Annotated in this window: 50 protein-coding genes (2 of these 50 only partly in view); 27 read left to right on the top strand and 23 right to left on the bottom strand. The window is 74.4% G+C overall.

The annotated features are described in order from the left end of the window. The 3 genes from ACFOSY_RS05575 to ACFOSY_RS05565 form a co-directional block, all read right to left on the bottom strand. Window positions 1-116 carry the 5' portion of a ribonuclease BN gene (locus ACFOSY_RS05575; RefSeq protein WP_394305789.1) on the bottom strand. 655 nt of this gene lie to the left of the window's left edge, so the window shows 116 of its 771 coding nt (coding positions 1-116); it begins with the start codon at window positions 114-116; the stop codon falls past the left edge of the window. A gap of 286 nt (window positions 117-402) precedes the next feature. Next, window positions 403-1,239, bottom strand: coding sequence for an MBL fold metallo-hydrolase (locus ACFOSY_RS05570; protein ID WP_394305585.1), 837 nt, complete (start codon window positions 1,237-1,239; stop codon window positions 403-405). Between the two features lie 160 nt (window positions 1,240-1,399). Beyond that, window positions 1,400-2,305 (bottom strand): UbiA family prenyltransferase, encoded by a 906-nt coding sequence (locus ACFOSY_RS05565; RefSeq protein ID WP_394305788.1) that lies wholly within the window; start codon window positions 2,303-2,305, stop codon window positions 1,400-1,402. A 106-nt stretch (window positions 2,306-2,411) separates the two neighbouring features. On the opposite strand from ACFOSY_RS05565, the gene ACFOSY_RS05560 reads away from it, so the two are divergent. Genes ACFOSY_RS05560 through ACFOSY_RS05550 form a run of 3 tightly spaced genes read left to right on the top strand, consistent with a single transcriptional unit; the run spans window position 2,412 to window position 5,036 of the window. Next, window positions 2,412-3,485, top strand: a complete 1,074-nt coding sequence (locus ACFOSY_RS05560; protein ID WP_394305787.1) for a type III polyketide synthase — start codon at window positions 2,412-2,414, stop codon at window positions 3,483-3,485. A 10-nt stretch (window positions 3,486-3,495) separates the two neighbouring features. Further along, window positions 3,496-4,011, top strand: a complete 516-nt coding sequence (locus tag ACFOSY_RS05555; RefSeq protein WP_394305584.1) for an isoprenylcysteine carboxyl methyltransferase family protein — start codon at window positions 3,496-3,498, stop codon at window positions 4,009-4,011. Then, window positions 4,008-5,036 carry an NAD(P)/FAD-dependent oxidoreductase gene (locus ACFOSY_RS05550; protein ID WP_394305583.1) on the top strand — a complete coding sequence of 343 codons (1,029 nt, stop codon included), beginning with the start codon at window positions 4,008-4,010 and terminating at the stop codon, window positions 5,034-5,036. Before ACFOSY_RS05555 ends, ACFOSY_RS05550 begins: the two co-directional genes overlap by 4 nt. A gap of 65 nt (window positions 5,037-5,101) precedes the next feature. Here the strand turns inward: ACFOSY_RS05550 and ACFOSY_RS05545 are convergent, their stop codons facing one another. Next, window positions 5,102-7,171 (bottom strand): SpoIIE family protein phosphatase, encoded by a 2,070-nt coding sequence (locus ACFOSY_RS05545; protein ID WP_394305582.1) that lies wholly within the window; start codon window positions 7,169-7,171, stop codon window positions 5,102-5,104. Window positions 7,172-7,301: 130 nt separating this feature from the next. Further along, complete coding sequence (locus ACFOSY_RS05540; RefSeq protein WP_394305581.1) at window positions 7,302-8,114, bottom strand: alpha/beta fold hydrolase; 813 nt, start codon at window positions 8,112-8,114, stop codon at window positions 7,302-7,304. Window positions 8,115-8,442: 328 nt separating this feature from the next. Here ACFOSY_RS05540 and ACFOSY_RS05535 point away from each other — a divergent pair, with 328 nt between their 5' ends. Together ACFOSY_RS05535 and ACFOSY_RS05530 are read left to right on the top strand one after the other, a co-directional pair. Next, complete coding sequence (locus ACFOSY_RS05535) at window positions 8,443-11,304, top strand: PQQ-dependent sugar dehydrogenase (protein ID WP_394305580.1); 2,862 nt, start codon at window positions 8,443-8,445, stop codon at window positions 11,302-11,304. 17 nt (window positions 11,305-11,321) lie between these two features. Then, window positions 11,322-13,079 carry a lectin gene (locus tag ACFOSY_RS05530; protein ID WP_394305786.1) on the top strand — a complete coding sequence of 586 codons (1,758 nt, stop codon included), beginning with the start codon at window positions 11,322-11,324 and terminating at the stop codon, window positions 13,077-13,079. A gap of 95 nt (window positions 13,080-13,174) precedes the next feature. Here ACFOSY_RS05530 and ACFOSY_RS05525 read toward each other — a convergent pair whose 3' ends face one another. Further along, on the bottom strand, window positions 13,175-13,543 hold the full coding sequence (locus ACFOSY_RS05525; protein WP_394305579.1) for an STAS domain-containing protein: 369 nt from the start codon (window positions 13,541-13,543) through the stop codon (window positions 13,175-13,177). 319 nt (window positions 13,544-13,862) lie between these two features. Here ACFOSY_RS05525 and ACFOSY_RS05520 point away from each other — a divergent pair, with 319 nt between their 5' ends. The 3 genes from ACFOSY_RS05520 to ACFOSY_RS05510 all read left to right on the top strand — a co-directional run bounded on the left by ACFOSY_RS05520 (window position 13,863) and on the right by ACFOSY_RS05510 (window position 17,839). Beyond that, the gene (locus ACFOSY_RS05520; protein WP_394305578.1) at window positions 13,863-15,605 is read left to right on the top strand and encodes a SpoIIE family protein phosphatase; all 1,743 of its coding nucleotides are present in this window, start codon (window positions 13,863-13,865) and stop codon (window positions 15,603-15,605) included. A 144-nt stretch (window positions 15,606-15,749) separates the two neighbouring features. Beyond that, window positions 15,750-17,465 (top strand): aa3-type cytochrome oxidase subunit I, encoded by a 1,716-nt coding sequence (ctaD, locus tag ACFOSY_RS05515; protein WP_394305577.1) that lies wholly within the window; start codon window positions 15,750-15,752, stop codon window positions 17,463-17,465. Further along, the gene (locus ACFOSY_RS05510) at window positions 17,465-17,839 is read left to right on the top strand and encodes a hypothetical protein (protein WP_394305576.1); all 375 of its coding nucleotides are present in this window, start codon (window positions 17,465-17,467) and stop codon (window positions 17,837-17,839) included. The genes ctaD and ACFOSY_RS05510 overlap by 1 nt, the downstream gene beginning before the upstream one ends. Here the strand turns inward: ACFOSY_RS05510 and ACFOSY_RS05505 are convergent. After that, window positions 17,829-17,975 (bottom strand): hypothetical protein, encoded by a 147-nt coding sequence (locus ACFOSY_RS05505; RefSeq protein WP_394305575.1) that lies wholly within the window; start codon window positions 17,973-17,975, stop codon window positions 17,829-17,831. The two genes, ACFOSY_RS05510 and ACFOSY_RS05505, sit on opposite strands and share 11 nt — an antisense overlap. Before the next feature lie 229 nt (window positions 17,976-18,204). Between ACFOSY_RS05505 and ACFOSY_RS05500 the strand changes: the two genes are divergently transcribed. Beyond that, a complete protein-coding gene (locus tag ACFOSY_RS05500; RefSeq protein WP_394305574.1) occupies window positions 18,205-19,110 on the top strand; it encodes an AraC family transcriptional regulator in 906 nt (301 codons plus the stop codon). A 2-nt stretch (window positions 19,111-19,112) separates the two neighbouring features. On the opposite strand, the gene ACFOSY_RS05495 is transcribed toward ACFOSY_RS05500, so the two are convergent. Beyond that, window positions 19,113-19,613, bottom strand: coding sequence for an N-acetyltransferase (locus tag ACFOSY_RS05495; RefSeq protein ID WP_394305573.1), 501 nt, complete (start codon window positions 19,611-19,613; stop codon window positions 19,113-19,115). A gap of 183 nt (window positions 19,614-19,796) precedes the next feature. Here ACFOSY_RS05495 and ACFOSY_RS05490 point away from each other — a divergent pair, with 183 nt between their 5' ends. Beyond that, window positions 19,797-20,375, top strand: a complete 579-nt coding sequence (locus ACFOSY_RS05490; protein ID WP_031019049.1) for a Dps family protein — start codon at window positions 19,797-19,799, stop codon at window positions 20,373-20,375. Between the two features lie 57 nt (window positions 20,376-20,432). Here the strand turns inward: ACFOSY_RS05490 and ACFOSY_RS05485 are convergent, their stop codons facing one another. From ACFOSY_RS05485 to ACFOSY_RS05475, 3 genes are all read right to left on the bottom strand, one after another. After that, a complete protein-coding gene (locus ACFOSY_RS05485; protein WP_394305572.1) occupies window positions 20,433-21,575 on the bottom strand; it encodes a polyprenyl synthetase family protein in 1,143 nt (380 codons plus the stop codon). A 150-nt stretch (window positions 21,576-21,725) separates the two neighbouring features. Then, window positions 21,726-23,285, bottom strand: coding sequence for an SDR family oxidoreductase (locus ACFOSY_RS05480; protein ID WP_394305571.1), 1,560 nt, complete (start codon window positions 23,283-23,285; stop codon window positions 21,726-21,728). 171 nt (window positions 23,286-23,456) lie between these two features. Then, the gene (locus ACFOSY_RS05475; protein ID WP_394305570.1) at window positions 23,457-25,625 is read right to left on the bottom strand and encodes an FUSC family protein; all 2,169 of its coding nucleotides are present in this window, start codon (window positions 25,623-25,625) and stop codon (window positions 23,457-23,459) included. Window positions 25,626-25,864: 239 nt separating this feature from the next. Between ACFOSY_RS05475 and ACFOSY_RS05470 the strand changes: the two genes are divergently transcribed. Continuing rightward, entirely contained in the window at window positions 25,865-27,010 is a 1,146-nt protein-coding gene (locus tag ACFOSY_RS05470) for a DUF3103 family protein (RefSeq protein WP_394305569.1), read from the top strand. 162 nt (window positions 27,011-27,172) lie between these two features. Further along, the gene (locus ACFOSY_RS05465) at window positions 27,173-27,640 is read left to right on the top strand and encodes a universal stress protein (protein ID WP_394305568.1); all 468 of its coding nucleotides are present in this window, start codon (window positions 27,173-27,175) and stop codon (window positions 27,638-27,640) included. A gap of 10 nt (window positions 27,641-27,650) precedes the next feature. On the opposite strand, the gene ACFOSY_RS05460 is transcribed toward ACFOSY_RS05465, so the two are convergent. Continuing rightward, a complete protein-coding gene (locus ACFOSY_RS05460) occupies window positions 27,651-28,229 on the bottom strand; it encodes a TetR/AcrR family transcriptional regulator (protein WP_394305567.1) in 579 nt (192 codons plus the stop codon). A gap of 90 nt (window positions 28,230-28,319) precedes the next feature. On the opposite strand from ACFOSY_RS05460, the gene ACFOSY_RS05455 reads away from it, so the two are divergent. Next, window positions 28,320-29,369 (top strand): zinc-binding dehydrogenase, encoded by a 1,050-nt coding sequence (locus tag ACFOSY_RS05455; RefSeq protein ID WP_394305785.1) that lies wholly within the window; start codon window positions 28,320-28,322, stop codon window positions 29,367-29,369. A gap of 12 nt (window positions 29,370-29,381) precedes the next feature. Here the strand turns inward: ACFOSY_RS05455 and ACFOSY_RS05450 are convergent, their stop codons facing one another. Together ACFOSY_RS05450 and ACFOSY_RS05445 are read right to left on the bottom strand one after the other, a co-directional pair. Then, the gene (locus ACFOSY_RS05450) at window positions 29,382-30,899 is read right to left on the bottom strand and encodes an MFS transporter (protein ID WP_394305566.1); all 1,518 of its coding nucleotides are present in this window, start codon (window positions 30,897-30,899) and stop codon (window positions 29,382-29,384) included. Between the two features lie 211 nt (window positions 30,900-31,110). Continuing rightward, a complete protein-coding gene (locus ACFOSY_RS05445) occupies window positions 31,111-32,124 on the bottom strand; it encodes a LacI family DNA-binding transcriptional regulator (protein WP_394305565.1) in 1,014 nt (337 codons plus the stop codon). 164 nt (window positions 32,125-32,288) lie between these two features. Between ACFOSY_RS05445 and ACFOSY_RS05440 the strand changes: the two genes are divergently transcribed. From ACFOSY_RS05440 to ACFOSY_RS05425, 4 genes are all read left to right on the top strand, one after another. Further along, a complete protein-coding gene (locus ACFOSY_RS05440) occupies window positions 32,289-33,140 on the top strand; it encodes a phytanoyl-CoA dioxygenase family protein (RefSeq protein ID WP_394305564.1) in 852 nt (283 codons plus the stop codon). Between the two features lie 62 nt (window positions 33,141-33,202). Next, on the top strand, window positions 33,203-34,273 hold the full coding sequence (locus ACFOSY_RS05435) for a sulfite oxidase (protein ID WP_394305563.1): 1,071 nt from the start codon (window positions 33,203-33,205) through the stop codon (window positions 34,271-34,273). Between the two features lie 96 nt (window positions 34,274-34,369). Next, window positions 34,370-35,329, top strand: a complete 960-nt coding sequence (locus tag ACFOSY_RS05430) for a Rieske 2Fe-2S domain-containing protein (RefSeq protein ID WP_394305562.1) — start codon at window positions 34,370-34,372, stop codon at window positions 35,327-35,329. Window positions 35,330-35,349: 20 nt separating this feature from the next. Then, window positions 35,350-36,036 carry a phosphodiesterase gene (locus ACFOSY_RS05425; protein ID WP_394305784.1) on the top strand — a complete coding sequence of 229 codons (687 nt, stop codon included), beginning with the start codon at window positions 35,350-35,352 and terminating at the stop codon, window positions 36,034-36,036. 23 nt (window positions 36,037-36,059) lie between these two features. On the opposite strand, the gene ACFOSY_RS05420 is transcribed toward ACFOSY_RS05425, so the two are convergent. The 3 genes from ACFOSY_RS05420 to ACFOSY_RS05410 all read right to left on the bottom strand — a co-directional run bounded on the left by ACFOSY_RS05420 (window position 36,060) and on the right by ACFOSY_RS05410 (window position 38,438). Then, on the bottom strand, window positions 36,060-36,746 hold the full coding sequence (locus tag ACFOSY_RS05420) for a hemerythrin domain-containing protein (RefSeq protein WP_394305561.1): 687 nt from the start codon (window positions 36,744-36,746) through the stop codon (window positions 36,060-36,062). Window positions 36,747-36,901: 155 nt separating this feature from the next. Further along, window positions 36,902-37,435, bottom strand: coding sequence for an SRPBCC family protein (locus ACFOSY_RS05415; protein WP_394305560.1), 534 nt, complete (start codon window positions 37,433-37,435; stop codon window positions 36,902-36,904). Window positions 37,436-37,523: 88 nt separating this feature from the next. Next, window positions 37,524-38,438, bottom strand: a complete 915-nt coding sequence (locus ACFOSY_RS05410; RefSeq protein WP_394305559.1) for a PhzF family phenazine biosynthesis isomerase — start codon at window positions 38,436-38,438, stop codon at window positions 37,524-37,526. A gap of 182 nt (window positions 38,439-38,620) precedes the next feature. Here ACFOSY_RS05410 and ACFOSY_RS05405 point away from each other — a divergent pair, with 182 nt between their 5' ends. From ACFOSY_RS05405 to ACFOSY_RS05380, 6 genes are all read left to right on the top strand, one after another. After that, window positions 38,621-40,939 carry an FdhF/YdeP family oxidoreductase gene (locus ACFOSY_RS05405; protein ID WP_394305558.1) on the top strand — a complete coding sequence of 773 codons (2,319 nt, stop codon included), beginning with the start codon at window positions 38,621-38,623 and terminating at the stop codon, window positions 40,937-40,939. A gap of 67 nt (window positions 40,940-41,006) precedes the next feature. Continuing rightward, entirely contained in the window at window positions 41,007-42,098 is a 1,092-nt protein-coding gene (locus ACFOSY_RS05400; RefSeq protein ID WP_394305557.1) for a hypothetical protein, read from the top strand. A 398-nt stretch (window positions 42,099-42,496) separates the two neighbouring features. Then, entirely contained in the window at window positions 42,497-43,660 is a 1,164-nt protein-coding gene (locus ACFOSY_RS05395) for a serine hydrolase domain-containing protein (protein ID WP_394305556.1), read from the top strand. Between the two features lie 115 nt (window positions 43,661-43,775). Then, complete coding sequence (locus tag ACFOSY_RS05390; RefSeq protein WP_394305555.1) at window positions 43,776-44,615, top strand: patatin-like phospholipase family protein; 840 nt, start codon at window positions 43,776-43,778, stop codon at window positions 44,613-44,615. A gap of 91 nt (window positions 44,616-44,706) precedes the next feature. Beyond that, window positions 44,707-45,528 (top strand): nucleotidyltransferase domain-containing protein, encoded by an 822-nt coding sequence (locus tag ACFOSY_RS05385; protein ID WP_394305554.1) that lies wholly within the window; start codon window positions 44,707-44,709, stop codon window positions 45,526-45,528. A 121-nt stretch (window positions 45,529-45,649) separates the two neighbouring features. Continuing rightward, window positions 45,650-46,123: an SRPBCC family protein gene (locus tag ACFOSY_RS05380; RefSeq protein WP_394305553.1), complete on the top strand. Its 474-nt coding sequence runs from the start codon at window positions 45,650-45,652 to the stop codon at window positions 46,121-46,123. Between the two features lie 102 nt (window positions 46,124-46,225). On the opposite strand, the gene ACFOSY_RS05375 is transcribed toward ACFOSY_RS05380, so the two are convergent. Beyond that, window positions 46,226-46,717 carry a hemerythrin domain-containing protein gene (locus ACFOSY_RS05375; RefSeq protein ID WP_394305552.1) on the bottom strand — a complete coding sequence of 164 codons (492 nt, stop codon included), beginning with the start codon at window positions 46,715-46,717 and terminating at the stop codon, window positions 46,226-46,228. 106 nt (window positions 46,718-46,823) lie between these two features. Further along, window positions 46,824-47,339 carry a GNAT family N-acetyltransferase gene (locus ACFOSY_RS05370; protein ID WP_394305551.1) on the bottom strand — a complete coding sequence of 172 codons (516 nt, stop codon included), beginning with the start codon at window positions 47,337-47,339 and terminating at the stop codon, window positions 46,824-46,826. A gap of 139 nt (window positions 47,340-47,478) precedes the next feature. Here ACFOSY_RS05370 and ACFOSY_RS05365 point away from each other — a divergent pair, with 139 nt between their 5' ends. Then, window positions 47,479-49,899, top strand: coding sequence for a SpoIIE family protein phosphatase (locus tag ACFOSY_RS05365; RefSeq protein ID WP_394305550.1), 2,421 nt, complete (start codon window positions 47,479-47,481; stop codon window positions 49,897-49,899). Here ACFOSY_RS05365 and ACFOSY_RS05360 read toward each other — a convergent pair. Beyond that, on the bottom strand, window positions 49,882-51,132 hold the full coding sequence (locus ACFOSY_RS05360) for an MFS transporter (RefSeq protein ID WP_394305549.1): 1,251 nt from the start codon (window positions 51,130-51,132) through the stop codon (window positions 49,882-49,884). The genes ACFOSY_RS05365 and ACFOSY_RS05360 overlap by 18 nt on opposite strands. 366 nt (window positions 51,133-51,498) lie before the next feature. On the opposite strand from ACFOSY_RS05360, the gene ACFOSY_RS05355 reads away from it, so the two are divergent. Then, on the top strand, window positions 51,499-52,920 hold the full coding sequence (locus tag ACFOSY_RS05355; RefSeq protein ID WP_394305548.1) for an APC family permease: 1,422 nt from the start codon (window positions 51,499-51,501) through the stop codon (window positions 52,918-52,920). 64 nt (window positions 52,921-52,984) lie between these two features. On the opposite strand, the gene ACFOSY_RS05350 is transcribed toward ACFOSY_RS05355, so the two are convergent. Both ACFOSY_RS05350 and ACFOSY_RS05345 read right to left on the bottom strand, forming a co-directional pair. Then, complete coding sequence (locus tag ACFOSY_RS05350) at window positions 52,985-53,494, bottom strand: DinB family protein (protein WP_394305547.1); 510 nt, start codon at window positions 53,492-53,494, stop codon at window positions 52,985-52,987. Between the two features lie 97 nt (window positions 53,495-53,591). Then, a complete protein-coding gene (locus tag ACFOSY_RS05345) occupies window positions 53,592-54,350 on the bottom strand; it encodes an SDR family NAD(P)-dependent oxidoreductase (RefSeq protein WP_394305546.1) in 759 nt (252 codons plus the stop codon). A 279-nt stretch (window positions 54,351-54,629) separates the two neighbouring features. On the opposite strand from ACFOSY_RS05345, the gene ACFOSY_RS05340 reads away from it, so the two are divergent. Together ACFOSY_RS05340 and ACFOSY_RS05335 are read left to right on the top strand one after the other, a co-directional pair. Then, the gene (locus ACFOSY_RS05340; protein ID WP_394305545.1) at window positions 54,630-55,628 is read left to right on the top strand and encodes a sporulation protein; all 999 of its coding nucleotides are present in this window, start codon (window positions 54,630-54,632) and stop codon (window positions 55,626-55,628) included. Window positions 55,629-55,762: 134 nt separating this feature from the next. Beyond that, window positions 55,763-56,218, top strand: coding sequence for a tellurite resistance TerB family protein (locus ACFOSY_RS05335; RefSeq protein ID WP_394305544.1), 456 nt, complete (start codon window positions 55,763-55,765; stop codon window positions 56,216-56,218). Window positions 56,219-56,289: 71 nt separating this feature from the next. On the opposite strand, the gene ACFOSY_RS05330 is transcribed toward ACFOSY_RS05335, so the two are convergent. Next, a protein-coding gene (locus tag ACFOSY_RS05330) for a M56 family metallopeptidase (protein ID WP_394305543.1) crosses the window boundary here: on the bottom strand, window positions 56,290-56,394 show its end. 840 nt of this gene lie beyond the right edge of the window; only the last 105 of its 945 coding nucleotides appear in the window; the start codon falls outside the window, past its right edge; it ends in the stop codon at window positions 56,290-56,292.

The raw sequence follows: 56,394 nt of genomic DNA, 5'->3' as shown, positions 1-56,394 counted from the left end.
CGGCCGAGGGGGTCCGCGGCGGCGACCACGATCAGCAGCGGCGCCAGGGTCACCAGCGCGAGCGTGGCGAAGCCCGTGGCCCGGTGCATCAGCTCCAGCTCACGGCCCCGCGTCATCAGGGCGTGGGCGCCCACCCACCTCCAGCTGTTCTGGAGCACACCGAGGTACCGCCTCACGGTGCCCCTCCTTCGCCTGCTCGGGCACGCGCCGCGACGTGACCCGCGGCGGGACCGGACGGACTCGTGCCACGCCGGGGGCGGACCGGGGTGCCGTACGGCGCCCGCTCCGCTCTCCCCGCCCATCATCCGGTGACGGCGACGGGGCCTGCCACTTAGCCCGGCCCGGCCGGGACCGCCGGACACCCTCCCGCACCGTCCGTGCGCCGCGGCGCCTGGGCACGGCTCAGCGGCGCGTGTCCCCGCCGACCGTCACCCGTTCGCCCGGGCGGCAGCGCAGGATGCGGCCGCCGTGCCCGCGCCGCGCGACCTCGGCGAGGAAGTCGGAGAGCGGGGAGCGGAAGACGCCGTAGTCGTCGTGGTGGACGGGCAGCGCCCGGTGCGGGCGGATCACGTCCAGCAGATCGGCGCCCTGCCCGGCGTCCATGGTGACGAGCAGGCCGCCGGGCAGCGTGGTCCCGCCCAGGTGCAGCACCGCCAGATGGATGTCGGGGTACCGTCGGGCGATCTCGCGCAGCCCGTCGAACATCAGCGTGTCGCCGGACATGTACAGGACCAGGCGGATCCGGCCGGAGCGGTCGCCGAACTCCAGCAGACTGCCCATCACCGGGGGCAGCAGACGCCGGGCCGGACCGAGGGCGTGCCGGCCGGGCAGCGCGGTGACCCGGACCAGCGAGTCGCCGCGCAGCAGTTCGTGGCTCTGCCAGGTGCGCAGGCCCACCGCACGGTGGAAGCCGAACAGCCCCTGGAGGACGCGGGAGGCGTGCGGGGTCGTCAGGAACGGCAGCCCCCGGTCGAGACCGCGCCGGGCCACCCGGTCGAAGTGGTCGCCGTGCAGATGCGACAGCACCACCGCGTCCAGATCCGCGTGGGGGAGATCGGCGACGTCCACGGCGGGTTCGGTCAGCCGGCGCGAGACGAGCCCGTGGCCGAGGTGCGCCACCTGCCCGCGGTGCAGGAAGTTGGGATCGGTGAGCAGGGTCAGGGTGCCGTAGCGGATCAGCAGGGTGGCGTTCCCGATGAACCGCACCCGCACGGTGCCCTCGGGCGGTGTGCGCTCCACGGCGATCTCCCTCCGCCGTCCCGGGCGTCCCCGAGCACGACCCGGGCGTCCCCGAGCACGACCCGGCGTCCCGAGCACGACCCGGGTGGCCCCTCGCGGCCGTCCTACACCTGGAGACGGGCGCCTGCGTCACCGCCGGGGCCTGCGCCACCGCGACGGCTCAGACCACCCCCACCCCCGACCACAGCAACCCCGTCACCGCCAGCCCCGCCACCACCAGCGCCGCCCGGAACGGCCACCGGCTCCGTCGCCCCGCCGTCCGCGCCGCCGTGCCCGCCACGGCCACCGCGCCCGCCGCGGCCGCCAGCCAACGCCCTGCCGTGCCCGCCGGGCCGGGCGGCCCCGCGACGACCATGCCCACAGCCGCCAGCATCACCAGTGGCGCCAGCCACCGGCAGACCGTACGGCCCAGCCGCTGCGGCAGCCCCCGTACGCCCGTCGCCAGGTCGTCCTCGATGTCCGGCAGCACGTTCACCAGATGCGCCCCCACGCCCAGCAGCGACCCCGCCGCCACGACCCACCAGGCGGGCCAGGCCGGCCGCGGCAGTGCGAGGGTGACGAACACCGGGAGCGAGGCGAACCCCACGGCGTACGGGAGCGGCGACAGCGGCGTGTGCTTCAGCCGCAGGTTGTAGCACCAGCCCGCCGCCACGCCCGTCAGATGCGCCGCCGCCGCGCCCGGCCCGCCGAGCAGCGACAGCGGCACGCACAGCACCAGCGCCGTCCGCGCGGCCACCGCCACCGTCCGCGCGGACAGCCGTCCTTCCGGGACGGGCTTGTCCGTGCGGCCGCAGGCCGTGTCACGGGCCGCGTCGGCCGCGTCGTTGCTCCAGCCCACCGACAGCTGCCCGGCCAGCACCGCCGCGCCCACCGCCGCCGCACCCGCCGGGCCGTGCCCCGCCGCCACCGCCAGCGCGGTCACGAACGCCGTGACGGCCAGCGCCGGCTCGGGGTGGCAGCAGCGCAGCAGGGCCGGGAGACGGCGGGGCGGCGTACGCGGAAGAACCCCGGACGGGTGGTGGGACACGGGTGCAAGGTAGCCGGGCGGCCGATGCGAGGAAGTCATTACGGACATGCGTGTCCCCCTCATCGCCGAACCGGCCGTCGAACAGGCCGTCGAAACGGCCACCGAACCGGCGCCCGCCGCCCCTCCGCCCCCGGACTCGGCGCCGGTGACCACCGTCGCCGCCGTGCACACCGCGCTGCCGCCCCACCGCTACCCCCAGGACCGGCTCACCGAGCCCATCGGCGACCTGTGCCTGGCCCCGGGCGCCGACCGCGCCCTGCTCCGCCGACTGCACGCCTCCTCCGGTGTGCGCACCCGCCATCTCGCCCTGCCCATCGAGCGGTACGCCGCCCTGCGCGACTTCCGCGAGAGCAACGAGGCGTGGCTGACGGCGGGCCTGGACCTGGCCGGACGGGCGCTCACCACCGCGCTGGACCAGGCCGGGCTCGCCCCGGCCGACGTCGACCTGCTGGTGTGCGCCTCCATCACCGGCGTCGCCGCCCCGTCCCTGGACGCCCGGCTGGCCGGACGCATCGGCCTGCGGCCGGACGTCAAGCGGCTGCCGGTGTTCGGGCTGGGCTGCGCGGCGGGCGCCGCCGGCCTCGCCCGCGTCCACGACTACCTGCGCGGACACCCCGGCGGGACCGCCGTGCTGCTCACCGTCGAACTGTGCTCGCTGACCCTCCAGAAGGGTGACGGCTCGCGCGCCAACCTGGTCGCCGGCGCCCTCTTCGGCGACGGAGCGGCGGCCCTCGTCGCCCGCGCCACCGGTACGCGACCGGAAGCGGGACCCGAAGCGCCGTCCGGGCCCGCCGTCGTCGCCACCCGCAGCCACCTCTACCCGGACACCGAGCACCTCCTCGGCTGGGACGTCGGCGCCGGCGGCTTCCGCGTCGTGATCGACCCCGGCGTCCCCGCCCTGGTCCGCAGCCACCTGGGCGCCCAGGTGCGCGGCTTCCTCGCCGAACACGGCCTGGACACCGGGGACATCGGCGCCTGGGCGTGCCACCCGGGTGGTCCCAAGGTGCTGGAGGCCGTGGCCGACGCGCTGGCCCTGCCCGACGACGCCCTCACCCCGTCCCGGCGCTCGCTCGCCGCCGTCGGCAACCTGTCCTCCGCCTCGGTCCTGCACATCCTCCAGGGCTTCACCGAGGCCCACCGGCCCGCGCCGGGCACCTGGGGACTGGTGCTGGCGATGGGCCCGGGCTTCGCTTCCGAACTCGTCCTGCTGCGCTGGTGAGGTGCCCGCCATGACCTGGTACACGCTGCTCGTCCTCGCCGTGGCCGTCGAACGCCTCGCCGAACTCGTCGTGGCCCGCCGCAACGCCGCGTGGACCCGCGCACGGGACGGGGTGGAGCACGGCCGCGGCCACTACCCCGTAATGGTCGTCCTGCACACCGGCCTGCTCGCCGGCTGCCTGCTCGAACCCCTCCTGGCCCACCGCCCGTTCCTCCCCGCCCTGGGCCTGCCCGCGCTGGCGCTCGCCCTGCTCGCCCAGGCCCTGCGCTGGTGGTGCGTCGCCACGCTCGGCCCCTACTGGAACACCCGCGTCATCGTCGTCCCCGGAGCCCGCCTCGTCGGCGGCGGCCCCTACCGCTTCCTGCGCCACCCCAACTACGTCGCCGTCGTCGTCGAGGGCGTCGCCCTGCCCCTGGTCCACTCGGCGTGGCTCACGGCGACCGTGTTCACGCTGGCCAACGGGGTGCTGCTGACGGTGCGCGTCCGCTGCGAGAACGCCGCCCTCACCCGCGCGGTGCCCGCGTGAGACGCCCCGACCTCCTCGTTGTCGGCGGCGGACCCGCGGGCCTCGCCACCGCCCTGCACGCCGCCCGCGCGGGCCTGGACACCGTCGTCGCGGAACCCCGCCCCGCCCCGGTCGACAAGGCGTGCGGCGAGGGTCTGATGCCCGGCGCCGTCCGCGCCCTCACCGTCCTCGGCCTGCACGCCCCCGGCCACCCCCTCACCGGCATCCGCTACGTGCAGGGACCCAGCAGCGCCGAGGCCGCGTTCCGCCGCGGACAGGGCCTCGGCGTCCGCCGCACCGACCTGCACACCGTCCTGCACCGGGCGGTCCTCGACGCGGGCGTGCCCGTCCTCCCGCTGCGCGTGGACGGCGTACGGCAGGACGCGGACGGCGTGAGCGTCCCCGGCGCCGGGCTGCGCGCCCGGTGGCTCGTCGCCGCCGACGGCCTGCACTCACCCGTGCGCCGCTCCCTCGGCCTGGACCGCCCGACCCGCACCCCGCCCCGTTACGGGCTGCGCCGCCACTACGCCGTACCGCCCTGGACGTCGCACGTCGAGGTGCACTGGGGACCCGACGCGGAGGCGTACGTCACCCCGCTCGGCCCCCGGCTGATCGGCGTGGCCCTGCTGACCTCCCGCCGGGCGCCCTACGACACGCAGCTGGCGGGCTTCCCCGAGCTCGCCGCCCGCCTCCCCCCGGACACGGCCGTCACCGCGGTGCGCGGCGCCGGACCCCTGCGCCGGCGCTCCCGCACCCGTGTGCACGGCAGGGTCCTGTTCGTCGGCGACGCCGCCGGATACGTCGACGCGCTGACCGGTGAGGGCGTCTGCCTCGCCCTCGACGGCGCCCGCGCCCTCGTCGCCAACCTCCGCCGGGGCACGCCCGCCCGCTACGACGCCGACTGGGCCCGCGCCACGCGCCGCCACCGCGTCCTGACCGAGCTGCTGGTCAGGGCGCGCCGGCAGCCCGCGCTGGCCCCGCACATCGTGCCCGTGGCCGCGCGTCTGCCCCGGCTGTTCGCGGCGGCGGTCGACGCCCTCGGATGACCCGTCGGGCGGTCACTCCGAGGCGGGCGGTCAGCCGACGTCCGGAGTGAGGCGGAGGCGCACGCTCACCCGCCGTCCGGAGTGGGGCTCAGGAGCAGCAGGGCGATGTCGTCGCCGGGCGCCGGGGCGTGCCGCACCAGCGTGTCGGCCATGGCCTCCAGATCGTCCGGGTCGGAGTGCTCCACCAGACCGGCGAGGGCGGCCGTCGCGTCGTCCGGGTCGACGCCCGGCGCCTCGACGAGCCCGTCGGTGTAGAACACCAGCACGCAGCCGGGCGGCAGGGCGCACTCCAGCGACGGGTAGCGGGCCGTCGGGTCGATGCCGAGCAGCAGGCCCGGCGGGATGTCCAGCAGCTCGGTGCGCCCGTCGCTGTGCCGCATCAGAGGCGGCGGATGCCCCGCGGTGGCCAGGCAGGCCCGGCCGCGGCCGAGGTCCAGATGCGCGTAGAGACAGCTGGTGAACAGGCCGGGGTCCAGGTCGGTGAGCAGCCGGTTGGTGCCGCCGAGGACGTGGTCCGGGGGAGCGCCGACGGTGGCGTGGGCGTGCACGGCGGTACGGACCTGCCCCATGAGCGCCGCCGCGTCCACGTTGTGACCCTGCACGTCCCCGATGGCGGCCGCCACGGTGTTCGCGTCGAGGCGGATCAGGTCGTAGAAGTCGCCGCCGATGCCCAGGCCGCGGGCGGCCGGCAGATAGCGGGCGACGACCCGCAGCCCGGGAACGGCGGGCAGGCCGTGCGGGAGCAGCGCCGACTGGAGCCGGTGGGCGAGGCGGTCCTTGCTGTCGTACAGCCGGGCCCGGTCGAGGGCCTGGCCGACGAGACCGGCCAGGGAGGTGAGGACGGCGCGCTCGCTGGGCGGGAAGGCGCGCGGCCGGTCGTAGGAGAGCAGCACGGAGCCGATCGGGCGGTTGGAGGCGATCAGCGGCAGGACCGCCCAGGCGGCCATCCCGTCCTCGTGCGTCATCTTCGGGTACGCGGCCACCATCTGCTGGAAGGAGGGGAAGAAGCCCGCTTCACCCGTGGCCAGGACCGCCGCCCCCGGGTTTTCCCGGCTCAGCGGCGCGCCGTCGAGCCGGCCGACCAGCTCGGTGCTGTAACCGCGGTGGCCCAGGATCCTCAGCCGGCCGTCCTCCGACGTCATCAGCACCATGCCCTGGGCGCCGAGGGCGGGCAGCAGCTGCTCGGCGGTCTGGTCGACCACGTCCTGCACCCCGACGGCCTCGGTCAGCGTGGTCGCCAGGTGCATCAGGTGATACAGCACCGTGGCCCGGCCGGGGCCGTGCGCCATCTCCGCGACGGGGTCCGGCTCCCGGCCGTCGGCGGCGCGGTCGATGCGCACGCTGATGCCCGAGGGATCCGGATACAGCTCGAACGACAGCCAGGTGTCGGGCGGGCGCAGCACCCGGAACGTCTGCGGGGTGCGGCTGATCAGCGCCGCGCGGTAGCGGTCCTCGACATGGGGGACGTCCATCCATGGCAGCGCCTCCCACGGCAGGGAGCCCAGCAGCCGCTCCGGTTCGGCGCCCACGAGGTCGGCGGCGGCCGGGGTGACGAGCGTGATCCGGCCGTTCACGTTCAGGGCGACGTACCCGCCGGGCAGCCGGTCGAGGAGCGCCGTGCCGGCCCACGCCTCCTCGGCCGTGGGGGTGCGTCCCGGTTCCGGCGGCAGGACGCGCGGCCGTCCGGGGGAGACGAGCGGCTCACCACGCCGGTCGGCCTGTTCGATGAGATGGCCGAGGCGTCGCGAGCCCGTCCGGAGGGCGTCGTGCTCGGTGCGGCTGAGCTGCGGCGGGTGCCCGCTGGGCCAGAACAGCACCAGTCCGCCGCGCACCCCGGAGTCCGACGCGACCGGCACGGCCGCCAGCGCGAAGTCGTAGGGGAGCACCACCGCCGGCCGGGGGTAGCGGCGCGCCATCTCCACCTGGCCGCTCACCCACACCAGGCGCTCCTCGCGCACGGCGTCGGCCACCGGCATCGGGTCGCCCACCGCCACCCTGCTCCACGGCGCGGCCACCTCACGCGGGACGCCCGACACATGGGACAGCCAGAGGGCCTCGCGGCCGGGGGTGAGGATGTAGAGCAGGGCGCCGGAGGCGCCGGTCGCGCGCACGACGGCGGCCACGGCGGTGTCCATCAGTCACCCGCCCGTTCCGGCGGGGCGAGTGCCGCTCGCTCACCCGGATCCGCCCGCACTACTCCCATAACGGGACAGTACGCCGAAACCGTACCGAAGGCATCCAGCACCCCGGCGGCCGGGGACCGGGTCAGACGGTGGCGCCCTGACCGGGTGCCCCCGGGGTCCGGGCGCGCAGGACCGGCATCGTCGTCTCGACCTCGCCGCCCGCGAGATGCTTCAGGATCATCCGGTTGACCTCGGCGGGCTTCTCCAGCGGCACCAGGTGGGACGCGCCCGGGACGACCGCGAGCCGGGCGTCGGGGAGCGCGCGGTAGAGGGCCGCGGTGTGCTCCAGGGTCATCAGGTCGTCGTCGCCGGTCATGACGAGTGTGGGCGCCCGCACCGCGGCCAGGTCCCCGGCGTCGAGCGTGGGCTGGGTGCGCCACATGTCGGTCATCCGCGTCGCCACGGCCGGCCAGTGCTCCGGCCCGTCCGGGCTGACGGCGACGTACAGCTCGCGGAAGAAGGCCATGTCGTCGCTGTCCGGGGTCATCGCGTCGAGCATCTCCGGGGCCACGAACGACTCCGGCGCGGGCCGGAAGTTCGCCCCGATCAGCACCATCCGGCGGACCAGGTCCGGCCGGGCCAGGGCGGTCAGCAGCGCCACGATGCCGCCGTCGCTCCAGCCGACCAGATGGGCCGGTCCGCCCACCACGGACTCGAGGTACGCCACGGTGTCGCCGGCCATGTCGGTGTACGTCAGCGGGCCCTCGACGTCCGGGGTGTGGCCGTGCGCCCGCCGCTCCGGCAGGTGCAGACGGTAGGCGGCGGCGAGGTCGGGCCGCTGCGCGCCCCAGGTGTCGTTGGTGCAGAAACCGCCGTGCAGCAGCACCAGCGGGTCGCCGGACCCCTCGGTCTCGTACCAGGTCCTGACGCCGGGCAGGTTCGCGTAGTCGCCCATGCCTTCCGGCCCTCTCCGGGACGGCCGCCGTCCCCGGCCAGTCTCCGGCAGCCCCCGTACGGCCGCAACGCGACCCCCGCCGGCCCCGCCGGGCCCCGAGCCAGGGGGAGGCCGGCACTTTGTCCCAGCGGAGGAAAAAGACGCGGGATGTCGTGCGAAAGGGGTTACGCGTTCGCGTCGCTGCCGCTAACTTCCTTGCTGCACACCGGTCTTGAGGCCCACGGGCCGACCGGCCGATGCTCCATGGCGCGACGGCGCGCGCCTGTGCTCTGTCACGGCGGACCTCTGCCCGGGGCCCGCCGCCACCCCCCATGCCCTGGAGAGCAACGTGCGCACGAGACCGCTCGGACACAGACGTGTCCGCACCCTGCTGACCGCACTGACCTGCGCCGCCGCCCTGGCCCTTCCCCTGGGCCCCACGGCGGCCGCCGCCCCCGCCCCCGCCCCCGGTCCCGTCGACCGGGTGGACGCCGCCGCCGAGGACTTCCAGCAGGTGACCCTCGCCAAAGGCGTGGCCGAGATGGGCGAGCCCATGACCATGGCCGTGCTGCCCGACCGCTCGGTGCTGCACACCTCCCGCGACGGCACCCTGCGCCGCACCGACGCGGCCGGCACCACCACCGTCGCGGGCCGGCTCGACGTCTACAGCCACGACGAGGAAGGCCTGCAGGGCGTCGCCGTCGACCCCGGCTTCGCCACCAACCGCTTCGTCTACCTCTACTACGCGCCCCCGCTGAACACCCCCGCAGGTGACGCCCCGTCCGACGGCAGCGCCGCCGACTTCACCCCCTTCGACGGCGTCAACCGCCTCTCCCGCTTCGTCCTGCGCTCCGACGGCACCCTGGACACGGCGAGCGAGCGGAAGATCCTCGACGTGCCCGCCTCCCGCGGTCTGTGCTGCCACGTCGGCGGCGACATCGACTTCGACGCGGACGGCAACCTGTACCTGTCGACCGGCGACGACACCAACCCCTTCGCCTCCGACGGCTACACCCCGATCGACGAGCGCGCCTCCCGCAACCCGGCCTACGACGCCCAGCGTTCGGCCGGCAACACCAACGACCTGCGCGGCAAGATCCTGCGCATCAAGGTCCAGGCGGACGGCAGTTACACGATCCCGCCCGGCAACCTGTTCGCGCCGGGCACCGCCAGGACCCGGCCCGAGATCTACGCGATGGGCTTCCGCAACCCGTTCCGGATGAGCGTCGACAAGGCCACGGGCACCGTCTACGTCGGCGACTACGGCCCCGACGCGGGCACCGCCAGCGGTTCCCGCGGCCCCGGCGGACAGGTCGAGTTCAACCGGATCACCAAGGCCGGCAACTTCGGCTGGCCCTACTGCACCGGCAGGAACGACGCCTACGTCGACTACGACTTCGGCTCCGGCACCTCGGGCGCGGCCTTCAACTGTGCGGCGCCGAGGAACACGTCGCCGCGCAACACGGGCCTGACCGACCTGCCGCCCGTCCAGCCCGCGTGGATCCCCTACGACGGCGGCTCCGTCCCCGAGTTCGGCAACGGGTCCGAGTCGCCCATGGGCGGCCCCGTCTACCGGTACGACGCGAACTCCGCCTCGGACGTGAAGTTCCCCGCCGAGTACGACGGCGACTTCTTCGCCGGTGAGTTCGGCCGCCGCTGGATCAAGCGCATCGAGACCGGCGGCGACGGCACCGTGCAGTCCATCAACGCCTTCCCCTGGACCGGCACCCAGGTGATGGACATGGCCTTCGGCCCGGACGGCGCCCTCTACGTCCTCGACTACGGCACCGGCTACTTCAACGGCGACGCCAACTCCGCCCTGTACCGCATCGAGCACATCACCGGCGGACGCGCACCGCTCGCCCAGGCCAAGGCCAGCACCACCTCCGGCAAGGCCCCCCTGGCCGTCACCTTCTCCTCGGCCGGCAGCTCCGACCCGGACGGGGGCGCGCTCACGTACGCCTGGACCTTCGGCGACGGCGCCACCTCCACGGCCGCGAACCCGTCCCACACCTACACCACCAACGGCCAGTACACCGCCACGCTGAAGGTCACCGACCCCACCGGCAAGTCCGCCACGGCGTCCGTGCAGATCACCGTCGGCAACACCGCTCCGACCGTGCGGCTCGACGCCCCCGCCGACGGACGGATCTACGACTTCGGCGCGGCCATCCCGTTCAAGGTCACCGTCACCGACCCCGAGGACGGCACGATCGACTGCGCCAAGGTCAAGGTCACCTTCATCGTCGGCCACGACAGCCACGGACACCCGCAGACCTCCGCCACCGGCTGCACCGGCACCCTGCACACCCTGGCGGACGGCGAACACGACCCCAACGCCAACATCTTCGGCGTCCTCGACGCCGAGTACACCGACAACGGCGCGAACGGCCAGCCCGCGCTCACCGCGCACGACCAGCACATCACCCAGCCCAGCCACCGGCAGGCCGAGCACTACGGCGACTCCTCCGGCGTCCAGGTGATCAACCACACCAACGCGCACGGCGGCAAGACGGTCGGCGAGATCCAGAACGGCGACTGGATCTCCTTCACCCCCTACAGCCTCGACAGCACCACCGGCTTCACCGCCCGCGTCTCCTCGGCCGGCGCCGGCGGCACCCTCGAGGTCCGCGCCGGCTCTCCGACCGGCACCCTGCTCGGCACGGCCACCGTGCCGGTCACCGGCGACTGGGAGACCTTCCAGGACGTCACGGCGTCCCTGACCGGTCAGCCGGCCGGCACCACCACCCTGTACCTCGTCTTCAAGGGCGGCAGCGGCGCGCTCTACGACGTGGACGAGTTCTCCTTCACCACCGGCACCGGCACCACCCGCACGGGTGAGGTGAAGGGCGTCAACGGCAAGTGCCTCGACGTCGACAACGCCGGCACGGCGGACGGCACCGAGATCCAGATCTGGACGTGCAACTCCTCGGCGGCACAGCGGTGGACGGTGGCCGACGACGGTTCGCTGAGGGCGCTGGGCAAGTGCCTGGACGTCTCCGGCGGCGGAAGCGCGGACGGTACGCGGATCCAGCTGTGGACGTGCAACGGGACGGGGGCGCAGAAGTGGGCGGCCCAGTCCGACGGCACGGTGCGCAACCCGCAGTCGGGCAAGTGCATGGACGCCTCCGGCGGCACCTGGGAGGACGGCACGCCCGTCCACCTGTGGACCTGCCACACCGGCGCCAACCAGAAGTGGACCCTGCCGTAGAAAGGAGGCGACCCATGATGCGCACCCTCTTCAGAACCGCGCTCGGCCTGTGCACCGCCGCCGTGCTCTGCGCGACCCCGCAGGGCCTGACCCCTCAGGCCGCCGCGACCCCCAACACCAAGCCCGCCGCGCCCCGGGCGGCCGCACCGGCGGCCGACCCCGCGTACAAGATCCTCGTCTTCTCCCGGACGGCGGGCTTCCGCCACTCCTCCATCGACGAGGGCGTGACCGCCCTGCGCGACCTCGGTGCGGCGAACAACTTCACCCTCGACGCCACCGAGGACCCGGCCGCCTTCACCACCGCCAACCTCGCCCAGTACCGGGCCGTGGTCTTCCTCTCCACCACCGGCGACGTCCTCGGGCCCGCCCAGGAGACCGCGCTCGAGCAGTACATGGGCTCGGGCGGCGGTTACGTCGGCATCCACGCCGCCGCCGACACCGAGTACGACTGGCCCTTCTACGCGGGACTGGCCGGCGCCCTCTTCCAGTCCCACCCCGCCATCCAGCCCGCCACCGTCGAGGTCGAGGACCGGGCGCACGACGCCACCGCCCACCTGGGCTCCACCTGGCAGCGCACCGACGAGTGGTACAACTACCGCACCAACCCCCGCACCACCGCGCATGTCCTGGCCTCCCTGGACGAGTCCAGCTACTCGGGCGGCACCATGTCCGGCGACCACCCGATCGCCTGGTGCAAGGATTACGCCGGCGGCCGCGCCTTCTACACCGGCGGCGGCCACACCGAGGAGTCGTACGCCGACCCCGCCTTCCGCCGGCACCTGCTCGGCGGCATCCGCTGGGCCGCCGGCGTCACCCAGGCCGACTGCCGCCCCGAGACCGGCTACACCCCGCTGTTCGACGGCACCGGCACGTCCGGCTGGAAGCAGGCGGGCCCCGGCGGCTTCACCCTGAACGACGGCACCCTCACCTCGCAGGGCGGCATGGGCCTGTTCCGGTACGACCGGGAGATCACCGGCGACTACTCCCTCAAGCTCGACTGGAAGCTGCACGGCGACGACAACTCCGGTGTCTTCCTGGGCTTCCCCGCCTCCGACGACCCGTGGTCCGCCGTCGACAACGGCTACGAGATCCAGATCGACGCCACCGACACCGCCGACCGCACCACCGGCTCCGTCTACGGCTTCAAGTCCGCCGACCTCGCCGCCCGGGACGCGGCCCTCAACCCGCCGGGGGAGTGGAACACCTACGAGCTCCGCGTCACCGGCGAACGGCTGGAGATCTTCCTCAACGGCCGGAAGATCAACGACTTCACCAACACCGACCCCGCCCGCAGCCTCCGCCAGGGGTACATCGGGCTCCAGAACCACGGCGACGGCGACGAGGTCTCCTTCCGCAACATCCGCCTCCGCCAGGACGGCGCCACACCCGGACCGCGCACCGGTGAGATCCGGGGCGTCAACGGCAAGTGCCTGGACGTGGACAACGCGGGCACGGCGGACGGGACGGGGGTGCAGATCTACACCTGCAACTCCTCCGCCGCCCAGCGGTGGACCGTGCCGGACGACGGGACGCTGCGGGCGCTCGGCAAGTGCCTGGACGTGTCCGGGGGCGGCAGCGCGGACGGCACCCGGATCCAGCTCTGGACGTGCAACGGGACCGGTGCGCAGAAGTGGGCGGCGCAGTCGGACGGGACCGTGCGCAATCCGCAGTCGGGCAAGTGCATGGACGCCTCGGGCGGCACCTGGGAGGACCGCACACCGGTCCACCTGTGGACCTGCCACACCGGCCCCAACCAGAAGTGGACCCTCCCCTGAGGTGATTCTCGCAGGTCAGCCGGGTGACCCTCCGGCCCGCTCATGAGCCCGAGGTGCGGGACCCCGTCGAACCGACGGGGTCCCGTTCCGCTCCGTCAGGGCCGGGACGGCCGGGCGGCGCGGAACGCCTCGTCGACGCCGGCGTGGAACGTGAACACCTCGTCCAGCCCCACCATGCGCAGGACCCGCATCTGGGCGGGGGCCACCCCGGCCAGGCTGAGCTGCGACCCCTTGTCCCGCGACCGGCGGTGGGCCGACACGAACACCGTGATCCCCGACGAGTCGCAGAAGGTCAGCCCCGACAGGTCGAGCACCACACCGTACGGACCGAACGGCGCCTCGTTGACCGCCTCCGTCAGCAGGGGCGCCGTGTGATGGTCCAGCTCCCCGGCCACCTCCAGCACGTAGGGGCCCGCGGCGCTCGGGTGGGGGGTGACGGTGAACGTCTCGTCCGGTACGGACACGGAATCTCCTCGGCGGTGTTCGGCACATGCGGGTGAGCCCGACCTCCGCCCATCCCCACGGTGCCCGGCCGACCGGTTCATCCTACGAAGTCCGGGCAGGTGACTCGTGCACGCCCCGGTCCGTCGCCCCGCCTACCCGCCACGGTCCGCTCCATGCGGCTGCCCCTCCCCGCGGAGCGGACACCCTGCGCATGTGGGGGACGTGTGATGATCTGAGGGGGTCACATCGTGCTCTCCGGTCTCCCGCGACGGTCCGGCCGGGCACTCGGAACCGCGGGAACCGACCGGTTCCCCGAGCGACGGCCGGCGAGGAGGGAACATGGAGACGGCGGGCGAAGGGCCACGCCCCGGCGCCGGGCGGGCCGGCGCGACGGGTGACGCGCTCACCGCGATCGGCACCGGCGCGTACGTGGTCGACGGCCGCGGGACGATCCTCGCCGTCAACGCCGTCGCCGAGCGGCTGCTCGGCCGGCCCGCCGCGGCACTCGTCGGCGCCGACGCGCACGACCTGCTGCACCGCAACGCCCACGGCGAGACCGTGCCGACCTCGCACTGCCGTATGCGGCCCGCCTTCCTCGCGGGCCGGCCCGCCCAGGACGACGGCGAGTGGTTCGAGAAGGGCGACGGCACGCTGCTCCCCATCGCCTGGAGCATCACGCCCTACGACACCGGCACCGACGACACCAGCGCCCTCGTCCTCTTCCACCCCCACGAGGCCGCCGCCGAGACGCCCGGCCCGGCCGCCGCCCGCGTAGGGGCGCTCGACGAGCTGGAGCGGCTCGCCCTGCTGGCGGAGATGACCACCCAGCTGACGTCCACCCTGTCCGTCGACGAGGCGCTGCGCCGGCTGGTGACCCTGGTGCTGCCGCGCCTCGCGGACTGGGCGGTGATCGACCTGATCAGCGAACGCGACGAGGTGTGGCGCACCAAGGTGGTGCACCTCGAGGACGGCGTCCCGGTCTCCCTCCGCGACCTCGAAGGGCCGATGGCGCCCGTCCCGGCCGAGTCCTCGATGCCGCTGTCCCGGGCCCTGCGGGGCGTCTCCTCGACCATCGCGGGACCCGACACCTACGAGCGGTCCCCCGACTCGGGCATCGCCGTCGAGCAGCGCCGGCTGTTCGAGGCCACGGGCATGCACTCGGCGGCCATCGCCCCCATCCGCGGTCTGCGCGAGGTCCTCGGCGCCCTGACCCTCGGCCGCTCCGAACAGGCCGACGCGTTCACCCCCGCCGACCTCACCCTGCTGGAGGACATCACCCGCCGCGCCGGACTGGCCCTGGACAACGCCCGCCTCTACCAGCGGCAGCGCAAGGTCGCCGAGACCATGCAGCGCTACCTGCTGCCCCAGCTGCCGCGCGTCCCCGGCCTGGAGACGACGTCCCGCTACCTGCCCGCGCCGGACGCCTCCCACGTCGGCGGCGACTGGTACGACGCCTTCACCCTCGGGGACGGCGACACCGCCCTGGTCATCGGCGACGTCTCCGGACACGACCTGGACGCCGCCGCGGGCATGGCCCAGCTCCGCAACGTGCTGCGCTCCTACGCCTGGTCCTCCCGGCACGAGCCGCCCGGCCGGGTCGTCGAGCGGGTGGACCGCGCCGTGCTGCGCATCACCGACGTCTCCATGGCCACCCTGGTGCTCGCCGTCCTCGGCACGGACGAGGAGGGGCGGTGGACGCTGTCCTGGACCAACGCCGGCCACCCGCCCCCGCTGCTGGTCACCCGCGAGGGCGTGGCCGGGTACCTCACGGACGGCGGCGGGATGCTGCTGGGCACCGGCACCGACCGGCCGCGCGCCGACGGATCGACGGTCCTGCCGCCGGGCTCGACCCTCGTCCTCTACACGGACGGGCTGATCGAGGCACCGAGCCACCCCATCGACGAAGGGCTGGAGCGGCTGCGCCGGCACGCCGCCGCGCTCGCCCACCGCCCGGTCGAGGTGTTCGCCGACGAACTGCTCCACCGGGCCCGTCCCGCGGACAACGACGACGACGTCGCCCTTCTCGTGGTCCGCGTCGGCGCCCGCCCGGAGCACGTGGAGCGACACCACTCGCGCGGGTGAAGTCGTCGTCCGCTCGGCGGGTGTCAGAACCCGACGCCGGGTCACCTGACATAGCGTCGGTCCGGCACCCGCGTGCCGATCGCGCCTGCAGCGGCGTGCGTTCCTCCCCCGGCCGATCTCCGCGTAGTGACCCGAAGGAAATCGATGGCGACACACACGACTGAACCTCTTTCCCCGGTGCCGGCGGCGGAGGGACGACGAGGGAGGGGGCGCGTGGTCGTCTCCTGGCTGACGACCACCGACCACAAGAAGATCGGGCACCTCTATCTGATCACCTCGTTCGTCTTCTTCCTGGTGGGCGGCCTGTTCGCCATGGTGATCCGCGCGGAACTGGCCCGGCCCGGGCTGCAGATCGTGTCCCAGGAGCAGTACAACCAGTCCTTCACCATGCACGGCACGATCATGCTGCTGCTGTTCGCGACGCCCACCTTCGCCGGGTTCGCCAACGCGATCATGCCGCTCCAGATCGGCTCCCCGGATGTGGCGTTCCCCCGGCTGAACATGCTGTCGTACTGGCTGTTCGCCTTCGGCGGGCTCATCGTGATGTCCAGCTTCCTCACGCCCCAGGGCGCCGCGGACTTCGGGTGGACGGCGTACACGCCGCTCAGCGGCGGCGAGCGCATGCCGACCGAGGGCGGCGACCTGTGGATCATGGGCCTGGCCCTGTCCGGCTTCGGGACGATCCTCGGCGCCGTCAACTTCGTCACCACGATCATCTGCATGCGCGCGCCCGGCATGACCATGTTCCGCATGCCGATCTTCACCTGGAACGTGCTGCTCACCTCGCTGCTGGTGCTGCTGGCCTTCCCGGTGCTCGCGGCGGCGCTGCTCGCCCTGGAGGCGGACCGGCGGTTCGGCGCGCGGATCTTCGAGCCGGAGAACGGCGGCGCGCTGCTGTGGCAGCACCTGTTCTGGTTCTTCGGACACCCCGAGGTCTACATCCTGGCGCTGCCGTTCTTCGGCGTGGTCAGCGAGATCATCCCGGTGTTCTCCCGCAAGCCGATCTTCGGGTACATGGGGCTCGTCGGGGCGACCATCACCATCACCGGCCTGTCCGTCACGGTGTGGGCCCACCACATGTTCGCCACCGGCGCGGTGCTGCTGCCGTTCTTCTCGTTCATGAGCTTCCTCATCGCCGTGCCGACGGGCGTGAAGTTCTTCAACTGGATCGGCACCATGTGGAAGGGCAGCCTCTCCTTCGAACCACCGATGCTGTGGGCGACGGGCTTTCTCGTCACCTTCCTCTTCGGCGGCCTGACGGGTGTGCTGCTGGCGTCCCCGCCCATGGACTTCCACGTCCACGACAGCTACTTCGTCGTCGCCCACTTCCACTACGTGCTGTTCGGCACGATCGTGTTCGCCATGTTCGGCGGATTCAGCTTCTGGTGGCCGAAGATGACCGGCACCATGCTCGACCACCGTCTGGAGAAGGTGCACTTCTGGACGCTGTTCGTCGGCTTCCACACCACCTTCCTGCTGCAGCACTGGCTGGGCGCGGAGGGCATGCCGCGCCGCTACGCCGACTACCTCGCCGCCGACGGGTTCACCGCCCTCAACACGGTCTCCTCCATCGGCGCCTTCCTGCTCGGCCTGTCGACGCTGCCCTTCCTCTACAACGTCTGGAAGACGGCGCAGAAGGGCGTGAAGATCGAGGTCGACGACCCCTGGGGATACGGGCGTTCGCTGGAGTGGGCCACCTCCTGCCCGCCGCCCCGCCACAACTTCGTCACCCTGCCCCGCATCCGCTCCGAGTCGCCCGCCTTCGACCTGCGCCACCCGGCCCTGGCCGGCGTCGACCAGGCGGAGAACACCGGGAAGCGCGACGTCATCGACCCTGGCGGCCACAAGGGCGACCGCTGATGCCCAGGTCGCGGTCCCGTCGGGCCCTCGCGCACGACGCCTCGGCCGTCCTGGCCGAGGCGGAGGGCATCGTGCTGGCGCGCTTCCACCTCGCCGAGGCGCGCCGGGAGGCGGAGGCGCTCTGCGCCGACCTGCCCTGGCTGACCACCGGTCAGGCCGAGGACCTCACCCGGCGCTACGTCGACCGGCGCATCGACCTCACCCGGCAGATGCTGCGGACCACGGTCCGCCGCGCCGACGAACTGCGCCGCGAGTACGAGGCCCGGTACACCGAACTGCGCGGCGCCCTCCTCAGACGCCACGTGGCCTGGGCATCCGGCCTGCTGACCTGCGCCACGGGGATCAACGCGACGCTCTGGCTGTTCACGCGCTGACCGCAGCCGCGCGACCGGCTGCCACCGACCTGCTCGTCCAGCCCTCGGTGATGTGGACGACGTCCGGGTCGGAGACGGACCGGGAGACGAGATGGACGACGCAGTGCTCGCTCGCCACGGGGTTTCCCTCGTCCATGCCGGTGAGGAGAGCTCGGCGAGCTCCTTGCCCCGGCCCGGGCGGGCGGGGCATCGTGGCCTGGAAGCCGTTGGTGGACGATCATGGCGGCCTTCTTCCGCCCAGTGGAGTGCTGTGGCTCCATTGAAGGGCGCTGAGCTGCGTGAACGTCGGAGCGATCCTCCCCGCTCCTTGCACGATCCTCTCAGCTCCGGGAGTGCCGCGCCGCGGTCTGTGCTGCAATGGGGCCATGGCCCTCCTCGACGAGCTGCGCACACTGCTGGAGCGGTACGCCCGTCCCGACGGGACCACGCCCGTCGACGGCGTCCATGTCTCGCGGATCGACCGGCAGGACCCTCCGGGACCCTCCATGTCCGGCACGGTCCTCGCCGTCGTCGCGCAGGGCGCCAAACGTCTCGCCCTCGGCGACCGCGTCTACGAGTACGGCCCCGGCCAGTACCTGATCGCCTCCGTCGACCTGCCCGTCACCGGCCACTGGCTCGACATCGGCCCCGACCGCCCGGCCCTCGGCTTCGGACTCGATCTGGACCCCTCCGCCATCGCCGAACTCCTGCTGCGGGCCGGACCCGGCGGGCTGCCCCGGTCCGGCGGGGCGCCCTCCGCGCTCGCCGTCAGCGACGCCCCGGAGCCGCTCCTTGACGCGGTCGTCCGGCTGCTGCGGCTGTTCGACCAGCCGCGCGACCGCGAGGTGCTCGCACCGATGATCGTGCGGGAGATCCTCTGGCGCCTGATGACCGGTGAACAGGGGGCCGCTGTACGGCAGTTGGGGCTCGCCGACAGCGGCCTCAGCCATGTCTCGCGGGCCGTGCGCTGGATCCGCGAGAACTACGCCGAGTCCTTCCGGGTGGAGGACGTGGCGCGGATGACCGGCATGAGCGTCTCCGCGTTCCACCGCAACTTCCAGGCGGTGACGGCGATGAGCCCCATCCAGTTCCAGAAGCAGATCCGGCTCCAGCAGGCCCGGCTGCTGCTGGCCACCCGCCCGGGCGACGTCACCGCCGTCGGACGGCGCGTCGGCTACGACAACCCCTCCCAGTTCAGCCGGGAGTACCGGCGCCTGTTCGGCGCGCCCCCGAGCCGTGACGCGGCCCGCCTCCGCGAGGCGGGACAGGCCCCCGCGGCACTGACGCCCTGACCTCAGGCGAGGTCGGGCAGCTTCAGCCACTCCTCCCAGGTGAGGTCACGGCCGATGAAGCGGGGCCGCTCGAACGGCCAGTCCTCGGCGATCCACCGCGGTACGAACGCCTCCAGCGCCCGCTCCAGCGGCCCGCCCACCTCGTCGTCCACCACCCACCAGGAGATCTCGGCGTCCGCGCCCTCCTTCTCCGGCGGGTCGATGTAGACGCAGCCGCGCAGCGCCGTGCGCTCCGCGTTCTCGAGCGTGTAGTTGAACGACTCGTGCGCCTCGATCTCGGCCGCGTGCCGCTCCAGATCGGCGAGGTTCGCCTCGTACGTCATGGTGGCCGAGGGCCAGCCCCAGGCGGGGCCGAAAATGGACCACAGCCGCTCGCGCGACCCCATCACGGTCGGGTAGTCCAGCGGCGCGTCGGCGCCGCTGATCGGGCGCAGCCGATGGCCCGCCCCGCCGGGGACGTCGACGTGCAGGGGGTGGACGAAGTCACGCGGAAGCCAGCTCATGGGCCGGAGCCAACCACGCGCCCGTCCCGCCCGGCAAAGGAATATGCGCGCCGGCCGCGACCGCCGAGGTGCGCTGCTCCAGACCGGTGAGACGCGCGGGGGTGCGCGGCGGTGAAGGCCGCAAACGGCCGATGAACCGCTTATCTGGATGTTCGAGCATCGGACCATCGCAAGGAGCCCCTCGTGCCGTCACAGCCTGCCGACCCCTCGTACACCGTGCCGGGCCTGCGCACCCAGGACAGCGGACGGATCATCGAGCTGTTGCAGATGCGACTCCACGCCCTCAACGACCTCCATCTGACGCTGAAGCACGTGCACTGGAACGTCGTCGGACCGCACTTCATCGCCGTGCACGAGATGATCGACCCCCAGGTCGACAAGGTGCGGGACATGACCGACGACATCGCCGAGCGGATCTCCACCCTCGGCGGCGAGCCGGACGGCACCCCCGGCGCGCTGGTCGCCGCCCGCTCCTGGAGCGACTACTCCATCGGCCGGGCCGAGGCGATCGAGCACCTGGGCGCGCTCGACCTGGTGTACACGAACGTCATCGAGGACCACCGGGAGGCCATGCGGGAGACCGAGGAGTCCGACCCGGTCACCCAGGACATGCTCATCGAGCAGCTGCGCGGCCTGGAGCTGTTCCAGTGGTTCGTCCGCGCCCATCTCGAGTCCAGCGGCGGCAAGCTCAGCACGCGCGGCGCCACCACCGAGACCGGCGCCGCCGGCCAGGCCGCCGAGCAGGCACGCCGCCAGCCCTGACCGGCCCGCACGAACCGGCGGCCCGCCACGCTCAAGGACATCGGCGGGCCGCCGGCCTCACACCGCTTCCCGCACCTGCGCGGCCGTGACGCCCGACGCCCGGGCGACCAGCCCGGCGAACTCCCGCCGCACCGCGTCGTCCGCGTCCGTCCCGCCGAAGTGCCGCAGCGCGGAGTCCGCCAGCTCGGCGATCTTCGCCTCCACCACGTCCCGGGCGCCCGTCCGCTCCAGCGCCGCCCGTACGCCCTCCACGGCGCGCTCCGGCAGCGCCCGCACGCCGGGGGAGAGGAGCGCGACGGCCTCCTCGTCCCCGGTCGCCGCGCCCAGTTCCAGAGCCACGGCCAGCAGATAGGTGAGCTTGCGGGCCCGCAGGTCGTCGCCCGCCGGCTTCCCGGTCAGCGCCGGATCGCCGAAGGCGCCCAGCAAGTCGTCCCGCAGCTGGAAGGCGAGCCCGGCGCACCGGCCGGCCGCGCGCAGCGCCGCCGTCACCGCCTCGTCAGCCCCGGCCAACGCAGCGCCGAGGGCCAGCGGCCGCTCCACCGTGTAGAGGGCGCTCTTCAGCGTCGCGATGGTCAGCGCCTCCTCGACACCGGACGCGCCGGCCGCCTGCGCCTGGAGGTCGCGGTACTGCCCGGCCACCATCTCCTCGCGCATCGCCCGCCACTCCTGGTACAGGCGCGGCCCGTTCGGCACGGCGAGCGCGGTCTCCGTCATCAGGTCGTCCGCCCAGGCCAGGGCCAGGTCGCCGGCGAGCACCGCCGCCGAGTGTCCGAACGACTCAGCGCCGCCCGTCATGCCCTCCGCCCGGTGCATCCGCGCCAGATCCACATGCATCGAGGGCGCCCCGCGCCGCAGATGCGACCGGTCCATCACGTCGTCGTGGACGAGCGCGCACGTCTGCACCAGTTCGAGCGCCACGCCCGTGCGCAGCAGCGGGCCGGGGTCGCCCGTGCCGCCGCCGGCCCGCCAGCCGCACCAGGCGAACGCCGTGCGCAGCCGCTTCCCGCCCCGCCGGGCGAACGCGGAGACGCGGCCCGCCATGTCACGGGCGAACACGGCGTCGAGGTCGTACGCCTGCGACATCCGCTCGTCCAGCACCTCGCCCAGGACCCGTCGTACGGCCCTGGTCGCGGCGTCGGCGGTGAGAGGTCCACCGGCCCGGTCCGCCGGTTCCTCCGCCGCCGACCGCAGTTCACGCATGCACAGCCCCTTCACCTCGTCCGTCGCCCGCACGCTCGCGTTCGCCACCGGGTACCCGCGAACGGGCCCGACGACCTTCCCCGGTTCGCGTGACCGCCCGGAGCGGCGCTCCGGTCCGTACGCGGGGCGCCCCGGGCGCGGGCCCGGGCATCAGCGACGGACGCCTTCGCGGCGCCGGCCGGTCCGCCGGCTGCCCGGCCCGTCCGCGCCCTCGGCCGCCGCGAGCGCGATGTTGCGGGCCATCCCGCCGAACACGAGGGCGTGGAAGGGCGACACCGACCACCAGTACGCGTGGCCCAGCAGACCCCGCGGATGGAACAGGGCGCGCTGCCGGTACCGGGTGCGGCCCGCCTCGTCCGTGTCCACACGCAGCTCCAGCCACGCCAGACCCGGCAGCCGCATCTCGGCGCGCAGCCGCAGCAGCCGCCCCGGCTCGATCTCCTCCACCCGCCAGAAGTCCAGCGAGTCGCCCGCCCGCAGCCGGTGCGGGTCACGGCGTCCGCGGCGCAGCCCGACCCCGCCCACGATCCGGTCCAGCCGCCCGCGCACCGCCCACGCCAGCGGGAAGGAGTACCAGCCGTGCTCGCCGCCGATGCCCTCGATCACCTTCCACAGCGCCTCGGGCGACGCGGGCACCACCTGGTCCCGCTCGTCCCGGTAGAGGCTGCCGCCCGCCCACCGGGGGTCGGTGGGCAGCGGATCGCTCGGCGCGCCCGGCACCGAGGCGGACGACCAGCGGGTGGCGACCTGCGCCTCCCGCACCCGCGCCAGCGCCAGCCGCAGCGCCTCGTCGAAGGGCAGAGGCCGGCCGGGGGCGTCGGGCACGTACCGCGCGATGTCGTGCTCACGGCACACCACCTCGTGGCGCAGTGACTCGGTGAGCGGCCGGGCGATGCCGGCGGGCACCGGGGTGACCAGCCCGACCCAGTGGCTCGACAGCCCGGGGGTGAGCACCGGCACCGGCACGATGACCCGCCGGCGCAGCCCGGCGACCTCGGCGTAGCGGCGCATCATGTCGCGGTACGTCAGCACGTCCGGGCCGCCGATGTCGAAGGCCCGGTCGACGTCGGGCGGCATCGAGGCCGAGGCGACCAGGTAGTGCAGCACGTCGCGCACCGCGACCGGCTGGGTGCGGGTGTGCACCCAGCTGGGGGTCACCATCATGGGCAGCCGCTCGGTCAGATAGCGCAGCATCTCGAACGACGCGGAACCCGAGCCGATGACTACGGCCGCCCGCAGCACCGTCGCGGGCACCGGCGAGTCGAGGAAGATCCGCCCCACCTCGGCGCGGGACCGCAGGTGCGGCGACAGCGTGTGCTCCGGCACCCCGTACGGGGTGAGCCCGCCGAGGTAGACGATCCGGCGCACTCCGGCCGCGTGCGCCTGCTCGGCGAACGTGCGGGCCGCCCGGCGGTCGGTGTCCTCGAAGTCCGCGCCGCTGCCCAGCGCGTGGACCAGGTAGTACGCCACGTCGACGCCCCGCATCGCCCCGGCCACGGACGCCGCGTCGGTGACGTCGCCGCGCACCGTCTCGACGTCCGGCGCCCAGGGGTGGTCGCGCAGCTTGTCGGGGGAGCGGGCCAGGCAGCGCACCCGGTGGCCGGCGTCGAGGAGGTCGGGGACCAGCCGTCCGCCGATGTAGCCCGACGCCCCGGTGACCAGGCAGTGCAGTCCCGCCCCGCCTTCTCGCCCCTGCCCGTCCACGGTCATCCCTCCGCACGGTCGATGCGACACCCGTACCGAACCTCGTCGCTGTACCGATCCTCACCGCACACGCGCGCCACCGCGCGCTGTCCGGCGCCGCGTGGGGCGAACGCGGCAGGAAGGCGTCCGGTGACGGGGCCGTACGGGTGACCGGGTGGGCGACCGGGCGGGCGACTGTCACCAGAGGCGGCCCTCCACCGTGCCGCCCGGCCCCACGGCCGCCGCCAGGTCGGAGGCGAGCGCGTGCAGCCACACCTCCACGTCGACCAGATGCGACACGGACGGCGCCGGAAGCCGCGTCAGGATCCCCGGCGGCAGCGGCGGCGGCCGTACGGTCACGCCGTCCGCCGGGAAGGCCGCCGCCCGCAGCGTCGCCGACACCACCTCCTCCGTCGCCTCGCGCGCCCAGGACTTCGCGTCGGGCGGCCACGCCGACCCCTCGGACCAGGGCAGCCAGGAGGTGCCGGTCAGCACACGGGAGCCGAAGTTGAGCGCGGCGAGCCAGTCGGGCCCGGTGTCCACGGGACGCCGGGGCGGGGGCTCGGTGCGCAGCTGCGCGTACGCGGCGTGGGCGATACGCCAGTCCAGCAGCGCCCGCCGCAGCGCCGCCGCCGTGTCGGCGCGGGCCGTGGGCGCGGAGCGTCCGGTCGCCGCCCGCTCCACGGTGACCCGGATCAGCGGCGCGGTGGCGCGGAGCAGGGCGGCGGCGCCGCGCCGCATCTCGCCGCGGGCGCCGGCGGGCCAGGCCAGCACCCCGCACACCAGGCCGATCACACTGCCCGTCAGCACGTCGACGATCCGGGCCTCCGCCAATTGCCAGGTCACCGGGGCGATCTGCGCGAACGCCGTGGACACCACCAGCGTGAACAGTCCCTGGCCCCAGGCGGGCCCGCCGACGGGCCCCGCCGAGAACGCCACCAGCATCATCGGCACCAGCAGCGCCGCGTAGACCTCGGTCGCGTCGCCCGCCGACACCAGCAGCACACCGGCCGCGAGCGACCCGACCAGCGTCCCCGCCGTCGCCGACCGCACCGCGGACCAGGTGGCGCCCGCCGTGGTACGGCCCAGCGTCAGCATGCCCAGCAGCACCCAGAAGCCGTGCGACAGATCCAGCGACCCCGCGACCAGCCGGGCCAGCGCCAGCCCGGAGGCCGTACGGACCGCGTTCTGGAAGACGACGGAGCGCGGGGTGAGGTGGTCGGCGATCCGCACCCACCACAGCCGGGGTGTGGACGCGCCGGCGTACCAGAACTGCTCGACCGGCAGTGCGGTCGTCGGCCGGCGCCGTCCGTCCGTCAGGGCGACGGCCGCGCTCACCGTCACGGCGGACACCGCGGCGGCCAGCAGCGTCGACTGCCGGCGCAGCAGCGGATGCGGGTCCCCGCGCAGGTCCGGGGGCACGCCCCGCGCGGCCGCGTACCGCTCGATCATCTCCTCGATCCGCTGAAAGCCGGGCGCCGGGCGCGAGCCGCGCAGGGCGGCGGCCTCGTCGGCGCAGGCGGTGGCGAGCCCGCGCAGCAGCGTGGCCGAGGGCAGGTCGGCCGGCGGGCGCAGCAGCGGGGCGAGGACGGCGAGCAGGTCGAGGAACCGGCGGGTCGCGTAGCCGGCCTGGGCCAGCGCACGGTCCCGCGCACCCGCCCCGGTGGGCCGGACACCGGGCGCCGTCCGTGACAGGCGCAGCTCCCGGCCCGCCGCCCGCAGTCGTTCGGCCGTCTCCCGGCCGTCGGCGCCGCCCCGCAGCAGGTCACGCACGGCGCGCGCGGCGAGCTCCAGTCCGTCGGCGACGCTGGAGCGGTACGACGGCTGCTCGGGCTCCGGCAGCAGCAGCCGTTCGCACAGGGCCGTCGCCGTCGCGCCGACGGCGAGCCCGGCGAGCCGGTCCGACAGCGTCCCGGGCGCGTACGGCGGGAAGCAGGCCAGGATGTAGCAGAGCTGGAGGGCCGGGACGACGCCGGCCGCCCGGGGCCCGAGGGAGGCGCCGGTCACCAGCACGAACCCCACGAGCAGCATGCCGAGCGCCGCCGACCAGGTCGCCGCCGCGAGGTACGTGCCGAGCGTGATCAGCGCGGCGGCGGCCGGCACGGCGCGCAGCACGGTGCCGGCGCGGCGGCGTCCCGCACCGGGAAGCGGCGAGAGGAGCCCGAAGGCGACCGGGACGAACAGCGTGTAGAGCGCGAGCACCGGACGGTCCAGCAGATGGATCGCGGGGTAGAACCCGGCGACGGCGGCGACCGTGACACGGACCGCGCGCCGGACCGCGGCCGCGGAGTCCGCCCGCGACGGCCGCTCCGGCAGCAAGGCCCGCCAGGAACGCGCGTGCCCGTCGGGGCGTTCCCGGTGCCACATGGCGCACCATCCTGCCGGGACCGGCACGCCACGACGGGCGGGCCGCACCGGCGCACGCGACGGGACCGCCCGACCGGCCGACCGCCGCGGACGCCCTCTTGCGTCACCTGTCATGGCACCGTCATTATCGCTACTCGCGGGTATCTACCCGCATAGATCCGCAGGGATCCCGCACGGTTCACGCTCGCGAGCTCCACACAGTGCCCTGTCGACCACTCGTCCCAGGAGGCTCGATCCACGTGAGACCCCGTCACCTCCGCCGCCGCGGCGCCCTCGCCGCCGCCGCGACGACCCTGGCCGTCCTGTGCGCCGGCCAGACCCTCGCCGCCCCGCAGGCCACCGCCGCCCCGACGTCCACCCCGCACGTCCGCACGTCAGCCGCGTCCGAGGTCCACGCCGCCGAGGACGCGGCCGCGCGGGCGATCGCCGCCGCGCTCACCGACCCCGCCTGGCGCGCCCGCGTCCGCCAGGCCGCCCTCACCTCGCACGAGGTCGCCGTCACGGCCCTCGCCGACGGCGCCCTCAAGACCACCCTCGCCTCGGCCGACCACCGGATCGCCGCCGCCAAGGGCCTCGGCCCGGGCGTCGGCCCCTTGCTGCGGCTGCGGCTCGGCGACCCGTCCATGCGCGGCGCGCTGACTGCCGGGACAGAACCCTGGGTCGCCGCCGCCACCTCGGACGACGGCCCCGTCACCGCGTACGACGGCGAGGGCGGGACCCACACGCTCGACGCCCGCGAGACCCCGGCGCGCCCCGTGTACGTCGTCGACCTCGACGGCTCCCGCGCGCTGGCCGCCGGCCTGGACGTCCTCCACGAGGAACTCGCCCGCCGTGGCGTGCGGTCCGCCGCCCCGGCAGCCGAGCCGAAGCGGGCACGCACCTCGGCCGCCGCCGCGGGCTTCTGGACCACGCGCATCGGCGCGGTCTCCCTCTCCGACGACGAGGAGCCCTGGATCAAGGGCGACGCCGAGATCTACACCCTCGTCACCGGCTTCGGGCACGACGGCAAGGTGCGGGTGGACCCCGTCGACATGCCGTACCTGGACGACGACGGCACCGTGTACCGGCCCCAGCAGATCCTGGTCAACTGGTCGTCGTACAAGTACGACCTGGCCGACGCCGTGATGATGGAGGACGACGGCAGCACCAACTACCGCGACCTCGCCAAGGCCATCGCCGCCATCCTGCTCACCGTCACCGACCAGGGCGCGTACATCCCGCTGGTGAACGCCGTGCTGGACGCCATCCCGGACGACTGGTGGACGGACGACCCGGACTACGTCGACTCCTGGTACACCCTCGCCCGCACCGACAACGGCACCCGGTACGGGGCGCGCGGCAACGGCTGGATGACCCTCGAGCCGTACTTCGTGCAGGAACTCTGAGGTTCTCCCCCCCTCGGGGCCTCGCGACGGATCCGTCCGCCGTGCGGCCCCGCTGCCCCGCCCGGACCCGCCGGGCTCGGCAACCGGCGCTCCCCGCCGGAGGCTGGGAACCGGGCGGGGCTCGCGCCTGCCGCCCCGGCCCGCCGAGCGTGAGGAGAGACCGTGGGCGATCAGGACCGCATCGTGGTCGGGGTGGACGGCTCGCCGTCCTCGCGCCAGGCGCTGCGCTGGGCGGCCCGCCAGGCCGCGCTCACCGGAGGGACGGTGCTGGCGCTGACCTCCTGGGACTACCCGCAGTACCACGGCGCGCTGGGCTGGCTGCCCCCGTCGAGCGGTGACGAGGAGGCCCTGGAGGCCAGGGCGCGCGAGGACCTGACCCGGTGCGTCGAGGAGACGCTGGGCGCACACCCGTCGGCGGACGTGCGCACGGAGGTGCGGTACGGAACGCCGGCCAGTGTGCTGCTGCGCGCGGCGCGTGACGCGTCCCTGCTCGTGGTGGGCAGCCGGGGCCTGGGCGGCTTCGCCGGTCTCCTCCTCGGCTCCGTCGCCCAGCACTGCGTGCAGCACGCCGCCTGCCCGGTCGTCGTGGTCCGGGAGGACACCGTCACCGGTGTCGGCGAGGACGCCTGAGCGCTGCGGCTCACCCTCGCACGGCCGCCCGCACCAGCTCCCGCGCCAGATCCCCGGCCGCCGCGACGGTCCCGGGGGACAGGGGCGCGGTGGCCACCGCGCCCTCGTGCAGCACGAACAGCCGGGTGGCGAGCGCGGCCGGTCCGTGGCGGCCGGCCGCCGTGGCCAGCTCCTCGAACAGGCCGAGCAGCCACCGCTTCTGCTCCGCGGCGACACGGTGTCCGGGGTGCCGCGGATCGGGCAGCTCGCCCAGGGCGTTGAGGAAGGCGCACCCCCGGGTGTACGTCGCCGTCCAGCTCCGCAGCGCCTCGAACGGCGCGGTGACCGCCTCCTCGGCGCTGCCGCTCGCGTCCACCGCCGCGCGGACCGCCGACCGCCAGCGCCGGTCGCGCTCGGCGAGATACGCCGCCACGAGGTTGTCCTTCGACCCGAAGCGGTTGTACAGCGTCCGCTTGGTCACGCCGGAGTGCTCGGCGATCAGGTCCACGCCGACCGCCGTGATGCCGCGCTCGTAGAACAGCTCCTCGGCCGCGTCGACGATGCGACGCCCGGCCGGCGTCAGGGGAGGGGCGTCACTGCCGGTGTCCATGCGCACGGACCTTCACTGATCGGTGTACGGTGGGATGCGAGGTATACAGATCAGTATACCCGCGAGGAGGCGAGGACCTTGTCCGAGCACATGCGCGCGGTACGCATCACGCGGCACGGGGGACCGGAGGTGCTGGAGGTGACCGACGTGCCCGTGCCCGTCCCAGGAGACGGCGAGGCACTGGTACGGGTCGCGGCGGTGGCCCTGAACAACACCGACCTGTGGACCCGCGAGGGCGCCTACGGCCGCCCCGGCGACCCGGAGGCGCGCTCGGGCTGGCGCGGACCCGTCGCCTTTCCCCGTGTCCAGGGCGCCGACGTGGCCGGCCGGGTCGAGGCCGTGGGCCCCGGCGGCGACGCGGGTCTCGTCGGCCGCCGCGTGGTGGTCGACCCGGCGCTCTACGACGGCGACGGCCCGGACGCCCACCCGGTGGGCCTGATGGGCAGTGAACGCGACGGCGGTTACGCCGAGTTCGTCGTCGCCCCGCTGGAGCGCCTGCACGACGTCACCGGCTCCCCGCTCACCGACGACCAGCTCGCCTGCCTGCCCACCGCCTACGGCACGGCGCTCGGCATGATCGAACGCGGCCGGATGCGGGAGGGGGAGACCGTCCTGGTGACGGGCGCGTCCGGCGGCGTCGGGCTCGCGGCGGTGCAGATCGCCCGCGCCCGGGGCGCCCGGGTGGTCGCCGTCAGCAGCGGCCCCAAGACGGACGCCGTACGCGAGGCGGGCGCGCACGCCGTCGTCGACCGGGCGGGGGACGTCGTCGCCGGCATCCGCGCCGCCGCGCCCGAGGGCGTCGACGTGGCGCTGGACGTGGTCGCCGGGGAACTGGTGAGCGACGGAGTGCCGCTGCTGCGGGAGGGCGGACGCTGGGTGATCGCCGGGGCGCTCGGCGGGTACGAGGTGACCCTGGACGTCCGCCGTCTCTACCTCCACAACGCCCAGGTGATCGGCTCCGCGATGCACACGCCGGCGCACTTCGGCCTGCTGATGGACCTGGCCCGGCGGGCCGCCGTCGCACCGGTCGTCGCCGCCACGTACCCGCTGGGGCGGGCCGCGTCGGCGCAGGAGGAACTCGCCCGCAGGGAGCACGTCGGCAAGATCGTCCTGCACCCCGGGGCGCCGGCGGCGCGCTGACCGGCCGGGGCGTCAGAGCGACCGGGAGTGCACCGGGCTGTTCGCGACCTCCTCCGGGCACTTCCCGTGCGCCGCGCGCCTGCGACGGTCGCGCAGCCAGTCGTACGCGGCCAGGGCCAGCGACGTCAGCATCGCCCCGAGGGCCGCGCACAGCGCGACGAACAGGGCCACCTGGAAGTCGTCGCCGCGGCCGAGCACCAGGTAGAAGAGGCCCGGCAGGGCCGCCGTCCCGACCGCCGCGCCGAGCCGCTGCCCCGTCTGGAGGGCGCCGCCCGCCGCGCCCGCCATCCGCACCGGCACGTCCCGCAGCGTCATCGTGATGTTGGGCGACACGACGAACCCGCCGCCGATCCCCCCGGCGAACAGCGCCGGCGCGGCCAGCCACGGCGCGACGTCCAGCGGCGCGAACCGCAGCAGCACGGCGGCCGTGCCCAGGCCCACGATCACGCCCGTGAGCCCGCACACGGTGAGCAGCCGCCCGAACCGGTCGACGAGCCGCCCCGACACCACCGCGGCCCCCGCCGAGCCGATGGCGAACGGTGTCACGGCGAGCCCCGACTCCAGCGGGGAGTAGTGCAGACCGCGCTGGTAGAAGAGCGCGAACACGAGCCAGACGCCGCTGAAGCCGATGAAGTACAGGGTGCCGACGCCCGCGCCGATGGCGTAGCCGCGCACGGTGGAGAACAGACGCGGGTCGAGCAGCGGCGTCGTCCCCCGGGCCAGCAGCCGCCGCTGCCGGCGCACGAACACGGCGAGCACCGCCGCGCCGACGAGGAACAGCCACCACAGCCGGCTCAGCCCGCCCGACTCCGCCTGCACCAGCGGATACATGAACGCCAGCACGCCCAGACCGAGCAGCAGCACACCCGGCACGTCCACGTGCCCCCGCCCCGACGTCCGGGTCCGCGGCAGCAGGCGGCGGCCCAGGAGCACGGCGAGGACGCCGATGGGCACGTTGACGTAGAAGATCCAGCGCCAGCCCTGCATGCCGTCGGCCAGGGCGAGGATCGCGCCGCCGACGATCGGCCCGGACGCGGAGGAGATGCCGACCGTCGCGCCGAAGTAGCCGAACGCCCGGCCGCGTTCGGCGCCCCGGAACATCTGCTGGATCAGCGCCGAGTTCTGCGGCGCCATGAAGCCCGCCGCCAGCCCCTGGGCGAGCCGCGCCACGACCAGCAGGGTGATGCCGGGGGCCGCGCCGCAGGCCGCGCTGCACAGCACGAAGCCGCACAGGGCGATGAGGAAGATCTTCCGCCGGTCCAGCGCGTCCCCCAGCCGGCCCGCCGTGACGAGGGCGAGGGCGAACGTCAGCGCGTACCCGGACACCACCCACTGCACGTCGGCGGGGGAGGCGCCCAGGTCCCTCTGCACGGTGGGCAGCGCGACCGCCACGATCGTCACGTCCAGCAGGCTCATGAAACCGGCGACCAGCGTCACCCAGAGCGCCCGCCACCGGCGAGGATCCGGCTCGTACGCGTCCCCCTGGGCACCGGGCTGCCGGTCACCCGACCCTGACGCCGACGCTGTCACACGCAGTCCTCTCGCACGGCCCGACACGGGGGCACGGCCCGAACAGGGCACACGGCCCGGACAGGGCGCCCCGGCCGGAACAGGGCGCACGGCCCGGACCGGGCGCACCGCCCGAACAGGGCGAACATGTTCCCCGCCCGGGCCCCGCGCACACCCGGCACGGCGCAAAAGGGCGGGCGACCGGCGCGTACCGCCCCTTCCGGTGCCGCGGTCAGACCGTGATGCTGCTCCCGCGCACCACCAGCCGGTGCGGGACCGTGAGGTCGGCGGCGGGCAGGTCGTTGCGCGGGCTGTAGATGCGGTCGGCCAGACACTGCAACGCACGCGCGGCGATCTGCCCCTTGTCGGGGGACACGGTGGTGAGCGTCGGGTGACTGAACCGGCCGTCCTCGATGTCGTCGAACCCGACGACGGCCACGTCCTGCGGCACCCGCAGCCCCCGCTCGTGCGCCGTGTGCAGGGCGCCGAGCGCCAGTTCGTCGCTGAACGCGAACACCGCGTCCGGCTCGGCGCCGGCGTCGAGCAGTTCGGCCATCGCGCGGGCGCCGTCGCTCCGGTGCAGCGCCGTCACCGGGCGTTCCCACGCGGGACGCGGGGCGATCCCGGCGCGCCGGAGCGCCGCGCGGTACCCCTCGGCGCGCAGCTCCGCGGTGCCGTTGCGCAGATGGGGCTGGAGGCCGATCGCGGCGACGCGGCGGCGGCCCAGCGCCAGCAGATGGGTCGTGGCCTCGTCGGCGGCGGCCACGTTGTCCACCGCCACCCGGTCCGCCAGCCCGTGCGGACTGCGCTCCCCGAGCAGCACCACGGGCAGCGGACGGGCGGCCGCGGTGATGTCCTCGGCGGGCAGGGCCCAGGGGCTGATGATCAGGCCGTCCATCACCCGGCCGCCGTCGCCGGTCAGCAGCCGCCGTTCCGCCTCGGCGCCGCCCCGCGTCTGGTCGATGACCACCGTCCACGACCGCCGGCGCGCCTCGTCCACCAGCAGCCCGGCCAGCTCGGCGAAGTACGGGGAATGCAGCTCCGGGATCGCCAGGCCGATGATGCCGGTGCGGCCCGCCCGGAGGCTGCGCGCCGCGAGGTTGGGGCGGTAGCCCAGCTCGTCGATCGCCTCCTGCACCCGCCGGCGGGTCTCCGGCGCCACCCGGGCCGACCCGTTGACCACGTTCGACACCGTGCGCGCCGACACCCCCGCGCGCGCCGCCACGTCCTTCAGGCTGCTGCTCACCCGCACATCGTGGCATGCGCCGCCCGCCCGCGGAGCAGGCACCCGCGCTCGGCGGCGGGCATCTGCGCGCCGGGGTATTGCCACGTTGAAATCAACGATGCAACATGGGCGGCGGACCGGTGCCCGGCAGGTACCGGCCGGCCGTTCGTCGCAAGGAGGCACCCATGAGCCCGCACACCCACCCCGGCGTTACCCCGGACGCGCTCGACGTCGACGTCTCGGCCGACGTCGAGGCCCTCTACGAGGACGGCATCACCGCCCGCAAGGGCGCGTTCACCCCCGAGTGGGCCGACCGGCTCCGCGAGGACATCGAGGCCGCCTTCGACGAGGCCCGCGGCCGTCCGGGCGGCGCGGTCGGCCGCGGTCCCCACCGCTACTACGTGGAGATCCACCCCGAGCAGCTGCGCGGCTTCGTCGACCTCGCCGACCACCCCTGGGTGCGCTCCGTCTGCACGGCGGTCCTGGGCCCCGACTACCGCATCGTCGAGGTCGGCTTCGACGTGCCGCTGGAGGGCGCCGTCAACCAGCCGTGGCACCGCGACTTCCCGATGCCCGAGGAGACCCGAGCCGAGCGGCGGCTGACCTCGCTGGCGTTCAACGTGACCGCGGTCGACACCGAGGAGGACATGGGCCCCTTCGAGATCGCCCCCGGCACCCAGTGGGACGACAGCCCCGAGTTCGGGCACGGCATGTTCCCGCCCCGCTCGCACTACCCGCGCTACGAGGAGCGGGCGGTGCGCAAGTACCCGCGGCGCGGCGACATCTCGGCGCGCTCGGCCCTGACCATCCACCGCGGCACCCGCAACCACTCCGCGAAGTCGCGCCCCGTGCTGGTGCTGGGCGTCGACGGCCCCGAGGCGACCAACGGCGAGCGGCACGACACGGCCGTCACCCGCGCCTACTGGGACAGCTTGCCGGAGCGGGTACGGCGCCACCTGGACTGCGAGGTCGTCGACGTGCTGCGGCCGGTGACGCAGAAGCACACGATCGAGGGCCTGGTCATGGGCGACGCCTGAGCCGTCGTCCCGGACCCCGCGTGGCCGGGCGCGTCCCCGGGGACAGGCGGACAATCACGAGCATGGGCCTGTGGGGCAAGCGGGACGACATGGTGGTCCACGGGCGGGAGCCGTTCAACGCGGAGCCGCCCGGGACCGCGCTCGCCCGCACCGCCGTCACGCCCGCCGACACCTTCTACGCCCGCAACCACGGCCCCGTGCCCCGCCTCGACCCGGCGGACTGGCGGCTCACCGTGGACGGCCTCGTGGCGCGCCCGCTGCTGCTGACCCTGGCCGCTCTGCGGTCCGGCTTCGACGCGACCGAGGCGACCGTCACGCTCCAGTGCGCGGGCAACCGGCGCACCGACCTGACTGCCGTCCGCGCCGTCCCCGGCGAGACGCCGTGGGGACCGGGCGCCCTCTCGACCGCCCGGTTCCGCGGGGCGCGCCTCGCCGACGTCCTCGCCCACGCCGGCCTCGCCCCCGAGGCCGCCCATATCGCCTTCCACGCCCCCGACGTCTCCCCGTCCGCCGACCCGCCCCAGCCGTACGAGGTGTCCGTCCCCCGTGACCGGGCGCTGGCGCCGGACGTGCTGCTGGCCTGGGAGATGAACGGCGCCCCGCTGCCCGCCGTCCACGGCGCGCCCCTGCGGGTGGTCGTGCCCGGCTGGATCGGCGCCCGCTCCGTCAAGTGGCTCACCCGCGTCACCGCCCGCGCCACCCCCTCCGACGGCTGGTTCCAGGCCACCGCCTACCGCCTCCCCCCGACCGGAACCGACCCCGAGGGCGTCACCCTCGGCCCGCTCCCGCTCAACTGCGCCGTCCTGACCCCGTACGACGGCGCCGTCGTGCCGCGCGGGCCGGTGCGGGTCACCGGGTACGCGCTCGCCGGCGAGGGCCGTACGGCCGCCCGCGTCGAGGTGTCCGTGGACGGCGGACGCGCCTGGTCCCGCACCGCGCTCGAGGCATCCGCCGGTCCGGGCGTGTGGCAGCGCTGGCGCACCACCCTCGACCTGCCGGCCGGCGACGTGCACGTCCTGGCCCGCGCGTGGGACTCCTCCGGCGCCGGCATGCCCCAATCCCCGGCCTCGGTGTGGAACCCGAAGGGTTACGTCACCCACTCCTGGCCCCGCGTGCTGCTGCGCGTCCGCTGACCCCCCGGCCGCGCGCACGCCCTCCCTCACGGCCGCGCGCCACCCCACGCCGCCGGTCCGCTGTTTGCCCGCCGCGCGCGGGGAAACTCAGCGCCCATGGACAACAAGCCTGGGCGTCGCCTCCTCGGACAGAACCGGATGCTGTGGCTGCTGGACGCGCTGGAGCGCGATCCCGGCCGCGACCAGCCGATCGACGCGCTCGGCCGCCGCGTCCGCGCGCTGCCGCTCGAACGCGCCCGGGACGTCCTCCACGGCACATGGCTCGGCCACCCCGTGCATCCGATGGCGATCCATCTGCCCATCGGCAGCTGGATGTCGGCCGCCGTGCTGGACCTCAGGCCCGGCCGGTCCCGGCAGGCGGACCTCCTGGTCGCCCTCGGACTCGCCGGGGCCGTTCCCGCCGCCGCGACGGGCCTGACCGACTGGGCGGAACTCCACCGCGAGCAGCAGCGCGTGGGCCTCGTGCACGCCGTGGCCAACACGGCCGCCGTCGGCCTCTACGGCGCCTCCCTCGTGCTGCGCCTCACCGGCCGGGGCACGGCGGGACGCGTCCTCGGGTACCTCGGGCTGACCGCGGTCGGCGCCGGCGGCCTGCTCGGCGGCCACCTGGCGTACCGGCAGGCGGCCGGCGTCAATCACGCCGAGGAGGTGCCGCACGTCGTCAGCGACGGCTGGCACCGCGTCGGCGGCGTCGACGAGTTCCCGGCCGGCGAGGCCGTGCGGTGCGTCGTGGACGACGTGCCGGTGCTGGTGGTGCGCGAGTCCGGCGGCGAGGTCCACGCCCTCGCCGAACGGTGCAGCCACCTGGCGGGACCGCTGTCCGAGGGCACGGTCGCCGACGGCTGCGTGCAATGCCCCTGGCACGGCAGCGTCTTCCGGCTCTCCGACGGCTGGAACGTCGAGGGCCCCGCCACCGCGCCCCAGCCCGCGTTCGACACGCGGGTGGTCGACGGCCACGTGGAGGTCCGCCTGCCGATGGAGGTCGTACCGGAGACGCCGTACGGCAGCGACGCGCTCGCGCGGACGTCCACCGACGGGCACCGGCCGTCGAAGTGACCGCGCGGGACGTGGTGACCATGGCGGGCGTGCGGGAGACCGCCCGCCGGGCCGCCGAGAGCGTGGCCCGGTGGCGGGACGCCCCTGCCGTGCACCCCACCGGCGTGCTGTGCTCCGGCACCCTGCACGTCGCCGGCCGCGACGCCGCGTGGGGCGTGCCCTGGCTGGACCGGCACGCCTCGTACCCGGCGATCGTGCGCTGGTCCCACGCCCTGGGCACGCCCCGGCGGCTGCCGGACGCGCTCGGCCTCGCCGTCCGCGTCGAGCACGCGGGCGGCCCCGGCCGGCCGCTGGACCTGCTGTTCACCTCCAGCGGCACGGGCCGCCTCGGCCGCCATGTGCCGCTGCTCCGCCCCGACGCGCTCACCGGCGCGTACTCGACGCTGCTGACGTACCGGACGGGGGAGTGCGAGCGGGTGCTCGCCGCCTTCCCGGTGCTCGACCCGCCGCACACGCCACGGCCGACGCTGTGGCAGGAACTCGCCTGCCGTCCCGTCCGGTTCCGGCTCTGCGCCGCCGCGAGCGGCGAGCCCTGGCGGCCGTTCGCGTCGCTCACCCTGGAAGCGGTGCACCCTGCTCCCGCCGAGACGACGGTGTCGTACGACCCCGTCGCGCACAGCCTGCCCGGCCTGCGTCCGGCCGGACGCCTCAACCGGCTGCGCGACGCCGCGTACGCGGGCTCCCGCCGGGGACGCGGCGCCGCCTGACCTTACTGGTTGTCCCGGCCGTCTCAGCCGCGTCGGCGGGCCGCGCGCACGGCCAGAGCCACCGCGCCGCCGGCCGCGAGCGCCCCCGCCGCCAGAGACGCGCGGCGAGCGGCCGGGCCGCAGCCCGGCGCCAGGTCCCTCAGCCGGTCGAACGCGCTGAGCGGGACACCCCGCACCGCGTTCCCGGGCGGCCGCCTCGGCACGCCGGGGTGCGGCCGGGTCGGGGCCGTCGCCCGTACGGCCTCCCACGCGGCGCCGACGCGCCGCAGCTTGCGGTCGCCCAACGCGGTCCGCAGCCGCGGCAGCAGTTCGTCCTCCTCGTCGCGGATGTCCTGCCGGATCAGCGCGAACGCCCGCTGGATCCACTCCGCGCGCCGGGGGTCGTCGGGGGAGCGCTCGATCCGGGCGATCAGCTCGTTGATCGCCTGGTGCTCCTCCTCGACCTGGCGGGTCAGCTCCTCCCCGTCGGGAGCGACGCGCCGCAGCAGCGGCCACAGCACGGTCTCCTCGGCGAAGGCGTGACTGAACACCACCTGGACGATGTCCGACCACACCGCGTCCGGTTCGCCCGGCGCGAGGTCCTCGGACCGGTAGCGGTTCATCATCGCGTCGAGCCGTGCGTGGTCCCGCCGCTGGCGCATCAGGATGCTGTCGTCGCCGCCGAGCGCGTCGGCGTCCTGTCCGGAGATCGACACGGCGGGCGCGGTCACGGCCGTCCTCCGCGCGCGTTCGTGTCCCGGCGCCTGTCGTAGGGGGTGCTCATGCTGGCTCCTCGGGTCGGTTCCGAGCGCCGGGTTCCCCGGACGGAGCGGACCGCGCAGCCCCACGCGGCCCTTTTCGCGGTACGGACCCCCGCGCCCGCGGGTCAGCCGACCGGCCAGCCCGCCACCCGGCTCCTCGCCGGCTTCTCCTCCTGGGGCCGCACCTGCCCGTTGCGGATGACGCCGCGCCAGGCGCCGCACTCCTGGCCCACCCCTTCGATGAACTGCCGGAAGCGGGCCAGCTCGGAGCGCACCAGCCGCGGTGTCAGCGGCGTCCGGTGCGCCAGGTGCCGCCGGGAGGGCCGGGCCACGGACCGCAGGCTCACCACGATCTCCGTACGGTCCGGGGCGAGGGCGCGGAACCGCACCTCGCCCCGGTGCCCGGCCCAGCGGCCGAGACCCTGCCACGCGATCAGCTCGTCGGGACGCTGTTCGACGACCTCCGCCAGGAACGTCCAGGTCGCCCAGCCGGTGCCGATCTCCCACCGGGTGAGGTTCGGGCGGAGCTGCTCGACGCCCCTCACCCAGCGCATGAAGCGCGGGAAGGTCTTGAACTGGGTCCACTGGTTGTAGGCGGTGTGCACGGGAACGGCGACCTCGATCGCCTCTTCGACGGACTGCGCGGCTGCTGACGGCATGGCCCCACCTGTCGTTCGGGTTTCTCCTCAGTGTGCCCCGCGAGCCGCACCGCTACCACGCGTCCCCGCGCGGCCGCTCCCCGCACCGTCACCCGATGCGCACGCCCGCCCCGCCGACCCGCACCCGGGGGTCGCCCGCCCGCAGCGTCACCGTGAGCTCGCCGGGACGCCCCAGGTCCTCGCCCTGACGCAGCGTGAGGACGGCGTCCTCGGGAACCAGGCCCAGCTCACGGGCGTACCCGCCGAACGCCGCGGCCGCCGCCCCGGTCGCCGGATCCTCGACGACACCGCCGACGGGGAACGGGTCCCGCACATGGAACAGCGTCGGCGACTCCCGCCACACCAGCTGCACGGTGGTCAGGTCCAGGCGGTGCATCAGCGCCTCGAGACGCGCGAAGTCGTAGGCCAGTTCGGCCAGTCGGGCGCGGGTCGCCGCCGCCAGCACCAGATGGCGGGCGCCCGCGTAGGCGATGCGCGGCGGGAAAGCCGGGTCGAGGCCGGCGGCCGGCCAGTCCAGGGCGGCCAGCGCCTCCGCCAGATCGGCGGCGGCGACCTCCTCGACGTACGGCTCGACGCTGGTGAGCGTGGCCCGCAGCGTGCCGTCGTCCTCCGCCGTCACGTCCACCGGCACCGGGCCGGCCTGCGTCGCGAAGAGCAGCGGACCCGGGCCCAGCCGCTCGGCGAGCGCCACGGCCGCCGCCACGGTCGCGTGCCCGCAGAACGGCACCTCGGCCTTCGGACTGAAGTAGCGGATGCGGTACGTCCGTCCCTCAGGGCTGTCCAGTCCCCCAGGGCCGTCCCGTCCCTCAGCACCGTCCAGTCCCTCCGGCGGGCCGGTCAGGAAGGCGGACTCCGAGTATCCGAGTTCGGCGGCGACGGCCAGCATCTCCCCGTCGTCCAGCGCACGGGCGTCCAGCACCACACCGGCGGGATTCCCGCCCGCGGGGTCGCTTGAGAAGGCGGTGTAGCGCAGCACCTCGGGCCGTGAAGCGGTGGTTGTCATACGGCCGACAACACGAGCGGAGATCGTGATGTTCCCCCGGCCGCGGAGCGGGAACCCGGGCCTCGCGCTTCCTCCTGGCCGCATGGCGGCCGGGGCCACCCCATCGGCGGAAGATCATGTGGCCGCCCCCCACCGGGAGCGTGAGACTGGGGGGCGTCCGCGTGTCCGGTGAAGGAGAGTCCATGCCCGAGCGGCCCGACGACGGTTCCCAGGAACGGCTCACCGTGACACCGCCCAAGAAGTGGGCCACGGGAGCGCCCGCGGTGCTGCACGCGCTGGAGTACTCCCTCGACCGGACCACCCCCGTGCGCACCGGGCAGACGCTGCTGACGATGAACCAGGTCGGCGGCATCGACTGCCCCGGCTGCGCCTGGGCGGACCCGGCCCCCGGACAACGGCACCGCAACGAGTACTGCGAGAACGGCGCCAAGCACATCAACGACGAGGCGACCACCCGGCGCATCGGCCGCGACTTCTTCCGCGAGCACCCGGTGTCCGAGCTCGCCCGCCGCTCCGACAAGTGGCTCAACGACCAGGGCCGGCTCACCGAACCGATGGTCAAGCGGCCCGACTCCGACCACTACGAGCCGATCAGCTGGCACGACGCCCTCGGACTGCTCGCCCAGGAACTCAACCTCCTGGACTCGCCCGACGAGGCCGTCTTCTACACCTCCGGCCGCGCCGGCAACGAGGCCGCCTTCGTCCTCCAGCTGTTCGCCCGCGCCTTCGGCACCAACAATCTGCCCGACTGCAGCAACCTGTGCCACGAGTCGAGCGGCCACGCCCTGCACGAGACCCTCGGCACCGGCAAGGGCACGGTCAGCCTGGAGGACATGCACCACGCCGACCTGATCTTCGTCGTGGGACAGAACCCCGGTTCCAACCACCCCCGCCAGCTCTCCGCGCTGGAGGAGGCCAAGCGCAACGGCGCCCGCATCGTCGCGGTCAACCCGCTGCCCGAGGCCGGGCTGCTGCGGTTCAAGAACCCCCAGAAGGCGCGCGGCGTCATCGGGCGCGGCACGCCGATCGCCGACCGCTTCCTGCACATCCGCGTCGGCGGCGACCTCGCCCTGTTCCAGGGCCTCAACCGGCTGCTCCTGGAGGCCGAGGACGCCCGCCCCGGCACCGTCCTCGACCACGACTTCATCCGCGAGAACACCGACGGCTTCGAGGCGTTCGCCCGGCACATCCGCTCCGTCGACTGGGACGACATCACCGCCGCGACCGGACTCACCCGCCAGGAGATCGAGCAGGTCCGCGACGAGGTGCTGCGCTCCGAACGCGTCATCGTCTGCTGGGCGATGGGCATCACCCAGCACAAGCACGCCGTGCCCACCATCCGCGAGTTCGTCAACTTCCTCATGCTGCGCGGCAATCTGGGCCGGGCCGGTGCCGGAGCCTGCCCCGTGCGCGGACACAGCAACGTGCAGGGCGACCGGACCATGGGCATCTGGGAGAAGATGCCGGACTCCTTCCTGGACTCCCTGCAGAAGGAGTTCGGCTTCGACCCGCCGCGCCACCACGGCCTCGACTCGGTGAACGCGATCCGCGCGATGCTCGAGGGCCGCGTGAAGTTCTTCCTCTCCCTCGCCGGCAACTTCGTCCGCGCCGCGCCCGACAGCATGGTCACCGAGGAGGCCATGCGCGCCTGCCGGCTCACCGCGCACATCTCCACCAAGCTGAACCGGACGCACACCGTCTGCGGCCGCACCGCGCTGATCCTGCCGACCCTCGGCCGCACCGAACGGGACGTGCAGTCCGGCGGCGAGCAGTTCGTCACCGTGGAGAACTCCATGAGCGAGGTGCACACCTCACGCGGACGCCTCAAGCCGGCCTCCACGGTGCTGCTCAGCGAGGTCGCCATCCTCTGCCGCCTCGCCCACCGCACCCTCGCGGGACGCGGCCCCGACATCCCCTGGGGCGTGTTCGAGTCGGACTACGGCGAGATCCGCGACCGCATCTCCCGCATCGTGCCGGGGCTGCACGACTTCAACCGGCGCGTGGTGCGCCCCGGCGGCATCCGGCTGCCCAACGCCGTCAACGAGGGCGTGTTCCACACCGAGACCGCCAAGGCCCGGTTCACCCGCAACGAGCACGAGGCGCCCAGCGTCCCCGACGGCCACCTGCTGCTGCAGACGCTGCGCTCCCACGACCAGTGGAACACCGTGCCCTATACGGACAACGACCGCTACCGGGGCATCCACGGCAGCAGGCGCGTCGTCCTCGTCAACCCCGACGACCTCACCGAGCTGGGCCTCGCCGACGGGGACCGCGTCGACCTGGTCGGGGTGTGGAAGGACGGCTCGGAGCGCCGCGCCGACGGCTTCACGATCGTCGCGTACCCCACGAAGGCCGGGACGGCGGCGGCCTACTACCCGGAGACCAACGTCCTCGTGCCTCTCGACAGCGTCGCCGACGGCAGCAACCAGCCCGCCTCCAAGAGCGTGATCGTCCGCCTGGAGCACGCGCCCCGGCCCGCCCCTGCCGAGGTCCCCGGCTGACCGTGCGGCGGCGCGCCGCGCACCGCAGGATGGGAAGCAGGGGGCAGGCGACCCGGGAGGTGCGGTGATGGGCGACAACGCCGACGACACCGAGGATTACGACACCGAGGCCTACGACACCGCGAACGACGGCCCCGAGACCACCGACGCGGCCGAGATCGAGGAGGCGTACGAGGCGGGTGACGCGGAGGCCGTCCCCCGGCCCCCGGCCACCCCCACCGACACGGACGTCTTCCTGGACGTCCCGCTGCTCAAGGTCGACGAGATCGACCTGGACGTCGAGGACCTCCGCGCCCATGTGTCGCTCCAGGCCGAGGTGCTCGACCTGCTGAAGCTCAGCGTCGGCGCGGACGTCTCCCTCGGCCGGGTGCACCTGGGCATCTCCGGGGTGGAGGCCCAGGCGCAGCTCAAGGTGCGCCTCGACAACGTGGCTGTGATCGTCAACCGGGTGCTCACCACCGTGGACCGCAACCCGGAGATCCTCACCGAACTGGCCCGGGGCGTGAGCGCCGCCGTGCGGGACGTCGGCGGCGGAGCCCGTGAGGCCGTGGGCGCGGTCGGCGCTGGCGCGGGACAGGCCGTCCAGGACGTCGGGGCGGGTGCGGGCGGCGCGGTGCGGGACGTGGGCCGGGGCGCCGGAGGAGCTGTCGAGGAGGTCGGCCGCGGCGCCGGAGGCGCGGTGCGTGATGTGGGCGCCGGCGCCGGGGGCGCCGTACGGGACGTCGGCGCCGGGGCCGGAGGGGCCGTGCAGGACGTCGGCGCGGGCGCCGGGGAGGCCGTCCAGGACGTCGGCGGCGGGGTCGGCGCGGTCGCGGGGGACGTCGGACGCGGTGCGGGAGCGGCCGTGGAGGAGGCGGGCGGGGGAGTGGCACGCACCGTCGAGGGCGTCGGCGCGGAGGCGGGGCAGGTCGTCGAGGGAGCGGGGGAGACCGTGGCCGGCGCGGGGGAGACCGTCGCCGGGACGGCCGGACAGCAGGTCACGGACACGGCGGGACGCGCGACGGCGCCCGCCCGCAAGGCGACCAGGTCGGCCGCCAAGAAGCGCACGGCGGCCGAGGGCGCCACCCGGCAGCGCCGGGTGCGCGGCGAGGACGGCAAGCTGCCCCCGAGGCCGGCCCGCCGGCGCGCGCCCGCCGAGGAACCCGGGGAACCGCCGTGAACACGTGACGCCCGCAGCGACGATCCGCAGGACATCGCCTTCCGCGCGACGGTCCACGCCGACCGCCTCCGCTTCACCGCCGCACCCCGCACCGCCGTCCGCTTCCCGGGCACGGGCGAGCGCACGCACCTCCCGGACACGGTCGAGCCGGACGTGGACTACCACGACGTCACCGTCCACTACCGCCTGGAGACGGGCGTGCGGGAACCCCTGGCCGAACCCCCGCTCGACTGACCTCGCGCCCCGAGGCGTCGCGCCGGGCGGCGAGCGGATCGCGTGCGTGACGGTAGCGCTGGGGGTACCTCGACTCGGGGGCCGGCCCGACTGACTCACCGGTGCCGGCACCGGCATCGTTCTTCGTGCTGATCCACATGATCCGCTTGGTCCACGGAGAAGGAATGCCGGTGTTGAAGAACAACAAGTCCGTCCTGCGCGGATGTCTGCTCGTCGTCGCGGCCGCAGGCCTGCTGAGCACCACGGTCACGGGGGCGGCCGAGGCGGACCCGCCCGCGCGCTCGCCCCTCCAGCGGAGCCTCGACCGGCTCGTCACGGAGGAGAAGTTCCCGGCGGCGCTCGCCTGGACCAGCGAGGACGGCCGCACCGCCTCGCTGGTCTCCGGCTCCTCGCGGCTCGGCCGCAAGGTGCCGGTCCCGCACGACGGGCAGGTCCGGGCGGGCAGCAACACCAAGACCTTCACCGCCGTCGTGGTGCTGCAACTGGTCGCCGAGGGCAGGGTCCAACTGGACGCGCCCGTCGAGCGCTACCTCCCCGGACTGGTGCGGGGCGAGGGCATCGACGCGAACAGGATCACCGTCCGGCACCTGCTCCAGCACACCAGCGGGCTGCCCAACTACACCGAGCACATAGGGCTGGAGCACTTCGAGAAGGTCCAGAACCGCTTCTTCCACCCGCACGACCTGCTCGCCGCGGCCCTGGCCCACCCGGCGGAGTTCGCGCCCGGCGCCAAGTGGGAGTACAGCAACACCAATTACCTGCTCGCCGGACTGATCGTCGAGCGGGTGACCGGGCGCCCCGTGCAGGAGGAGATCACCGAACGCGTCATCGACAAGGCCCGTCTGCGTCACACGTATTGGCCCCAGCCGGGCGACCGCGGCATCCGCGGGCCGCACCCGCACGGCTACGCCCTCGCGCGCCTCGACGACGACCGGGTGGTCGACGCGACCGAGATGGACCCCTCCTGGGGCGGCGCGGCCGGGCAGCTGATCTCCACCCCGAGCGACCTGGCCCGCTTCACCCGCGCCCTGCTCGACGGCGAGCTCCTGCCGCCCGAGCAGCTGGCGGAGATGCGCAGGACGGTCGACGCCCCGGTGCTGCCGGGCTGGCGCTACGGACTGGGCATCGTCAGCGTCCCGTTGAGCTGCGGTGGCGTGTACTGGGGGCACGGCGGCGACATCGACGGCTACGAGACCCGCGGCGGCGCCACGGACGACGGCCGCTCGGTCGGTCTGGCGGTGACCGCGCTGCCGGGGACGTTCGGCGGCGACGAGGAGAAGACGGCGCTGGCGGTGATGGACGCCGTCGACACGGCGTTCTGCGAGTGACGACAGCCTCGCGGGGGTAATGGGGAGTGTTCCCCGTTTCGGGGGTAGGCTGTCCCGGTGAAGTGGGGAGAACTCCCCGTTTGTGTTCCGCCGTGAGCGGGGGAGAGGACGAGCCATGCCGGACAGGACACTCGTGCTGGGCGGCGGCGGGCCGGTGGGCGGTGCCTGGCTGACGGGGATGCTCGCCGGCCTCACCGAGGCGGGCACCGCCCTCGACGCCGCCGACGTCCTGATCGGCACCTCCGCCGGCGCCGTCTTCGGCGCACGGCTGCGCTCCGGCACCCCGGCCGCGGAACTGTACGAGCGTCAGCTGTCCGGCGCCGACGCCGTCCGCCTGCCGGTGACCGCCCGCCAGACGGCACGCTTCCTCTGGGCGGCCCTCGGCTCCCGTGACCCCGAGCGCTCGGTCGCCCGGCTGGGCCGGACGGCGCTGCGCGCCCGCACCGGGCCCGAGTCGGACGTGGTCGACACGGTCGGCCGGCTCCTCGGCGAGGCGCGCGACTGGCCGGAGCGAGAGCTGCGCATCACGGCCGTCGACGCCCGGACCGGGAAGGTGGAGGCGTTCGACGCGCGTTCCGGGGTGAAGCTGCTCGAAGCGGTCGCGGCCAGTTGCGCCGTCCCCGTCGTCTGGCCTCCGGTCACCGCGGCGGGCCGCCGCTGGATGGACGGGGGCAGCCGCTCCACCGCCAATCTCCAGCTCGCGCACGGCAGTCGGCGGGTCCTGGCCATTGTGCCGATCCCGAAGGCGGTGGGTCCGCACCCGAGCGCCGCCGACCAGGCCGCGCGGCTGACCGAGGACGGTGCGCGTGTCGTCCTGCTGAGCCCGGACGAGGACGCCCGCCGCGCGATGGGCCGCAACATGGCCGACACGGCGCGCGGACCGGCCGCGGCACGGGCCGGGTACGAGCAGGCCCTCCGCGTCGCCGCCGAGGTGGCCGGCACGTGGGGTCGCTGACAGCCGCGGGGGACCCTCGGGGTCACTGACGGCCGTGCCCGAACGGAAAACGCGGTCGCGGCACCGCGCCCCCTTCGGCACACTCGACCCGATGGACGAGATCACCCGCATCGCACACCGCCTTCAGCAGGTCGACGGGGTCGTCGTGGTCGCCCTCGGCGGCAGCCGCGCCCGCGGCACGCACCGCCCCGACTCGGACGTCGACCTGGGCCTGTACTACCGGGCCCCGCTCGACACGGCGGCCCTGCGCCGGCTGGCCGCCGAGCTGTCCGGGGACGCGGTGGAGGTGACCGAGCCGGGCGGCTGGGGGCCCTGGGTGGACGGCGGCGCCTGGCTGACCGTCGACGGCACCCCCGTCGACTGGATCTACCGCGACCTCGACCGCGTCCGCCGCGTCTGGCAGCAGTGCCGGGACGGACACGTCGAGACCGGCATCCAGGCCGGCCACCCCTACGGCTTCTCCTCCCACACGTACGCCGGTGAAGTGGCCCTCGCCCGGGTCCTCACCGACCCCACCGGCGAGCTGACCGCACTGCGCGAGGAGATCCGCTCCGGATACCCCCGCCCGCTGCGGAACACTCTGGTGGGGCAGGCGCGTTGGGAGGCGCCGTTCATCCTGGCCGTCGCCCGCAAGGGCGTCCCGCGCGGCGACGCCTTCCACGTCGCCGGCTGCCTCCACCGCGCGGTCGGGCTCCTCGTGCACGCCCTGCACGCCGACGCCGGCGCCTGGGTGCTCAACGAGAAGGACGCGGTCCGCTCGGCAGGCGCCCTCCCCGGCGCCCCCGCCGGCTTCACCGCACGCGCCCAGGCCCTCTTCGGCACGCTCGACGCCGCCCCGGACCGTGTCACGGCCGCGCTCGACGCCGCCGACCGGCTGGCCGCCGACGTACTGGACGGCCTCCCCGGAGAGTGAGCCGGCTTCAACTCGGACTGTTCAGGCGCGGTCTTCCGGGTACCCGTCGCCGCGACGACCCGTACAGGAGGCCCGCGTGCCCGGCACGCCGGCCTTTCGCGCACAGAACCCAGGAGGATCCATGAGCACGGTCAAGGAAACGGTCGACGTGGACGTCCCCGTCCGCCGGGCCTACGACCAGTGGACGCAGTTCGAGGACTTCCCGCGCTTCATGGAGGGCGTCGAGGAGGTGACCCAGCTCGACGACCGGCACAACCACTGGACCACCAAGATCGCCGGAGTGAAGCGCGAGTTCGACACCGAGATCGTGGACCAGCTCGTCGACGACCGGGTCACCTGGCGGACCGTCGGGGGCGAGACGCGGCAGCGCGGGTCGGTGCGGTTCGAGCCGCTGGACGACACGCACACCCGCGTGGAACTCACCATGGACGTCGAGCCGACCGGCATGGCCGAGAAGGGCGCGGACGCCCTCGGCGTGATCGACCGCCGCGTCAAGGGGGACCTGCACCGCTTCAAGGAGTACGTCGAGAACGGCGGCGGCGAGGGCGGCTGGCACGGCCGTATCCGCCCGGAGGACCCGGCCACCGGCCACTGACACCGGGCCCGGCCCGGGACGTGACGAAGGCCGGCCCTCCCCGCACGGGGGTGGGCCGGCCTTTCGTGCGGCGTACGGCCGTACGGAGCCGGACGGGTGGCGTCAGGACTCGACGATCTTGCGGACGTTGTCCACCGCACCGCAGCCGGACGCGAGCTGTCGCCCCCGCTCCTCCCAGAACGCCTTGCCCAGCTCCTCACGGCGCTCCATCGCCACGTTCTCCCGGGCCCCGTTGAGGATCGTGCGCTCCTCCTCGTCGGCGTGGTGCGTGACCGCCTCGACGAGCTCCTCCAGCTTCTCGTCCCACTTGTCGCCGCCGATCTCCTCCACCTCGAGCAGGGCCAGCAGGGCCTCGTTGCCCTCCTCGTGCTCCTCCTCGCCGTGCTCTACCTCGTCGTCCTCGATGTTCTTGTACCGCTTCAGCGCGGGGTAGACCTTGGACTCCTCGGCCAGCGCGTGCGCGACGAGCAGGTCCGAGAACTCGCGCAGCGCGGCGCCCCGGTCGTCCTCGACACTGCGCATCCGGCGGAACAGCTCCTCCATGCGGCGGTGGTCCTGGAGGATGAGCTCGACGACGTCCGACGTCTCCGGCATGGGACTGACTCCTTACGTTGAGCGGACTCGGCGACTACCGCATGCCCCGTCCCGCCGGTCTGAGTACTCCCGATTTCCCGTGCGGCGCTCAGGGGCCGCCGGCCGGTCACCCCGGCGTGAGGTCGCTGCGCGGGTCGATCGCCCAGTGGTTGGACCGCAGGACCCGGCCCGCGAACACGACCTCCCGCTCCGCGACGAAGCGGAAGCCGAGGGAGCGGCAGATGCCGTTCGAGGCGCCGTTGCCCGTGGCCGGGAACGCGTGCACGACACCCCAGCGGTCCTCGTCACGGGCCCGCTCCAGCAGTACGCGGGTCGCGCGCTTGCCCAGGCCGCGGCCCTGGAACTCCGGGAGGACCATCCAGCCGATCTCCGCGATCGGCCCGTCCCCCGAGTCGTGCGACCAGACGGTCACCGAACCGGCCACCACCTCGGGGGCGGCCGGGTCGGGCACGATCATCTTGATCCACGCGACGTCGGCCGCCGCGTCCCGGGCGTCCCGGCGCACCTTGTCCGCCATGCCCTCCCGGGGCAGCGGACCGCCCAGTCCGGCCATCATCACCGGGTCGCACCGCATCCGGACGTACGCGTCCACGTCGTCCGCCACCACATCCCGCAGCCGCACGGCGCCCTCCTCGCTGAGCCTTGACCGGACCCTACTGACTCGCGCGCCCCGGCGGGGCCTGTCACGCGCAGACGTCCCGTCCGGTCACGTACTGACGAGGGGCGGGAACCGATCCACCACGACCGAAGCCGGACCCACCATGGTGACTCTGGACCAGCCGATGAGCGGCGCCGATCTCTCCGACACCGCGCTCGTCGTACTCGACGACGACGGGACGGTGACCGCGTGGACCCTGGCGGCCCGCCGGCTCACCGGACACGCGCCGGGCGAGGCGGTGGGCCGCACCGCCGCCCGCCTCCTGCCCGGCGTCGCCGACCGGCTGCCCGCCCGCGACGGCCGGCCCGGCCCGGCCAGGATCCGTCACCGCGACGGACGCCTCCTCGACGTCACCCTCCGCGTCTCCCGTCTGCGCGGCCCGCACGGAGCCGTACGCCGCCTGGTGTCCCTGGTGGACGCGGCCGCACCGCCCGACGGCGAACCCGTCGGGGTCGTCGTCCGCGACCCGGACCTGCGCTGCGCATGGGTGAACGACACGGCGGAGCACCATGACGGCGTCCCGGCCGGCGAGCGGCTCGGGCAGCGGGTGAGCGACACCCGGCCGGGGCCCGAGGCCGACGTGCTCGAAGCCGTGATGCGGCAGGCGCTGCACAGCACCACCACCGAGGTCCACGAGTACCGGACCGGACTGCCCATCGGCACGGACCGCGAACACGCCTGCGCCGTCGCGTTCCAGTGCCTCCAGGACGCCGACGGCCACGCCCTGGGCGTGTGCGCGATCAGCGTGGACGTCGTACGGCAGCGGCGCGCCCGTGAGCGGCTCGCCGTGCTCGACCGGGCCGGCACGCGCCTCGGCAGCACCCTCGACGTGATGCAGGCCAGCCAGGAACTGGCCGACGCCGCCGTGCCGTTGCTCGCCGACTACGTCGCCGTCGACCTGGAACAGTCGGTGTCGTTCGGCCAGGGACCGCCGGTCCGCGTCGGCGCGGCCGGCAGCACACTGCCCGGCCTGCGGCGCGCCGGACTCGCCTCCGTCCACCGGGGCGTGCCCGAATCCCCCTGGATGCGCGGCGAGTTGGTACAGGTGCCGCCGGTCTCACCCCTGGCCGGAGTCCTGCGCGCCGGGCGGGCCCGGCTGGAGCAGATCCACGACGACGCCCCCGAGCCGTGGGTCGGCACGGTGCCCGCGCTGGCACGCAGGGTGCGCGAACACGGCATGCACTCGATCATGGCCGTACCCATCCGGGCACGGCGCGCCCTGCTCGGCGTGGCGCTGTTCGTCCGCACCCACGAGTCCGAGCCGTTCGACGACACCGACCTGCTCCTCGCCGAACACCTCGTCGGCCGCGCCGCCCAGTCGCTCGACAACGCCCGCCAGTACACGCGCAAGCACAACGCCGCACTCGCCCTCCAGCGCACCCTGCTGCCCCGCCGCCCGGAAGGCGGCACGGCCGTCGACGTGGCCTCCCGCTACCTGCCCGCGGACGTCGACCACTCCGTCGGGGGTGACTGGTTCGACGTCATCCCGCTGTCCGGCGCGCGCGTGGCGCTCGTCGTCGGCGACGTGGTCGGACACGGCCTGCACGCCGCCGCGACCATGGGCCGCCTCCGCACCGCCGTCCGCACCCTCGCCGGGCTGGAACTCCCGCCCGACGACCTCCTGGCGCACCTCGACGACACCGTCCAGCGCCTCGGCGAGGAGGACTGCGACGCACCGGAACAGGTTCCCGCGGTGGCCGGCGCCACCTGCCTCTACGCCGTCTACGACCCCGCCACCCGCCGCTGCGCCCTGGCGTCCGCAGGACACCCCCCGCCCGCGGTCGTCGACCCCGAGGGCCGCGTCCGCTACCTGGACCTCCCCACGGGCGCCCCCCTCGGCGTCGGCCTGGGCGACCCCTACGAGGCCGTGGAGGTGGAACTGCCCGAGCACGGCGTCCTCGCCCTCTACACCGACGGGCTGATCGACACCCGCGCGCACGACCTGGACGAGGGCATGCGCCGGCTCGCCACCGCCCTCACCGGGCCGGGCCCCTCCCTGGAGGAGCTGTGCGACGCGGCCACCCGCACCCTGGCCGGCGGCGAGCCGTGCGACGACGTCACCCTCCTCCTCGCCCGCACCCACGCGCTCGGACCGGACACGGAAGCCTCCTGGACCCTGGACGGCGACCCGAGGGCCGTCCGCACCGCCCGCGCCCTCGCGGCCCGCCGGCTGACGGAGTGGGGCCTCGACGGACTCGTGGACGCCACGGAACTGATCGTCAGCGAACTCGTCACCAACGCCGTCCGGCACGGCGGCGGGCCCGTCGGCCTGCGGCTGCTGCGCGACAAGACGCTGACCGTCGAGGTGGGCGACGGCGGGCGGACCCTCACCCCGCACCCGCGCCTCGCGCTCACCACGGACGAGGGCGGCCGGGGCCTCTACCTCGTCGCGAAACTCTCCCGCCGGTGGGGCGCCCGCCCGGTCCCCGGCGGCAAGGTCGTCTGGGCCGAACTGGACTACCCCCGCCCGCCCCGGCCCTCCGCCCGCGCCCTGCCGGCGCCCGTCTCACTCGACGCCGCCTGAGCCGCCGCACCCCGGAGGCAGCGTCCGCCCCAGCCGGCCGAGCGGCGACACCGCCATCACCGCCGGCGACACCAGCATCCCCGCGGCCGTCACCGTAAGGGCCGCGCGCGTCCCCCATGTCTCCGCGAGCAGCCCGCCGAGCAGCGCGCCGAGCGGGGACGTCCCCATCCCCACGAACGTGATCGTCGCGGCCACCCGCGCCTGCATCCCGTCGGGCGTCACCGTCTGCCGTACGGCCATGACCATGACGTTCACCAGCTGACCCCCCGCCCCGAACACCAGCCCCACCCCGCACAGCACCGGCACGGTGACCGAGGGCGCGCCGCGCAGCGCCGGCAGGCACAGCCACACACCGTCGCCCACGGCGGCGGCCGCGACCAGCACCCGCCCGTACCCGAACCGCCGGGGCAGCCGGGCCGCCAGCACGGAGCCCAGCAGCGCGCCCGGCCCGACCGCCGCCAGCACCACGCCGACGGCGGCGCCGGGCAGCGCCAGGTCCCGCGGCAGGAACAGCAGGTACACGGTCGTCGCGGCCGAGAACGCGCACTGGAACGCGGCCGACGCCAGGCACACCGCCCGCAGCACCGCGTCCCCCACGACGAAACGCCACCCGTCCCGCATCCGCGACCACACGCCGGAGCCTCCCGGGGCAGTCCCCGGAACGGACTCGGCGCGCCGGATCCGCCGGACCGACAGGAACGACACCGCGAAGAACACCGCACCGCACGCCGCCGCGACCGGCGCCGACAGCAGCGACACCAGCCCCCCGCCCAGAGCGGGACCTCCGGTCTGCGCGGCGGAACGGCTGCCCTCCAGCGCGCTGTTCGCCCGTACCAGCTCCTCGCGCGCCACCAGCCGCACCGCGGACGCCTGGTACGCCACGTCGAAGAACACGGACAGCGTCCCCACCGCGACGGCCGCGACCGCGAGCGACGCCGGATTCAGCCGGCCGGTGACGGCGGCCACGGACACCGCACCCAGGACGACGGCACGGCCCGCGTCGGCCGCGGCCATCACCGTGCGCGTCCGCCACCGGTCCACCCACGCGCCCACGAACAGCGCGAGCAGCAGCACGGGCGCCTGGGACACGGCCCGCAGCACCCCCAGCTGACCGGCCTCGGCGCCCAGCGTCACCACCGCGACGAGCGGCAGCACCACCACGGCCGTGTGCTCACCGAACTGCGAGGCGGTCTGCCCCGCCCACAGCCGGCGGAAGGAGCGGTCACGCCACAAACCGGCCGGGGAAGAGGAGGGAACGGACGAGGTACGGGAACGGAACGGCGGCACGGACACCCCTGCGGCAGCGCGGACGGACCCCGCCACCGGGGCACACCAGGGGGCGCCGGTGGTACGGGGGAGAAAGGAACTCGCCGTGCCGCGACAACAGAGGCAGCACGCGATGACGGACCAGCGGGTCTACGACGTCAACGCGTGCTCGGACGACCGACCATGTGCGCGGCTCCTCACGGGGGTACCGGGTGACCCCGGCACCCTAGCGCGCACCCGCCGTCCGCGTCCCGTGCCCGGTGTGACGCGGTCCATCCCCGCGCCCTCACACCGGCGGGCGTGTTTTCTGCGGTACGGGGGACACGGTGCCGTATGGCGAGACGAGTCGGTGACAGGTCAGGGACGCGGGCGGGCGCGCAGGGAACGGGACAGGAGCCGACGGCTCTCGAGCGCGCGCTGACGACCCCGCTGCTGTACTTCTTCATCCTGGGCGACGTGCTCGGCGCCGGCGTGTACGTCCTGGTCGGACAGGTCGCCGCCGACGCCGGGGGAGCGGTGTGGGTGCCGCTCGTCGTCGCCCTGCTGCTGGCGCTGCTGACCGCCGCCTCGTACGCCGAGCTGGCGACGAAGTATCCGCGGGCCGGCGGCGCCTCCCACTACGCGACGCGCGCCTTCGGGCCGTTCGCCGGGTTCGTCGCGGGCTTCTGCATGCTCGCCGCCGGCATCGTCTCGGTGGCGGCCCTCGCCCGCGGCTTCGGCGGCGACTACCTGTCGGCCTTCGTCACCCTGCCGGTGGGGCTGGTCGCCGTGGTCTTCCTGGGCCTGCTGGCGCTGGTCAACGCGCGCGGCATCAAGGAGTCCACCCGCGCCAACGTCGTCGCCACCGTCGTCGAGGTGGGCGGCCTGGCCGTCGTCGTCGTGCTCGGCGCGTGGCTGCTGCTGCGCGGCGACGGCGACCTGGGACGCCTCACCGAGCTCGGCACGCCGGAGAAGGGCGCGGCGGCCGCCGTGCTGAGCGGCTCCGTGCTGGCGTACTACTCGTTCGTCGGGTTCGAGACCTCGGTGAACGTCGCCGAGGAGACCCGCGACCCGCGCCGCTCCTACCCGCGCGCCCTGTTCGGCGCGCTGGCCACCGCCGGCGCCGTGTACGTGCTGGTCGGCCTGGCCGCGTCCGCCGCCGTGCCGACCGACCGACTGGCCGGGTCCAGCGGGCCGCTGCTGGAGGTCGTGAAGGAGGCGGGCGGCGTGCCGCCCAGGCTGTTCAGCGCGATCGCGCTCGTCGCCGTGGCCAACGGCGCCCTGCTGACCGGCATCATGTCCTCCCGCCTCGCCTACGGCATGGCGAAGGACGGGCTGCTGCCGGGCACGCTGACCAAGGTCCTGCCGGGCCGCCGCACCCCGTGGGCCGCCATCGCGGTCACCACCGGTCTGGCGATGCTCCTCGCCCTCACCGGCAGTGTCGCCACCCTCGCGTCCACCCTGGTCCTGCTGCTGCTCGTCGTCTTCCTCATGGTCAACACCGCGGTGCTGGTGCTGCGGCGCGACCCGGGGGAGGCCGACCACTTCCGCACGCCGGTCGTCCTGCCGGTGCTGGGCATCGCGTCCTGCGTGCTGCTCGCCACGCAGATCGAGGCGGCGGTGTGGCTGCGGGGCCTCGCGATCGTGGCGGTCGGCATGGTGCTGGCCGCGATCAGCGTCGCGCGGCGCTCGCGGAGGGCGGGGGAGGGCGCGGAGAATGGGGCGGAGAAGGAGGCGGACCGGGGCGTGGACGAGGACGCCCCGCAGCCCGGCTGACCGTGGCGGCGCTACGGGCCCCGCCCCGTCAGGCGCCCACGGTCGTGACGGGCCCCGGTTGTCGTCAGGCGCCCACGGTCCCGTCGACGCCCTCGCGCAGGAAGTCGGCGTGCCCGTTGTGACGGGCGTACTCCAGCAGGACGTGCAGCATCACCATCCGCAGCGACACGTCCTCGCCCCACCTCGGCTGGTGCCCGGCCTGGTCGAGGGAGGGCGCCTCCCGCTCGATCCGGCGCGAGTTCTCCACCTCCGCCTCCCATGCCGTGAACGCCTCCCGCCGGGTCGACGCGTCGGCGTCGTACGCGGCCTGGAAGTCGACCGTGTCCGACCAGACCATGGGCGCGTCGTTGTCCTGGAACACCCGGCGGAACCAGGCGCGTTCCACCTCGGCCATGTGCCGCACCAGCCCGAGCAGCGACAGCGTGGACGGCGGCATCGACCGCTGCCGCAGCTCCTCGTCGCCGAGCCCCTCGCACTTCATGGCGAGGGTCGCCCGGTGGTAGTCGAGGAAGGCGCGCAGCGTCTCGCGCTCGCTGCCGAAAAGGGGCGGTCCGACCCGGCTGTCGCTCGTCACTGCGGTGAACTCCTTCGCGTACGTGGGCGTACGAGTATGCCCGCCCCGCGACGCGCACCCGGCGGGGGCCCTGTGCGGGACCCTCGTGCGGGCCGGGTCAGAGGTGGTGGCCGCCCGACACCTCGATGTTCTGGCCGGTGATCCAGCGCCCCTCCTCGGACACCAGCGCCGCGACGGCCAGGCCGATGTCGTCGGGCTCGCCGATCCGCCCGAATGCGAACTGCCGTGCCAGCTCCGGGACGATCTCGGGGTGCCGGGCGAAGGCGTCGTCGCCGAAACGGGTGCGGGTGGCGCCGGGGGCGACGGCGTTGACGCGGATGCCGCGGGCGCTGAACTCCTTGGCCATGTACCGGGTGAGGACGATCATGGCGCCCTTGAGGGAGGCGTAGACGGAGTACCCCGGCTCGGTCACGTGGGGGAGGGCCGAGTTGCTGGTCACGTTGACGATCGCGGCGCCGTCGGCGAGCAGCGGCAGCAGGGTCTGCGTGAGGAAGAACGGGCCCTTGAACAGCCCCGCGGTCAGCCGGTCGAACGCCTGCTCGGTGGTGTCCTCGATCAGCGCCGACCCGGCGAACCCCGCGTTGTTGACCAGCTGGTCGAACGAGTCCCGCCCGAACGTCTCGCGCAGCGCACCGGCCACGTCCTCGCGGAAGGCCGGAAAGCCGGCCGTGTCGGCGATGTCCAGCGGCAGCGCCACGGCGGTGCCGCCCAGCCGTTCGATCTCCCGGACGGTCTCCTTGGCGCCCTGTTCGTTGGAACTCCAGGTCAGGATGGTGCCCGACCCCCGCCGTGCGATCTCCACGGCCGCACTGCGCCCGATGCCCGAGCTTGCGCCGGTGACGACGGCAACCTTCATGATGTGCCTCCCTGAGGCCTCGGAGCACGCGGGCTCCGTGCGGAAAGTGACACCTCCAGGCAACCGCGCGGCCGGCCGACGGGAAACAACGATCCTCCTCGTCTCTTGCTCGATCCTCCCGCGCCGTTCGCCTGGGTGTTTTCGGCCGTTTCCGGCGAGCCCTTCCTGATCACGCGGGACACGGGGCGGCCGCGTCTTATGCTTCTACGCGTCTGTAGAAACGGCCTGCCGACGACGGGCCGGACTTACGCACGCACGCACAAAGGAGTGGACGCCACCATGGTGTTCAAACGACTGCTCGGATCTCTCGGGGTGGGCGGCCCCACGGTCGACACGGTCCTCGACCCGGGACCGGCCCGGCCCGGTGGCGCACTGACCGGCCGGGTCCATCTCGAGGGCGGGCAGACCGACTTCGAGATCGAGCACCTCACCCTGGAGTTGGTGGCCCGGGTCGAGGCCGAGCACGCCGAGGGTGAGAGCGAGGGCGTCGTCGCCTTCGAACGGGTCACCGTCGGCGGCGGTTTCCGCCTCGCCGCGGGGCAGCGGCACAGTGTCCCCTTCTCGGTGACGCTGCCGTGGGAGACGCCGGTCACCGAACTGCACGGCCAGCCGCTCGGCATCGTTCTCGGCGTGCGCACCGAACTCGCGGTGGCCGGTGCCCGGGACAAGGGCGACCTGGACCCGCTGAGCATCGCCCCGCTGCCCGTCCAGGAGGCCGTCCTCGAGGCGTTCGGGCAGCTCGGGTTCGGCTTCAGGTCCGCGGACCTCGAGTACGGCCACATCGCCGGCACCGGCCAGCGACTGCCGTTCTATCAGGAGATCGAGCTCACCCCGGCGCCCCGGTACGCCCACCAGGTCAACGAGATCGAGGTGACCTTCCTGGCCGGCCCGGCCGGCATCGAGGTGGTCCTGGAGGCCGACAAGCGCGGCGGCCTCTTCTCCGGCGGCCACGACGCGTTGACCCGCTTCACCGTCGGCCACCACGACTCGCGCGACTGGAACGCGGAAGTGGACGCCTGGGTACGTCAGTTGACCGAACACCGGGCGGCGTACGGACATCACGGCGTCCACGGTCACGGCGCCCCGTACGCGGTCCAGGAGCACCACGACCACCACGGCCACGAAGGCGAGCGCGGAAGCGGTCCGGGTGTGGGTACCGCCGTCGCGGCGGGCGCGGCGGGGCTGGCCGTCGGTGTCGTCGGCGGCATGGTCGCGGCCGAAGTCGTCGACGAGGTCGGTGACTTCTTCGAGGGTGAGGAGGAGGGGGGCGAGGACTGAGGACGGTCCGCCGGGAGGCGCGGTTGATCGCATCAGCCGTCCACTCCTGGTAACTTCTACAGTGTTGTAGAAGTAATGGGAGCCCGGACGACCCCCTTCCGTCCGGGCTCCCGCCCGACACGTACGGAGCTCTCATGGCCCTGTGGGACCGCCTCAAGGAGTCCGCATCCTCGATGCAGACCCAGCTCATGGCGAAGAAGAACGACCTGAGGAGCGGCGCCTTCCGGGACGCGAGCATGGCGATGTGCGCGCTCGTCGCCGCCGCCGACGGCACCGTCGACCCCGCCGAGCGTCAGCGCGTCGCCCAGCTCATCGCCACCAACGAGGTGCTGCGTAACTTCCCCGCCGACGACCTGCGCCGCCGCTTCGAGGACAACCTGAACAAGCTCACCACCGACTTCGGCTTCGGCAAGGTGAGCGTCCTCCAGGAGATCGCCAAGGCGAAGAAGAAGCCCGCCGAGGCACGGGCCGTGATCCAGATCGGCATCGTCATCGGCGGCGCGGACGGCGACTTCGACGCGGACGAGCGGGCCGTGGTCCGCGAGGCGTGCTACGCGCTGGACCTGCCGCCCCACGAGTTCGACCTCTGACCGACCGTACGACGCACGGAGGGCCGGCACCCGCACGGTGCCGGCCCTCCACGCATCTCACGCGCCTACGGTCACAACGGTGTGGCGGCGTGCAGGATGAGGACCATCGTCACCGCCGAGTTCGCGGACGACATCGCCGACACGGCGGCCCCCGTGGCCGCACCCCACGCCGCGAC

The organism is Streptomyces lusitanus (assembly GCF_042647945.1).
Taxonomy (GTDB): Bacteria; Actinomycetota; Actinomycetes; order Streptomycetales; family Streptomycetaceae; genus Streptomyces; species Streptomyces pseudogriseolus.
Note: the sequence above shows the minus strand (reverse complement) of the source record. Positions and strands in the feature narration are given on the sequence as shown.

What these genes read in the sequence shown, in the direction of transcription:
- ACFOSY_RS05565 (WP_394305788.1), bottom strand. Translation starts at nt 2,305, where the DNA reads ATGACTTCCTCGCATCGGCCGCCCGGCTACCTTGCACCCGTGTCCCAC.
- ACFOSY_RS05555 (WP_394305584.1), top strand. Translation starts at nt 3,496, where the DNA reads ATGACCTGGTACACGCTGCTCGTCCTCGCCGTGGCCGTCGAACGCCTC.
- ACFOSY_RS05545 (WP_394305582.1), bottom strand. Translation starts at nt 7,171, where the DNA reads ATGGACACCGCCGTGGCCGCCGTCGTGCGCGCGACCGGCGCCTCCGGC.
- ACFOSY_RS05540 (WP_394305581.1), bottom strand. Translation starts at nt 8,114, where the DNA reads ATGGGCGACTACGCGAACCTGCCCGGCGTCAGGACCTGGTACGAGACC.
- ACFOSY_RS05530 (WP_394305786.1), top strand. Translation starts at nt 11,322, where the DNA reads ATGCGCACCCTCTTCAGAACCGCGCTCGGCCTGTGCACCGCCGCCGTG.
- ACFOSY_RS05520 (WP_394305578.1), top strand. Translation starts at nt 13,863, where the DNA reads ATGGAGACGGCGGGCGAAGGGCCACGCCCCGGCGCCGGGCGGGCCGGC.
- ctaD (WP_394305577.1), top strand. Translation starts at nt 15,750, where the DNA reads ATGGCGACACACACGACTGAACCTCTTTCCCCGGTGCCGGCGGCGGAG.
- ACFOSY_RS05510 (WP_394305576.1), top strand. Translation starts at nt 17,465, where the DNA reads ATGCCCAGGTCGCGGTCCCGTCGGGCCCTCGCGCACGACGCCTCGGCC.
- ACFOSY_RS05505 (WP_394305575.1), bottom strand. Translation starts at nt 17,975, where the DNA reads ATGGACGAGGGAAACCCCGTGGCGAGCGAGCACTGCGTCGTCCATCTC.
- ACFOSY_RS05500 (WP_394305574.1), top strand. Translation starts at nt 18,205, where the DNA reads ATGGCCCTCCTCGACGAGCTGCGCACACTGCTGGAGCGGTACGCCCGT.
- ACFOSY_RS05495 (WP_394305573.1), bottom strand. Translation starts at nt 19,613, where the DNA reads ATGAGCTGGCTTCCGCGTGACTTCGTCCACCCCCTGCACGTCGACGTC.
- ACFOSY_RS05485 (WP_394305572.1), bottom strand. Translation starts at nt 21,575, where the DNA reads ATGCGTGAACTGCGGTCGGCGGCGGAGGAACCGGCGGACCGGGCCGGT.
- ACFOSY_RS05480 (WP_394305571.1), bottom strand. Translation starts at nt 23,285, where the DNA reads ATGACCGTGGACGGGCAGGGGCGAGAAGGCGGGGCGGGACTGCACTGC.
- ACFOSY_RS05475 (WP_394305570.1), bottom strand. Translation starts at nt 25,625, where the DNA reads ATGTGGCACCGGGAACGCCCCGACGGGCACGCGCGTTCCTGGCGGGCC.
- ACFOSY_RS05460 (WP_394305567.1), bottom strand. Translation starts at nt 28,229, where the DNA reads ATGGACACCGGCAGTGACGCCCCTCCCCTGACGCCGGCCGGGCGTCGC.
- ACFOSY_RS05455 (WP_394305785.1), top strand. Translation starts at nt 28,320, where the DNA reads ATGCGCGCGGTACGCATCACGCGGCACGGGGGACCGGAGGTGCTGGAG.
- ACFOSY_RS05440 (WP_394305564.1), top strand. Translation starts at nt 32,289, where the DNA reads ATGAGCCCGCACACCCACCCCGGCGTTACCCCGGACGCGCTCGACGTC.
- ACFOSY_RS05435 (WP_394305563.1), top strand. Translation starts at nt 33,203, where the DNA reads ATGGGCCTGTGGGGCAAGCGGGACGACATGGTGGTCCACGGGCGGGAG.
- ACFOSY_RS05430 (WP_394305562.1), top strand. Translation starts at nt 34,370, where the DNA reads ATGGACAACAAGCCTGGGCGTCGCCTCCTCGGACAGAACCGGATGCTG.
- ACFOSY_RS05425 (WP_394305784.1), top strand. Translation starts at nt 35,350, where the DNA reads ATGGCGGGCGTGCGGGAGACCGCCCGCCGGGCCGCCGAGAGCGTGGCC.
- ACFOSY_RS05415 (WP_394305560.1), bottom strand. Translation starts at nt 37,435, where the DNA reads ATGCCGTCAGCAGCCGCGCAGTCCGTCGAAGAGGCGATCGAGGTCGCC.
- ACFOSY_RS05410 (WP_394305559.1), bottom strand. Translation starts at nt 38,438, where the DNA reads ATGACAACCACCGCTTCACGGCCCGAGGTGCTGCGCTACACCGCCTTC.
- ACFOSY_RS05405 (WP_394305558.1), top strand. Translation starts at nt 38,621, where the DNA reads ATGCCCGAGCGGCCCGACGACGGTTCCCAGGAACGGCTCACCGTGACA.
- ACFOSY_RS05400 (WP_394305557.1), top strand. Translation starts at nt 41,007, where the DNA reads ATGGGCGACAACGCCGACGACACCGAGGATTACGACACCGAGGCCTAC.
- ACFOSY_RS05395 (WP_394305556.1), top strand. Translation starts at nt 42,497, where the DNA reads ATGCCGGTGTTGAAGAACAACAAGTCCGTCCTGCGCGGATGTCTGCTC.
- ACFOSY_RS05390 (WP_394305555.1), top strand. Translation starts at nt 43,776, where the DNA reads ATGCCGGACAGGACACTCGTGCTGGGCGGCGGCGGGCCGGTGGGCGGT.
- ACFOSY_RS05385 (WP_394305554.1), top strand. Translation starts at nt 44,707, where the DNA reads ATGGACGAGATCACCCGCATCGCACACCGCCTTCAGCAGGTCGACGGG.
- ACFOSY_RS05380 (WP_394305553.1), top strand. Translation starts at nt 45,650, where the DNA reads ATGAGCACGGTCAAGGAAACGGTCGACGTGGACGTCCCCGTCCGCCGG.
- ACFOSY_RS05375 (WP_394305552.1), bottom strand. Translation starts at nt 46,717, where the DNA reads ATGCCGGAGACGTCGGACGTCGTCGAGCTCATCCTCCAGGACCACCGC.
- ACFOSY_RS05365 (WP_394305550.1), top strand. Translation starts at nt 47,479, where the DNA reads ATGGTGACTCTGGACCAGCCGATGAGCGGCGCCGATCTCTCCGACACC.
- ACFOSY_RS05355 (WP_394305548.1), top strand. Translation starts at nt 51,499, where the DNA reads ATGGCGAGACGAGTCGGTGACAGGTCAGGGACGCGGGCGGGCGCGCAG.
- ACFOSY_RS05345 (WP_394305546.1), bottom strand. Translation starts at nt 54,350, where the DNA reads ATGAAGGTTGCCGTCGTCACCGGCGCAAGCTCGGGCATCGGGCGCAGT.
- ACFOSY_RS05340 (WP_394305545.1), top strand. Translation starts at nt 54,630, where the DNA reads ATGGTGTTCAAACGACTGCTCGGATCTCTCGGGGTGGGCGGCCCCACG.
- ACFOSY_RS05335 (WP_394305544.1), top strand. Translation starts at nt 55,763, where the DNA reads ATGGCCCTGTGGGACCGCCTCAAGGAGTCCGCATCCTCGATGCAGACC.